Source organism: Jezberella sp. (genome assembly GCF_964834465.1).
The window spans coordinates 230687-285369 of the sequence record NZ_CBAZRM010000001.1 but is presented as its reverse complement, the minus strand read 5'-3'; the positions used below and the strand labels follow the sequence as shown (position 1 = coordinate 285369).

Genomic DNA, 54683 nt, shown 5'->3' with positions numbered 1-54683 from the left:
GTTCTGGCGTTTGAAGATCTGGGGATGGAGGCAATCTATGAGTTTGACGTTGAAGATATGCCCGTGACTGTTGCAGTCGATGCTGAAGGCGTGTCGGTGCATACGACAGGGCCTAAAGAATGGTCGGCGAAGATCGCGGGGATACCGGTGGTGGTGGCCTGAGTGCGCATTTAAAATTGAACTCTCACGCCAACGGTGACACCCCCCAGCGTTTGGCGTGCGCGTGTTTCACCGGAGAGTTCCGCAAAACCGTATGCGTTGTCGGTAAATCTGGCAGTTCCGTACAGCGCAGCTTGCACAAAAGTATTGCCAATGTTTGACGCCTGAACGGTGGTGCCGTAGCCAGCGAGATTGGTATTCAACGTAGGATTGATCAGGCTGTTGGTGTCTGCACCAACAGCAAGATTGACTTTGTAGGTAAATGGTTCGCTCATCGGGTTTTTATTTTTTGAACCAAGCGATACCCCTAACAAACCTCGCAGGCTGTTACCCGAGTAGCTGTTCACACTGAGCGCAGCTGCACTTGCGTTACCCTCATCAAACGATGATTGATTCACCATTTGCCAAGTTGTTCGAACATAAGGTGTGACAACCACATCGTTGAGGTCGATGGGTCTGCTGATATCTGCGCTGAGCAGCACATCATTACCTCGAATGCCTCGTGCTTTGAGGTTACTGCTCGAGGTCGGATCTGTGCGACTAACGTCGGTAGAACTCAACCCAAAGCTAGCCATGCCGCTCAGCACATAATCCTGCAAGACAGGCGCCTTGCCGTACACAAAGATAGAGCCTTGGCCGATTGTTCCAGTGCCTTGGCTCATTGAGACATTGGTGGTCGAGAGTGAGAACCCTGCACCTGCTTTGCTCGCACCTTCTTGATATAGATCGGCCCCGAAGACCGCTTGATACAGATTGCTGTTAAATCCATTGGCGTTTGAGTCGCCGGATCTATTGCCGTACTGATAAGCAATTTCTCCCCAGATATTCTGCTTATAAAGTCCTGCCATATCCTTCACAGGATCAACTGCTGGATTGGTACTGTAAGCGCCTGTGGTGAGACCCAAAGGGTTTTGTGCGGTGACGCTGTTCGTATTCAAAGGCATCGAGGCATTGAGGTTGCCAGCGCCGAGAGGGATTGCCACATCCGACAGATGAGCTATAACGGCACTCTGTACCCGTTGACTTGTTTGTGGAATGACCGCCACGGTATCGGCGTAGATTTCACCGGTCAAAGATTGCGCGAAGCGAGGAAGTGAAGCTGCCGTTTGCGTTGCTGTTGAGTACATAAGGTTTGTCTGCGTGCTGCTGGCGGTGCCTGCAACTTGAACGGCACTTAATTTATCCAAGACTGACGCAATCGCCTGCACATTGGTGCTGTTGTTGGCGAGCGTCGTAGGATAGGACGTTGGGACTACAGCGAGATCGACGCTGTTGCTTCCTGAGTAATTGTAAAAGGGGATGAACTGCGTCCCTGACGCTAAACCCGACGGCTGTGAGATCGTTGAGAAGGTGCCAGTAATCCCCGTTGCTGCCGTAATGATTCGAAACGTATCGCCTAGGCTTGGCACGTAGGGTGCACTACCGTACCCCGACTCGGTGGTTTGAAACAGGTTCTGCAGCCTAGGGTTTAAGATTGTCCCTGAATTGATAGTCAGTTGGCCATTAACGCTCAAGAACGAGTAATAGCCACTTGCGCCACTTGGCGAACTACTGCTTGCCTGCGAGATGCCCGCAATATCTTGCTGGTAAACAGACCCTGCGTTCAATGTGACACTTTGAGAGACGCTCAGATACCCTGGTGAGTTTCCGGGTTTCAGGATGCCGTAAACAATGACGTTGCCCGAAATGGTTCCGCTACCCATCAGTGTTGCGGGTGTCGAAACAACGACGTCGCCTGATCCCGTCGGGGCTGCACCTGCAACCGTTAGCGTACCGCCGGAAACCGTCGTGCCGCCCGAATAGGTGTTCGTCCCCATCAGGAGGGTATTGCCAGTGCCTGTGAAGGTTAAACCGCCCACCCCAGAAAAAAGGCCAGACACTGTTGCGTTGCCAGAGGTCGGTTGTTGCACCATTCCACCCGAACTGGTGACCAGAATCGGCGTGCTGATCTGATCCCCGGCGCTCAAGACGAGCGTACCGCCCGCCAACACTGGGTTATATGAATGACCAAGCGTCGCGGCCGTTGCTTTCGCGCCGCTGATAATGTTCGTTATTGCCGGTGTCGTGGAAGTGCCACTGCTGCTGGTGCCGCTTGTACTTCCATTCGCACTACAGACACTGCACGCCGTAATGGTTAAGTCCCAAGTACCAGTGCTACCTTCTTCGGTTAAAGCATATGAGTATCCTGATGAAGAACCTGTGTAAGTCGATCCGGTCAGGGTAAGGCCAGTCAAGTAAGTCGAGAGCGTGTTGCCAAAGCCTTGTAAAACTGCTGTAAAGGATTTGTTGATAATCGAGGTGCTGGTCGTTGAGGCTGACGAAATGCCAAAGGCTGAGGTTCCTGAAACTGCTGATATTGACAGCTGTCCATAATTGCTCGTGCTAGCAATAATCGGGTTATAAGCCGTGGGCAAGGTGCCCGTGTAGCTCAAGGCGCTACCGCTTGCACCTTGCTGATTATTCAAGGCCGAAATGGTGCCCCCAGTATTGCTAATCCCCCCTTGGATTGTGCCGTAATTGGTCAATCCATTGCTTGCGCTAGATCCGATACTGCCAGAGTTATATAGGCCGGCGGTTTGCCCAGAGAGTGTGCCGTTATTGGTTAGGGTTGTGATCGTGCCGCTGTTTCTAATTCCTACACCAGCAACGCCACCGCCTGTCATGGTGCCCGAGTTGGTGAGCGTGCTGATGGTGCCGGAATTTCCGATCGCATTGCCGCCAACGCCAGAAATGCCCAGCGTAGCAGTTCCAGTCGCTGAGCCTGTGATGGTGCCGGTGTTGATGAGTGTTGTAATCGTAGAGGTGCTGTCATTATTGACCGCCGAAGCGGCGGTGCCATTCGCGCCTGCTGTCCCGCCAGTGCCCGATGAGGATCCGCCTGCAGCACCATTACCACCAGTGATTGAACCACTATTGTTTAACGTCGTGATCTGTCCGGAAGTTTCGTTCTTGATCCCATTGGCACCAGCACCACCCGCCCCCCCAGTGCTGTTGGCCCCCGTTGTCGCACCGCCTGAACCGCCGGCACCCCCCGTGATGGTGCCTGTGTTGTTCAGCGTTTGGATCAATCCACCTGCATTTAACAATGCAGCGTTGCCTGTGGCGCCATTGCCACCCGTATTGCCAGCGCCAGTTGCGCCCCCGCCATTGCCTGCGGTCCCACCCGAAATGGTGCCGCTATTGTTCACGGTGGTGATCGTGCCGGAGTTGTAGAGTGCTGGAAAACTGCTACCAGCAGCACCGCCGTTGCCTGCAGTGCCACCAGCACCGCCGTTGGCACTGGCCCCGCTGGTAATCTGTCCATTATTGTTTAACGTACCGATGGTTCCGGCGAAGTTGTAAACCCCATTAGCAGTACCACCACCAGTGCCGCCCGCACCGGTCGAGCCTGCGCTTGCGGCCCCCCCTTGTCCACCCGTTATCGTCCCGTTATTGGTTAACGTAGTGATGGTTCCTGCGTTCTTCAGACCCGAACTGGCGGTACCACCATCAGCGCCTGAACTGCTCGTACCGCCCGTGCCAGCGTTACCCCCGTTCCCGCCCGCCACGGTTTCACCGCTGTTGATGGTGATGCTGTTAATCGTGCTGCTCGACACAGAGTTGTAAACCCCCAGGGCGCCACTACCGCCATTACCTCCTGCATTCGTTGGCGAACTGCTGGTGCCGCCTTGCCCCCCATTGCCACCGCATGTCGTTGAGATCGTGAGATCACCTTGAGATGTTGTATAGACAGTTGCGGCAGAGCCACCGCCGCCCACGCCGCCTTGCGCACCATTCGTGCCCGCGGTGCCTGTGATGCCACAGCTCGCGTAAGCCGCGGCATGTCCGGCAAATAAGGCGACAGCTAGCACTACCAAACCACGACTGTTGAAAATGTTTTCGGATGCTTGATTCAGTTGGCAGCGATGAGCCGTGCAGTTTTTATTTGATGGATTCATATTCATTTTTGTTGTTACAAGGTTTGAATTATTGGTCGCAGCAATAACGCCAGTCATGGGCAAGCATAGGCATCGATACCTAAGCGATGCTTGTTATTCTTGATAACCAATGGTAAATCCGGCTCACTTAAAATGTAAGCTTTTTTCTATTTTTGTTGTAAGAAAAATACCATTTAAAAGTTGGCACGACGATATTAATCCGCTTGGTCGGGCAGAGTGTGTTGCCCGTTCGAGAAGGACCGAATTTTTTTTAAGAGGCTTAGGGAACGAGGCGAACAGGTCTCATGACCCAGTTCTGCCGGCTAGCGTTCAAATGACGTGCACGGCGTTAGTGCCAGCGTGCGGAGATTGCCATGTAAGATCCCAGCACGACCAATCCGCCAAGAAAACACTTCTTGAAGATTTGCTGTGAAATCATGCCGCGGATGGATTGTCCGAGGTACATGCCCGCGAAAGCGGGGATGAGGGCGATCATTGAGTTGGTCGCAACATCGAGCCGAAACTGATGGGTAAAAAATAACCCTAGTGCTAAGACAAGCGATGAAACGGTAAACGTTAAACCTAGGGCTTGGATAAGATCGTCTTTTTCTAAACCAAGCGCGGCAAAGTAAGGGCCCACGGGCATCACCGAGATGCCGGTTGCCCCCATGATGACACCAGTGGTGAAGCCTGCCGCCGGCGACGCCCACTTTTCAGATGCGGGACGCACGACGAAGCGGGCATTGCTCAGACCAAAGACCCCATAAAAAGCAAGAACGCAACCCAAAACGATGTTCGCCAGATGCGTTGCGCCGCTCGTCATGAACATAATGCCCAACGGCGTGCCCACACAGATCGCCAGCAACAAGGTATTGAAGCGCTTTGTCAGGCCACCAAAATGCGGGCCGTTCAAGAGTTGCCAAATATTCGTGAGCAGAGAGGGGATCACGAGCATGCCTGCTGCCTCCACGGGCGGGATAATGAGACTAAGCACGCCAATGGCGAAGGTGGGCAGGCCCATCCCTAGAACGCCTTTAATCACCCCTGCCATGACAAAAATCACTGACCCCAGGGCGATCACTAAATACGAATGACTCAATACAACTCCATTAACTGCGTGTTGTCGGCAAAGGCGTCCGGGCTACCTTCTTTGATCAACTCGCCGGATTTCATGACCATGACTCGGTCAGAGATTTTGAGCGCCTCTTTGACGTTTTGCTCAACGATCAGGATCGACATCTTACGTTCTTTTTGCAATGTCCGAATGGGGCCAAGTAAGTCTTGAAACAATTTCGGCGCAAGACCAATGGACGGCTCATCCAAGAGCAGACAGCGAGGCTGACTGAGCAACGCTCGTCCTAAGGACACCATCTGCTGCTGCCCGCCAGATAAGGTTCCTGCGCGCTGCTGATAGAATTTCTTGATCATGGGGAGCACTTGCATCACCCAATCCAGACGAGCGGCTTGCTCGCCCTTGGGTGTGCCGTTTGCCCAAAAGCCCAGTCGCATGATCTCTGCAACGGTCAGACCGGGAAACACCCCACGTCCTTCCGGCACGAGAGCAATACCAGCAGCACTCATGGATTTAGGACTAGGTTTGACCATCGTTTGTCCCTCCAGCTTCAGGCTGCCCTGTTCAAGATGGATCAAGCCAAATAATGCTTTGAGTAACGTAGATTTTCCGGCGCCATTGTGACCAATTAAGCAGAGCACCTCGTTATATTCGAGCCTCAGATTGAAGTCTGACAAAACGGGTCGCCCTCCATAACCCACCTGCAGATTCAGGGCTTCGAGAAAGGGGCCCTTGAGTGGTCTGTTGTTAAGCTCCTTTTGCATCGCAGCGGTGTGGCCCACGTCCATTGAGTGACTCATGCGTGGTCTCCGAAATAGATGGCAGCAAGATGAGGATCTTTGAGAATATCCTCTGAACTGCCTTGAGCCAGCAGTTTGCCTTGATCTAAAAAGGCTACTCGGTCGGACAGCTGAATGACGATATCGAGATTGTGTTCGATGATGCAGATGGTGACACCGCTTGCCGCATACTGACGCAATAAGGCGACGAATTTGTCGAACGAGCGTGGGTCAAGCCCAGAGGCGGGTTCGTCTAGCAACCACAGTTTGGCTTCGCTTGCCATGATGCGAGCGAGGCTCAAGAACTTTCTTTCTGCATATGCCAGATCAACGGCTCGCTCATGACGCTTTTCTAGCAATCCGGTCTCAGTGAGTACCCGTTCAATCCGTTGTGCATGTCTGGTTTGTCCAGACTGCCAAATCCAACTGCCGCGCTCCATGACTGTCATGATGTTTTCTTCGACGGTCATCTGATTGAAAAGACGTAAATCTTGAAAAGTACGCGCAATCCCCATGCGAGCAATTCGCCAAGGCTCAATGCCATTGACTTGGGTGCCGAGCCAATGAACCGTACCTGTGGTCGGCAACAAGTGGCCCGTGATCAAATTAAACAAGGTTGTTTTGCCTGCGCCATTCGGGCCAACGAGCGTCGTGATGACACCAGCAGGTAAATCCAGCGTCACATCCGAGATTGCTTGAAGCCCGCCAAAATTTTTATTCAACCCGCGGATCTGAAGAAGAATGTCGGTCGCACTCATGCGGATTTCTCCTTGCTGCGTCCACCGACTAAACCGCCAGGGCGAAAAATCATCAGCAACACCATCGCGGCACCATAGACGATCTGCTGAATGGCCCCCAGTTCGCCGGCTGGCAGAAAAGGCAGGTAGGTCAACGCAGCGGGCAAGGTCATCAATAATGCGGCCCCAGCGACCGGCCCAAGCAACGTGCCCGTGCCACCGATAATCACCATCGCCATCAATAAGATTGAGGTTTCGAGCGTGAAACCTTCGACATTGATGAAGCTCATGTAAAAAGCGTAGAGCACCCCTGCAATGGCTGCCAATCCAGAAGAGATGGCGACCGAAAGCGTTTTAATCGCATTCACGCGTTTGCCATAAGCTTGCGCAGCTGATTCGCTGTCTCTGATCGCCATGAGGCTGCGACCGAAACTGCCTCTCACCAGCAGGCTGATGATCCCAAGTACCGCGAGCAGCATCACCACAGACAGCATTAAAAAGGCGGTGTCGTCATTGAATACATAGCCCAAGAGTTTGGGTCTTGGGATGCCAATCATCCCACCTAAACCGCCAGTGACAGACTTCCATTCGGCAAAGATCGTCACGCCGATGACTTGCAGGCCCAGTGAGGCTGCCACAAAATACTCGCCCCTCACTCTCAAGGCCGGCAACGCCAGTGCCATTGACACGAGTGCCGAGAGGCCAAATGCTGCCAGCAAGCAAATCATCAGAGAGTCGGTGACATGCAATGCCAGATAAGCGGCGGTATAGGCTCCGATCCCAAAAAAGATCGTATGAGCAAGTGAATAAATCCCGGCATAACCCATAATGAAATTTAGGGTCAGAGCTAGAATGCCGTTGACACAAAAAAGCACGGCGATATTTTGGAGGTAGGCGATCATTTTTTTGCCCGACTCAGGAGATGACGGCGCGGCCGTAGACGCCACCGGGCCTGAACAAGATGAAGAGAAACAGGATGACGAAGGTGACGGCCTCGCTCCATTGAGGGTCTATCATTGCCAGACAAAGATTCTCAGCCATGCCAAGCAAGAGGCCTGCCAGCGCTGCCCCTCTGAGACTGCCGACCCCACCCACAATGGTTGCTGCCAGACTAATGAGCATCACGTGGTGGGACATGGAAGGGTTTAACCCCGAAGTCGCCGCCGTTAAAATCGCGGCAGGTACGACTAATATCGATCCAATCAAAAAGGCGAATTGGGATATTTTTCGTTGAGTCAGCCCGTAAACGTCGATCAGCACCGGATTCTCACCCAAAGCACGCAGTGCAATTCCCATGTTGGTCTGAGTGAGTAAATATTGCAAGAGGGCAAAGCAGACAACTGCGCAGATCAGCACAATGGCAAGCATGGGCGCTACAAATAAGCCCGGTGCCAGTTCGATGCTTTTACTCAGAGGTGTGCTGATCGTGACGAGGCCGCGACCGAAAGCCATTGCGATGAGGTTTTGCACAACGATTGCAACACCGAAGGAGGCTGCGAACACTGTGAAAAAAGATCCCTCGTGGCGTTGAATAATGGCGTACACCCAACGATCAAGCAGCATGCCAAACAAGGCTGCCACCAGGATTGAAGTCACCGCTGCGATTGGCCACCCTAAATGAGCGACGCTATACATTTCGAAAAATGCGTAACCCGCAATCGTGAAGGTTGCCCCGTGTGCTGCATGGAAAATTCGCGTCATGCCAAAAATGAGCGAAAAGCCGGCCGCAATCAAAGCGTACAGCGCACCCGTTTGCAGGCCGTTAAAGATGAGTTGCACAATCAGCATGGCATGTCTACCCAGAACCGCTTAAAGAGAGCAGTTGGTTGTTATTTGCCCGGGACCAAGACCTTGCCCGTGCCGTCGCCGGCGATCTCCATGATCTGAATCGGCGCTTTGACGGTACCATCTGTTTCAAACGAAACGGTTGAACCAGCAAAATCGAAGCTTGGTGTTGCCTGTCTTTGAGCAAGCAGGTTTTCGCCAGTCACGGGTTTGCCAGCTTTCTCAAGCGCCGCTGCTAATAGCCCAAAGGTCAGCACGGAGTTGTAGTAGTTGACGACGTAGGTGGTTGGCTTCTTACCATACTTGGCGGTGTAGTCCGTGATCAATCGCTTCGTGCGTGGATCTTGTTTGTCCCAATCGATTTGTTGACTGGTGTAATAGATCCCCTTAGCTTCGGGTAGCTTCTGTACCGATGGGATGTCCACGGCCGAGTAACTGGCCAATGGCTGGCTGATGCCGTTGTCCCGCAGCTGCTTAATGAGCTGGCTCTCTTGGTTGCCATAGGTGGCGAAGTAAACGACGTCTGGTTTCACGTCACGCACCCGCGCCGCAACGCCCGAAAATTGTTGAGCAGTCGTCGGGATGGAAAAAGAACCAACCAGCTCGCCCCCGGCCTTGGTGAGCTCAGTGCCAAGATCTTTGAGAATAGCTTGTCCCAGTGGGTCGTCGACATAGATCAGGGCAACGCGTTTTAAACCCTTTTCTTTGACCAGGTAAGGCACGATGACCTTGACCTCAAAGTTGGCTAAGGGGATGGTGTTCCAGAAATAGTCACCAAGGGTTGCCAGGTCTGGGCCAACACCGCCACCGTTGACAATGACGGTTTTTGTGCGAGCGCCGACGGGAGCGACAGCTTTGGATACACCGGTGAAAGCCGACAGCATGAAAGGTACTTTGCTGACGTTAATGAGCTTATTGGCCGCAACGACACCTTGTGCTGGTGTTGCTTGACTGTCTTCGTAGACGATGCTGAGCTTGCCAGACAGCATCTTGTCGGCATTAATATGCTCGACGGCCATGTTGGCGCCGCTACTGAAAATCTGACCGTATTCAGCGTTGTCACCACTCATCGGAAACGCAGCGCCAATGGTGATGTCGGCTGCTATGGCCGGTTGAAATGTCAGTGCGCCGATCGCCAGCGCCGACAGAATGGCAGGCACAGAAAATAGCTTTTTCATTCGTTTGTCTCCAACAAAACAGTTTGTCATTTTGACGTTTTTATAGATGAGGCTTTCTAACTGACCACGCTCTGAAGCTTATTCCTTACTCTACCGTTAGATGAGTCATTTTCCCAGTAATTCTTTCAAAATTTCTTCGGTGTGTTGACCCAGTGTCGGTGGCGCGCGCCGATATTCGATGGGCGTGTCCGAAAAAATCATCGGACTAGCGGTGGTTGGGGTAGACCCAGCGATCGGGTGAGGCATGTTTTTCCAGATGCCGCGAGACACGACTTGAGGGTGTTTGAATACCTGGTCGATTGACTGAATCGGGCCACATGGGACGCCCACCGCCTCGAACTTCGCGATCCAATCGTCCCGTTTGCCGTTAGCCATGATCACTTCAAGCAGGGGAATCAACTCGTCCCGATTGATAATGCGCTGGCGGTTCGTGACAAATTTCGGATCAATCGCCAAATCTTGCCGCTCGATGGCTTGGCAATAGGATCTGAACTGCGAGTCGTTGCCGACGGCCACAATCATGAAACCGTCCGAGGTTTTGAACACCTGGTAGGGCACAACATTCTGATGCGCGTTACCAGCACGCTGCGGTGTCACCCCTGATGTCATGTAATTGAGATTTTGATTGGCAAGCATCGCCACGTGACAATCTAACAGCGCGATATCCAAGTGCTGTCCCAAACCACTGTGATCACGTTCACGGATAGCTGCGACGATGGCTAAAGAGGCGTACATGCCAGTGATGATATCCGTGACAGCAACGCCGGCTTTTTGTGGGCCAGCACCTGGCAAGCCATCTCGCTCACCGGTGATACTCATTAAGCCGCCCATGCCTTGAATCATGAAATCGTAGCCGGGGCGTTCAGCGAACGGCCCGGTCTGGCCAAACCCGGTGATTGAGCAATAGATCAGATGCGGAAAATCAGCTTTCATACTTTCGTAATCCAAGCCATACTGCTTCAAACCGCCCACTTTGAAATTCTCGACCAGAATGTCGCAGTGCTTGGCAAGTTCACGTACGATTTGCGCCCCTTCAGGGCTTGCCAAGTCGACCTCGATTGACCGCTTGTTGCGGTTGGTGCTCAAGTAATAGGCGGCCTCAGAGGTGTCTTCACCGTTCTCGTCCTTGAGAAACGGTGGTCCCCAAGCTCGCGTGTCATCACCCAGTTTAGGACGTTCGACTTTAATCACGTCCGCCCCGAGATCCGCGAGATTCTGAGTGCACCACGGCCCCGCTAAAACACGGGATAGATCCAACACACGGATGCCATTCAGGGGTGCTTGTCTTGCTTGAGTCATTTATTTGAATTCCGCGTAACCGTGGCTCAGGACCACCACATCTCTTTGCGCCACTTTGGCTCGATAACTCGCACTGTTGGGGCCAGTGCGCCACATCTCTACTATCAGGGTCTCACCGGGATAGACCGGCGAAGAAAATCGATTGTGCAAGGCAGTCAGCCGGCGAGCATCATTGTCGCAGAGTGTCTGGACAATAGCTCTGGCCGCAACCCCATAGGTGCAAAGGCCATGCAAAATCGGTTTGGCATAACCCGCTGCCTGAGCGACGTCTGGATCGGCATGCAACGGATTGTCGTCCCCACTCAAGCGATAGATAAGCGCAGCCTGCGGCAGGATGGGAATCGTGCAAGTCAGTTCTGGCGCTGTGTCAGGTGTCGCCTTGAGCTGAGTTGGGCTCTCGTCGGATTGACTTAGCCCACCATCACCACGACAGAACGTGGTCGAGCTAATCGTTGCTAGCAAGGTACCCGCATCGTCTTCGAGCGTTCGCTCGGTGATCACGAGAGCCCCTTTGTCGGCGCCCTTATCGATGACATGGGTTATCTTGGCGTGGCTGACGACTTTTCCGGTTGCCGGAATGGGGTGGTGAATGTTTAGCCGCTGTTCACCATGCACCAGCTTTACCCAGTTGATCCCAGAGGCAGGGTCTTTCATCCAGAAGCCAGGGTAGCCCAGCACGACAGCCATGGTGGGAAAGGCTTGCAGGTCTTTTTCGTAGGTAAATTGCAGGTGACTGGCAGCTGTTGCCGCTTGCCCGAAGCCAATCCCTAGCGCATAAAGGATCGAGTCTTTTTCGGTGTAGGTCTGTTTGACAACGGGAAACGTCCAGTTCTTGATCGTTTGATAGTCCATGATCAGATAGGATCCCAACCGATGACATCACCCGAACGTTCAAGCGGATAGAAATGGCTCTTTAAGGCGGGGGCGCCAATCTCGGCGATCAACTCAGGTGTCCAGCCTTCGCTCATGTGGACGGACCGCACTGGGCGTGGCTGGCTAAAAATCATAATTTCATTCGCACGTACGCCGAAGATTTGCGCAGTGACGTGACTGGCCGCATCGCTCGATAAGTAAACTGCCATCGGTGCAATCTTGTTTGCATCCATCTTTTGAAGTCTTTCGACACGCGCCTTTTCTTCAGGGGTATTGGCGGGGATAGAGCTGGTCATTCGGCTCCAGGCGAAGGGGGCAATACAGTTCGAGCGCACGTTGTAGCGAGCCATATCAAGCGCGATGGATTTTGATAGGGCCGCAATACCAAGTTTGGCAGCTGAATAGTTAGCTTGCCCGAAATTACCAATCAAGCCTGAGGTCGATGTCATATGGACGAAGGCGCCCGACTCTTGTTCGCGGAAATAGTTCGCCGCCGCCCTGCTGACGTAGTAGGTTCCATTGAGATGGACGTCGATGACTTGGCTCCATTCTTCGTCGCTCATTTTGTGAAACACGCGATCACGCAAATTACCCGCGTTGTTCACAACAATATCAATCCTGCCAAAATGCTGAACCGCTGTCTCGATGATGTTGTTCGCGGTTGCACGAGTCGCGACGCTGTCAGTGCAGGGTACCGCTTGCCCGCCTGCTTTAATAATTTCGTCGACCACTTGCTGGGCAGGGCCGGCGCTTAGACCTTCACCTGTCAGGCTCGCGCCAATGTCATTCACAACGACTTTCGCCCCTGCGGCCGCCATGGCCAAGGCGATGCCACGCCCGACACCGCCGCCAGATCCTGTCACGACCGCTACTTTGCCTGCCAACATTCCACTCATCCTGATTCTCCGAATATTTTAATTTTTAGGTGTTACAACGCGATGGTTGCAATATAGTAGGGCCAAATGCGATCATCCGCTATTCAGATTTCGGGATGCCTGTCTTTGCCTTATTGAAATACTGATCGCACGCGTCTCGTCAAAGCAAAAATAATTCGGTGAGCTTCAAATGAAAAAATTTTCCCAGTTAGTGATGGGGTCGTTGCTGATGTGTGTCGTGACTGCGGGCTTGGCGCAAAGCTGGCCTGAGAGAGCAGTCGATTTCATCGTCCCCTTTGCGCCAGGCGGCCCAGTGGATACGACGGCGCGAATCACCACTCAGGGTTTGGCACAGCGATGGAAAGTCTCGACCGTGATTGAGAACAAAGCAGGCGCCGGGGGCATCTTGGGTGCGCAAGCAGCAGTGAAGTCTGCGCCCGATGGTTATCATTTCTTTTTTGCAGCCATCCATCACGCAATACTTCCGGCGCTAAAAAATAACTTGAGTTATGACGTGCAAAAGGATTTGATACCGGTCGGGTTAGTCGCGAGATTTCCGATTGTATTAGTCGTCAACCCAAGCTTGCCGGTGACATCCGTCTCAGGGTTGATCGCCTACGCGAAGGCTAATCCCGGCAAATTGTCGTATAGCTCATCGGGCACGGGCGGTGGTACCCATCTCGCGGGTGAAATCTTTGACAGCCTGGCGGGTACGAAGATGCAGCATATCCCCTACAAAGGCAGTGCCCCAGCGATACAAGATCTGGTCGCTGGGCAAGTACAACTGATGTTTGCTGATGCGCCGTCTGCCATGCCGTTTATCAGGGCGGGCAAAATTCGAGCATTAGCCGTTGGCAATCCTGAACCATCGATTTTCTTCCCTGAGTTGCCAACCATCGCACAAGCAGGTTTGCCAGGTTACGAAGCTTATTCTTGGACGGGATTAATGGCTCCGGTGGGTACCCCTCAATTCGTGATTGATCGAGTGAGCGCTGATTTGACCAAGGTCTTGTCGGATCCCAAGACGGCAGACGCCTTGAAGGTGGCTGGGGCAGAAGCCGCAACCGATAGTCCTGCGCAGTTTCAAACGTTTATGACAGGCGAAATCAAGAAATGGGGCGATATCATTCGCGCTGCGCACATCACGGTTGATGACTGATCCGGTGAGTGGGGGACATGACTGTGTTGGCCGCCGATGCCACCCACTTGATAAGACGCAAGTTACTCCGGTTTGATATTGCCTTTGGTCACAACGTCTTGCCACAGATCGAGTTCATGTGAAATACGTTCGCCAAATTCAATTTCATTGATCGAGTCAATCACGTAGCCACCTTTTTCAACCGCGGCGACAAATTCTGGATTTCGTTTCACTCGATTGGTCGCCTCGCGCAGTTTCGTCACAACCGCATCGGGCAGGTTCAAGGGGCCGATGACGCCGATCCAGCCAACGACTTCATAATCCTTGATGCCCGCCTCGATCATTGTCGGGACGTTTGGCATGCCTGGGTTGCGAGTGCGAGAAGTGACGGCCAGTGCTCTACCTTGTCCAGAGTCAACAAACACTTTGGCTGTGCTAATGATGTCAAACATAAAAGTGATTTTGCCACTCACGACATCCATCATGGCAGGCGAGTTGCCTTTATAGGGGACGTGTAGCATCTCGGTGCCAGTCGATTGACGCAATAGTTCGGCCGACATGTGATTCGAGGCACCCACACCTGCAGATCCAAAAGAGACTTTGTCAGGGTTCAATTTAGCGTAATCGATCAGCTCTTGAATTGAATTGGCCGGGATTTGCGGACCGATCACCAGCATGTTGGTGTAGTTGACGACCGATGCGATCAACGTAAAGTCAGTGCGAGGATTGAACATTTTGCTGCGTTGCACGACAGGGGTAATGGTCATACTCGGGCTGGCGACAAAGTTCAAGAGGTAGCCATCCGGGGGTGCTTTGGCGGTTTGATCGGCAGCGATCATGCCGCTTGCACCCGCTTTGTTTTCGACGACCACAGACGCTTTGAGCTCGTCGCCCAAGAACTTGGCAAACAAACGAGCTGTGGTGTCCACCGGACCACCCGCCGAGTAGCCAACGACCAGTTTGATCGGGCGTTCAGGCCATTTGTCCTGAGCACAAGCGCTTGTCGCAGCAGCTGCGATGCTGAAACACAGCAGAAGTTGGGTGAGGTATTTGATGGATGTCATTATTCTATTTTCGCTCCGGATTCTTTGACTGCTTTGGACCAGACAAGCAAGTCATTTTCGATGGTTTTCCCAAACTCAGCGGGCGTTGACGTCACGACGTCGTAACCGCTTGCATTGAGCTGCGCCTTGACCGCCGGAAGATTTGCCACTTCAGTGAACGCTTCATTGAGTTTATCGATCACTGTCTTTGGCGTGTTTGCAGGTGCTATGACGCCATACCAGCCGTCGATCACGAAACCGGGAACGGTCTGCGCAATCGTTGGGGTGTCTGGCAGAAGCGGTGAACGTTTTGCACTGGCAACGGCGATTGGTCTGAATTTCCCGTTCTGTACTTGAGGGTAGGAGGTCGAGAAGCTATCGAACATCAGATCGATTTCCCCGCCAAGTAACGCGACAACAACGGGACCACTGCCCTTATAGGGGACATGAACCATTTTGGTATCCGTGGCCCGTTGAAACATTTCAGAAGATAAATGGCTTGTATTGCCATTGCCGGCTGAGCCATATGAAAGTTTCCCGGGGTTTGCTTTGGCGTACGCAATGAGCTCACTGACTGTGTGCACCGGCAAACTTGGTTTGACGACTAACAAGAGTGGCAACCGCGCGACCAGCGAGACGGGGGTGAAGTCTTTGATCGTATCGTAGGGCAACGTGGGGTACAGAGAGGGGTTGATGGCGTGAGCCGATAGCACCATCAAAATGGTGTAGCCATCAGGCTTGGCGTGCGCCAAAGCATTGGTTGCAATGGTTCCTCCCGCGCCAGCTTTGTACTCAATGACAACAGGTTGGCCGAGCTTCTTTTGTAATTCAGCCATCATGGGACGAGCCAGAAAGTCGGCGCTGCCCCCAGGCGGATAAGGCAATAGCAAGGTAATCGGCTGGTTCGGAAAAGTCTGCGCGCACGCCCAAGGGGTCATGCACACCAATCCTGCTGTTAGCGACCAAAGTATCAGTTGACGGCTAATGGTCATGCGCAAAGCGTGTTTCATTGTGGCGTCCTTTTTTGATCGGCCTGATCTTTGGCGTCCAACGTTAAATCAAAAACTGAGTTGCCCATCGGGATTTCGCTTGATCACGGACATATTCGGCGCCGGTGTTAAAGGGGCGCCCGTTTTCTCTTGCAGTTCATCGAAACTTAAGCCATCAAGGATGGCGCGCACGATAAATTCACCAGCTACCACATCCACAATGGCGAGATCGGTATAGACATGCTTGACGACCCCCAAACCGGTGAGCGGATAGGTACATTGCTTCAGTAATTTGGGCGAACCATCCTTAGCAACATGGTCCATGGTCACAATCACGCTCTTGGCGCCAATCGCCAAATCCATCGCACCGCCAATGGCCGCGATTGCATTGGGTTCTATCGTCATCCAGTTCGCAAGATCTCCGTTGGCAGCGACCTGAAACCCGCCGAGCACTGAGTAATCCAAATGACCACCCCTCATCATGGCAAACGCCGTGGTGTGCTCGCAGATCGAGGCACCGTCAACCAGTGTGATTGGCGTGCGGCTCGCGTTAATCAAGTCCCAATCGATTTCGTCGCCCTCGGCGTTGCGACCCATACCAAGAATGCCATTCTCGCTATGCAACAAAATTTCTTTGTCTTTGGGTAAGTAATTGCCCACTTGAGTTGGCATGCCAATACCGAGATTGACGACCGATCCATCTTCAAAATGTTGAGCGACAAGGTAGGCGATCTCCAAGCGAGTCAGCGGTTGATAGTTGGTCATTTGCTGTCTCCAGTTTTGACGACCGCGTCGACAAAGATGCCAGGCGTCATAATATATTGCGGGTCTAGTGCGCCGAGCTCGACGATTTCTCTTACTTGCACAATCGTGTGCTTGCCAGCCATTGACATGACCGGACCAAACTGCCTTTGTGCGAAACGGTAGGTCAGATTGCCCCAGCGGTCGCCTTGGTCAGCCTTGATCAGAGCGAAGTCCCCTGATAAGGGTTGCTCAAGAATGTACCCCTTGCCGTCAATCACTCGCTGCTCTTTGCCCTCTGCGACGAGCGTGCCATAGCCGGTTGGGGTAAAAAACGGGCCTAAACCTGCACCCGCCGCTCTGAGTCGCTCTGCGAGCGTCCCCTGAGGCATACATTCAAGTTCGACCCTACCTTCGCGGTACGCTTGCGCAAAGGCCTCTGAGTTAGGAGGGCGTGGATGCGAGCAAATGACTTTGCGTACACGACCTTGCCGGATCATGGCGGCAATACCTCTGTCATAGGTGCCCGCATTATTCGCGATGATCAGCAAGTCTCTGAGGTCTTTGTCGATGATGGCATTCATCAGTTCATAGGGGACCCCCGCTTCGCCAAAACCGCTGACAATGATGGATGCACCATCCTGGATGGGCGCAATGGCTTCTTCGAGGGATGCCTTGATCTTATTCAACATACTTCAATGCTCCATGGATAAATGGGCGCCCTGGACGATGGGTTGCCATGTCGCGCGTTGCTCATCAATATAGGTTTGAAATTCCTCGGGCGTGTTCCCGCCTGTCACGCCGCCCATACTTTGAAATCTAGCTTGCATATCGGGCGTCTCAAGAACACTTTTAGCAGCCTGTTGAATTTTTTTACGAATGCTAAGCGGCGTGCCAGCAGGCGCAACCAGCCCAAACCACGCGGTCACCACCATATTGTCGATGCCGGCTTCGGCCATCGTAGGCACATCCGGCAATTCGGGCGACCGAGTTTGGCTGGTAATTGCCAACGCTCGTAATTGCCCCCCTTTGATGTAGGGCATTGAGCTGGGCAAATTATCAATCATGAAGGTGAACTGATTGCCTAACAGCGCCGCAACCGCCGGCCCTGCCCCCTTGTAGGGTACGTGGGCGGCTTGGATGCCAGCACGTTGTACGAACATTTCACCCGATAGATGTGGCGATTGACCAGTCCCGGATGACCCAAAGGAAAACTGCCCAGTCGGGTTTTTCTTGATACTGTCGATCAATTCTTTCGCTGTTTTGTACGGAGACTGGCTGTTGACAACAAGGATGTTCGGTACGGAAACGATGAGCGTGACTGCGCTGAAATCCTCAGGCTTGTAAGGTAACTTTTTGTAAAGTGAGTAGTTGATTGCGTTGGGGCCGATATTACCCATGTCGAGCGTATACCCATCTGGGGCTGACCGGACGAGTGCTTGGGATCCAATAATGCCACCGGCGCCTGCCCTGTTTTCAACAACAACCGTCGTGCTCAGCGCAGTAGCTAATTTGTCGCTGATGACTCGAGTTGCAATGTCTGAGGTACCCCCGGGAGCAGCGGGCACAATAATGGTGATTGGCTTTTCTGGCCAGGCCGCGACGGCATCCCCCACAAACCCTGCGGATAGCAGCGCGCAAACCAACCATTTTGAGGTCGTTTTCAAAGAGTCTCCTCGAGCATTTTTATAAGTTTTGTGGCATTGTACGTGTGCTTTATAGTTATACGGGATTTTAAGAATAAGAACGCAGACTTTCAGAAACAGAGATTCCCGTGTTTCTTGCCAGCGTTAATATGACCGCGACGAGGAGAATAAAAATGGACTTAACTTGGACCAAAGAAGAGTTGGCGTTTCGCGACGAAGTGCGCGAATTCGTGAAAACTCAAATACCCGAAGATATGCGTGCAAAAACATTTGCACATCAACGGGCTAGCCGCGAGGACTATATCCGCTGGCATAAGATTTTGGCCAATAGAGGGTGGGGTGCACCCAATTGGCCTAAAGAATATGGCGGCACCGGCTGGACGAGCCTTCAGAAACTCATTTTTGAAGTTGAGACATTCAAAGGTGGCGCGCCGCGCATGCTGCCCTTTGGGTTGAGCATGATTGGCCCAGTCTTGATGAAATTTGGCAATCAAGCTCAGAAAGATTACTACTTGCCCAGAATCATCAATATGGACGACTGGTGGTGTCAAGGGTATTCGGAACCTGGCTCAGGGTCTGATCTGGCTTCGCTGAAAACCAAGGCTGAAATTGTCGGCAATGAATTTGTCATTAATGGTCAGAAGACTTGGACCACCTTGGCCCATCATGCGGATTGGATGTTTTGCTTGGTGAGAACAGACCCCAGTGCCAAGGCGCAACGCGGGATTTCGATGGTGCTGATCGACATGCGCCAGCCAGGCGTGAGTGTGCGCCCGATTAAAACGCTCGACAGTGGCGCTGAAGTCAATGAAGTCTGGCTTGAAAACGTTAAAGCCCCTCTTGAAAATCTGGTCGGCGAATTGAATGGTGGTTGGACATACGCTAAGTATTTGCTCGGCCACGAAAGAACCGGCATTGCTGGGCTTGGCTATTGTTATCGTGAGCTTGCCATTCTGAAATCCCTGGCAGAGCGCACCACCGCCCGTGGGGAATCTCTCGGACTGGATCCTCGGGTGCGTGACAGCATTAACCGCGTTGAAGCCTCGGTGCGCGCCCTAGAAATGCTATTGCTGCGTGTCGCCGCTGACAGCAGCTCGGCTGAACCTGGTCCCAAAGCCTCTATTCTAAAAATCAGAGGTTCTGAAATCCAGCAAGATCTGGCTCGATTGCAAATGCAAATCGCAGGCGCAGACGCGTGGCCCTATGATCCCGACTGGATGTTTGCAGAGTCGTCGTTCCATGGTCCTGGCCCCGATTTCTCTCCTGCTGCTGCAGCGAGCTACTTTGATAACCGCAAAACAACAATTTACGGCGGTAGTACTGAAGTGCAGAAAGGCATTATTGCCAAGCACATTATCGGCGTATAAAAGGATCTCAAAATGGATTTTTCGTACTCAGAAGAACAACGTATGTTGACAGACAGTTTGCGCCGAGTCATGAGCGAAAACTGGACATTCAAACACCGCAGAGCCCGCCAAGCGACCGGCCAGATGGATGAGCAAGCGTGGCAATCTTTAGCTGAACTTGGCGTTGCAGGCTTAGTGGTGCCAGAAGCCTATGGCGGGTTTGGTGAGAGCCCAGCGACGATGTTGACCGTGCATCACGAGCTTGGGCGTGGCTTGGTCAGCGAGCCTGTGATCCCCAGTGCTGTGATGGCGGTGACATTGCTGTCTGGTAGCCAAAACGAAGCGTTGAAAGAGAAATGGCTAAATGCTCACGCAGAGGGCGAGGCGGTATTGACGATCGCTTGGCAAGAAGAGGGTGAACGTTATTCGATGCGTCCGTTGTGCACGCATGCTGAGCGCGCTGCGTCGGGCTATGTTTTGAATGGACGTAAAACACTGGTCTGGCATGGTGCTGCTGCTCAAGCGCTGATTGTGTCGGCGCTGCTCGACGGCGAAATGGCGCTGTTTTTGGTTGAACGATCAGCGACTGGGCTTTCGATTGCCGACTATCCCACGTTTGACGGGATGCGGACGGCCACGGTCGGGTTGGATAACATCGCGTTGGGATCAGATGCATTGATTGCAAAGGGACCACAAGCCGAAGCCCTGATGAATCTTGCTTTTGATTTTGGCATCACGGCCTTGTGTGCCCATGCGTGTGGTGCCATGGAATACCTGACCGAAGTCACGATTCAATACCTCAAGACCCGTCAACAATTTGGTCAGTATCTTGCGAATTTTCAGGTATTGCAGCATCGCATGGGCGATATGCTGATTCAGCAAGAAATGGCGTTATCCATGACTTATGTCGCCGCGCAGGCGCTGGGTCAAAGCGACGCCGCTGAAAGAAGCCGATTAGTGTCAATGACAAAAGTTGAAGTCGCTGCAGCGGCACGTTTGGTGGGTGAGGCGGCTGTTCAGCTTCACGGCGGCATGGGCATGACCGATGAGCTTGAAGTGGGTGATTACTTCAAACGCTTGACCTACACGGATTTGCTGTTGGGCGATACCTTTCATCACTTGCAACGTATGCAAGATATGGCGGGTTGATCACCATGACCACGAGCGATTTAAGCGCATGGGTAGGGCGATCTAAAACGGTCTCGGATCGACTCGATCCGACTCATGCCGCTTCTATCGCGGTCACCTTGGGTCAGCCTAAGCCCGAGGCGGGTTCAGAGCTTGCCCCCCTCTGGCATTGGGCCTACTTTCTGGAAACCGTGCCGCTCGCTGAAACGGGTAGAGACGGGCATCCGGCGCGGGGCAGTTTTCTGCCGCCTGCCGATAACCGCAATCGCATGTGGGCGGGCGGGAGAATCCATTTTTCTGGCGCACTGAAAGTGGGCATTGAGGCTGAAAAAACGTCGACCGTGCTGGCCATTCATGAGAAACAAGGTAGAACCGGCTCGCTGTTGTTTGTCACGGTCAAGCATGAGGTTGTGCAACAAGGCAGATGTGTGATCAGTGAAGAGCAAGATATTGTGTACCGCGAACCGAGTCCACCGAAGTTAGTAGGCAGTGAGCCCGTGCCAGCCTCGCAATGGATGCAAACGGTGAATCCGACTGAGGTCATGCTGTTCAGGTACTCGGCGGTTACTTTCAATAGCCACAGAATTCATTATGACTATCCGTATGTGACGCAAACCGAAGGCTATCCCGGCTTAGTGGTGCATGGCCCGCTGATTGCGACGATGATGTGTCAGGCCTTTGTCGCCGCGAACCCGAATGCCCGTCTGAAACAGATGGCTTATCGAGGTCTGCGTCCCTTGATTGCCCCCACCCCTTTTGAGGTGGGTGGCACGATACAAACTGCCGGTCACGCGATGGTCTGGGCGCAGCAAGGTGGGACATTGGCTCACCAGGCAGATATCCACTTTGAAATCTAAACAATGAATTCGACCTCATCAGCATTCACTTCACGTCCTCGTCCGCTCGACGGGATCACTGTTGTGAGTCTCGAGCATGCTATCGCTGCACCCTTCTGCACACGACAACTGGCTGATATGGGTGCGCGGGTGATTAAGGTCGAGCGACCTGGTGTGGGTGATTTCGCCCGTAATTACGATACCCGTACTAAGGGTTTAGCGTCACACTTTGTTTGGACGAATCGCTCGAAAGAAAGTTTAACGCTTGATCTTAAACACCCTGGTGCCCATGAGATTTTGCTGCAGCTGTTGGGGCAGGCAGACGTTTTGGTTCAGAATCTTGCACCGAGTGCAGCGGCACGCATGGGTTTGTCGTTTGAAGCCTTACATACTCAATTCCCCCAATTGATTGTGTGTGATATCTCGGGCTATGGGGATGGCGGGCCTTACGAAACTAAAAAGGCCTATGACCTTCTGATTCAAAGTGAGAGCGGGTTTGTGTCGACAACAGGCTCGCCGGATTCGCCCGCCAAAGCGGGGTGCTCACTTTCAGATATTGCCGCTGGGTCTTACGCTTACTCAAGTATCTTGAACGCCTTGTTGCTTCGCCATAAAACAGGGCTTGGTAGTCGGCTAGATGTTTCGATGTTGGAAAGTACTGTTGAGTGGATGAGCTTTCCGCTTTACTACGCCTACGACGGGGCGCCTGCGCCTGTGAGGGCTGGCGCGTCACATGCAACGATTTATCCTTATGGGCCTTTTCCAGTTGGCGACGGTAGTCAGGTCATGTTGGGCTTGCAAAACGAGAGAGAGTGGCAAGCCTTTTGCGAAAAGGTCTTACAAGATCCGTCAGTGGCGACCAGTGTGGATTATGAGAACAACACCAAACGCTCGGCTAACCGTGAGCCTTTAAGAGCTTTGATTGTTGAAGCTTTTAGTCAAATGACCATTGACCAAGTGGTGCAACGGCTTGAAGATGCGCAAATTGCGAACGCACGAGTCAACGAGATGAAAGACGTCTGGGCGCATCCGCAGCTCAAGGCACGTCAGCGTTGGGTTGAAATTGAGAGCCCTGCTGGGCCGCTACCAGCGCTGTTGCCCCCAGCCAGTAACAACCAGTTCGATCCTCGGATGGATCCGATCCCTGATATTGGCGAACACACCGTCAAAATCCTGAAAGAGCTACAGGTGAGCGACCAACAGATAGTTGAACTGCGAGCAGCAAACGCCATATAGTCGTCGTCAACCGGGATTTTTCATATGATGTTCATCAAATATTCGCTTTGGGCCGCATTGGCTGGCGGTCTCATCCCCGTGATGGCGGTCATTAATGCGAAGCTGGGTGCTACCTTGGGTAACCCGCTGCACGCGCCCGTCATTTTGATGTTGGTGGGGTTGGTTGCAGCCATTGGGCTTAGTTTGATGCTCACCTCTAAAATCCCTGATTTTCGGGCGCTTGAGACAGTGAATCCATTGCATTTGTTGGGGGGTGTCTTCGTCTGTTTTTATGTCGTCAGTGCCACGTTACTTTCTCCACGCATGGGGGTCAGTGACTTTATTCTGTTCGCCGTTTGCGCCCAAATTTTGACCTCAGCGGCGATTGATCACTTTGGCTTGTTTGGTGCGGCAGTACGAGAAGTTTCTTTGGCCAAGGGGGGCGGCTTGGCGCTCGTGATCGTTGGTTTGATGATGTCTCAAATGGCTAAGACTTGAAAACTGGATCGCCTTGCCACTGACGAAGGATTTAAGAAAACGAGGCAACCAGCTGGGTATACCTGCTGAGTGGTTCACCGCGTCGGTGCTCGCGTTGTAAAAAAATTGACTGAGAAGCAATGATGGCACACCGGATTGCAAAGCTAGCTGTGAGTATTTTCATGGTCGTCACAACGCCAGCAAGTCGTGCAGAAACACCCATACCGTGGGAAAAATCGCCCGTCACGAGAACTTTGCCAGGCGTGGTGACAACCGCACAAACGTTTTTTTCACCGGTGTTCGGAACCAAGCAGGGTGAGTTCAAAGCCATGTACGAATCCATGCTCGATAAGCGAGAAACGGCCTCTGGCACGTTTTTGCTGGCTCGCTTTCGTGTGGTCGAAGCTCAGGCGACAGGGGGCGGGCATCCCGTCTATGATCCCAAGCACGATACCTACGAACAAACCGTCATGGTCGATTGTGCCAGGCACTTTTCTGATACGGTGCAAGAGTCGTTTTATCTGAACAGCAAGCTAGTCGCTCACAGAGATGTTCCCGACGCTGACATCATCATGAACCAAGATCTAACGCCAAACACGACCATCGACGATCTATGCAAGCACCTGAAATCCAAAAATGCTTGGTGACAAACAGAATGGCGATCAGGCAGTATCCTAACCTCAAGTGATACTAACCCGCTAAAGAGGATTGCTACTGTGTTGAGACGCTGGCGACTGTTTCCCAAGTATGCGACGCTCATTGCTTTGTTGGTGACGGCGCTATTGGGTGTTAGCAGTGCCATTGGGATCTACTTTGCCTACCAAGAAGCCTATGACCATTTAGCCAGTTTGCAGCTTGAAAAGGCGAGGGATGCGGCCTACCGCATAGAGCAGTTCGTGGTGCAAATTCAACGGCAAATGGATTGGACAACACTGTCAAACACGGCCCACGACGAAGACTCGCTCGCTCAACAGCGCATCGAGTACACCAGACTATTGCGTACTTCACCCGCGATCAGTGAAGTGACATGGATGGATGCAAATGGGTTTGAGCAGCTGAGGATATCGCGGTTCGCCGTGGATCGTGTGCGCAGCGGCATTGACTGGTCAAAAGAAGATAGCTTCCATGCCGTGAAAGAGGGGAAAGCTTATTTTGGGCCGGTTTATTTTGTCAAAGACACTGAGCCCTATATAACGATTGCACGCCCTGCACTGGGTGGTGTGCTGCAGACCGAGGTCAATCTCAAGTATGTCTGGGATGTGGTCCCACAGATCAAGATGGGGGTCAAGGGGCTCGCCTATGTCGTCGATTCACTGGGTACCTTGGTGGTCCATCCCGAAGTCAGCATGGTCCTTAAACGCTCGAACTTGATGAGCCTGCCTCAGGTTCAAAGCATGAACCAGGGTGATGACTTTTCCCCCGGTCTAAACATGGATAACGTGAAGGTCTTATCGGCGCATGCGCCCATTGAGAGCCTGCAATGGACGGTATTTGTTGAGACGCCCGAAAGTGAAATTCTTGATGCGGTGTATCAGCCTGTCCTCAGGTCGACGGTCGTCTTGATTGCAGGCCTTCTGGTATCAGTTCTGGCCAGCTTCTATCTGGCCAGAGCGCTTGCGCGGCCGCTCAATATTTTGCAAGCGGGTGCCGCTCGGATCGGCGCAGGCGACCTCGATAGCCATATTGTGGTCAAGACTGGCGATGAAATAGAAGGATTGGCTGATCAATTTAATCACATGAGCCGTGAGCTCAAAGCTTCCTACGCAGACCTTGAACGCAAGGTTGACGAGCGAACCCTACAGCTTCGGCGCGCGCAAGATCGCAGTGAAGAGTTATTGCACAATATACTCCCGCGTGACATTGCGGATGAACTGACAGCCACGGGCACTGCACGCCCCACTCGTCACGAGTCAGTATCGGTTTTATTCACAGACTTAAGTGGGTTTACTCAGACTGCGTCAACGATGCCAGCAGATCGAATGGTCTTCGAGCTTAACGAGCTGTTTTGTGGGTTCGACGATATTTGCGATGAGTTAGGCGTTGAGAAAATCAAAACGATTGGTGATGCGTATATGGCCGCGGCGGGGCTGCCCAAGCCGTGCGCGGATCATGCCTTGCGATGCGTCAATGCAGGTTTGCGCATGGTGGATTTTGTCGCAAAGCGTAACCTCACGTCTGCGTTCAAATGGTCAATGCGAGTGGGCATCCATTCAGGGCAGGTGGTCACCGGTATCGTTGGCAAACGAAAGTACGCCTTTGACATATGGGGTGATACGGTCAATATTGCCTCACGGATGGAGAGCGCAAGCGAAGCAGGGCGAGTCAACGTGTCAGCCTATACCTACTATTTGATTCAAGAAGAGTTCGACTGCGAGTATCGAGGCAAATTGGCGGCCAAGGGTAAAGGCGAAGTAGATATGTATTTCGTGTCAAGTCGCAAAACATGAGGCGCTAGCAGGCCTGATGCTGTGGTTGACCGGACGCCTTAAATTTTCCAGATGCGTTGATCTTCGCATTGCTTCAACCAGAAGCTGATGTTGTGTTGAGCAACTTCAAGCGCTGAGGTGAGTTCACTAAGCGGGCGCAAAACAAAGGCTCTTAAGTGCATACGTGGATGCGGTAAGGTCAGTTTGGGTGTATTCATCTCAATGCCGTCATACCACAGCAGATCAAGATCTAAGGTACGGGGCGCATTAAGGTGTGTTCTTTGCCTGCCGTATTCGAGTTCTATCGCTTGCAACGTCTCAAGTAATTCGAGCGGTGACTGATTCGTTGTTAACCGGGAAACGGTATTGACGAACGTGGGTCCCGCTGCATCCACCGGATCGCTGCCATAAAGGCTGGCGCTCTCGCAGGACAAGGTGCCCGGTGTACTGGTTAAAGACGCTAAGGCGGCGGTGATTGTTTGACGGGCATTGCCCAGGTTGGCACCCAGCCCGACGAAGGCAGTCGCTATCATGCAGATTCTGGCCCGCCACCGCCATTAGCCGCCGTTTTTGCGTTGGATCGATTTGGGCTACGGCGACGCCTAGCCCGAGTGCGTGTTGTCGCGCCTGTAGCTGGTTCGCGAGGCTGATTCGCCAGGTCGTCGAGCATTTCGGATCGACCCGCATCATCTGCGTTGGCGAGATCCATCCACCATTGAGCCAGCACGCTATCAAACTGATGCGCCGCCGCTCTTAACTGCAAAAAGTCGACGGCTGCTCGAAAGCGTGGCTGTTCGAACATTCGCCAGATTGATTTCGGCAGTCGCCGCTCGAACCGTGGTTGCATAAACCAGATCTCGCGCATGTCGGATGCGAAGCGCTTTTGGATGGCGAGCTTTTCGGTTTGCTCATCGAGCACGGAGTCAGCTGCCGCCATCAGCGACTGCACATAGGGCTCGCCGCGTTGAACCATAGCTTTGCAACGCGCTTCGACTTGTTGCCAAAGCAAGGCAGCAAACAGGAAGCTGGGGCTCACGGTTTTGCCGGCACGAATGCGATGGTCGGTACGATCCAGGGCAAGCTCGATGAAATCCTCACCCCCCGGTTGCTCGAAGACCACATCAAGCATGGGAAGCAAGCCCTGATGCAAACCATCCTGACGCAGTTGCCGGACGCAATCCATCGCATGTCCACAGGTCAGTAGTTTAAGCATTTCGTCGAATAGACGCGAGGCTGGCACATTTTCCAGCAGGTCAGCCATCGCCGCAATTGGCGCGCGCGTATCAGAGTCGATCGTGGCACCGAGTTTGACCGCAAATCTGACGGCCCTGAGCATCCTCACGGGATCTTCTCGGTAGCGAGTCTTGGGGTCGCCAATCATTCGAACCACGCGTTTCTTCAAATCTTCAACACCGTGGTGAAAGTCGATCACTTGTTCGGTAGACGGGTCGTAATAGAGGGCATTGATCGTGAAGTCTCGACGAACAGCATCTTGCTCATGATTGCCAAATTCGTTATCTCTCAAAATACGGCCATGATCATCGGTCTGTTGAAGCTCCGATGCTGGTGCGCGGAAGGTTGACGTTTCGATGATCTCTTGGCCAAAGACAACGTGCACCAGTTGAAAGCGACGACCGATGATGCGGGCCCGACGAAACAAAGGGGGAATTTGCTCAGGCGTTGCGTTCGTTGCGACATCGAAGTCTTTTGGTTCAAGGCCGACAATCAGGTCGCGCACCGCGCCACCGACGATATAGGCTTCGAAACCATGTTGCTGCAGTACTTCGCAAACTTTGATGGCGTGGCGAGAAACGTTGCGCCTATCGATGCCATGCCGCGATTTGTCGATGCGTTGCGGGCCTTGCTTGCGTCGGCCGAGTAAGCGGCCAACAAAACTTTTGATTGTTGTTTGTATCATCAGGATTTGTTGTCTTGTACATGCTCAAAGAGATTGAGCACGGGCCAATGACGTTGTTGTGCCAGCTCGAATAAACTGGTACTGGGATTGGTGACGATGGGATGTGTCACGACGTCAAGCAGAGGCACATCATTGATCGAGTCACTATAAAAATACGATTCACTGAAATCACTGAATTGCAGACCCATACCCTTGAGCCATGCGTTGACACGCAGGACTTTACCCTCCTTAAAACTGGGTGTGCCATGAATTTTGCCGGTGTAACGTCCGCCAATAAACTCTGGTTCGGTCGCGATTAAGTGGGGGATACCAAATGCCCGAGCAATTGGTGCCGTCACAAAACTATTGGTCGCAGTCACCAACGCGCAGAGATCGCCGGCCAGCAAATGCTGTTCAACCAAGTCAATTGCGCAAGGCTTCATGGCAGGCCGAATGACCTGCCTCATGTAGTCTTCATGCCACTGTGCCAAAGTTTGTGCCGTTTGGTTGGTCAGCAAACCCAACATGAATCCAGCGCTTTCTTCAGCCGTTAATTGGCCTGCGTTATAGCGGTCCATCAGTTCATTGTTGCGTGCGATAGCCACCGCAGGATCACCGATCTTACCGGTTTTTGCAAGGTATTCTGCCCACTGGTAGTCACTGTCTAACGGCAGTAACGTGTGATCCAGATCAAACAGCGCAAGTCGGTTAAACGTCTTCATTGCAGAAAATTCCGATCAGATAGCATGGCGCGCAACAGTGGCACAGTGATGTTTCGATGTTTAGAGAGAGAATAGCGATCAAGGGCATCCACCAGTGCAAATAATTGTCGGATATCGCGCGCGTAGTGCGTAAACATCCATTGCAGAACATCTTCAGACAAGGGCAAACCAATGTGTTTTGCGTGGTTCTCAAGGGCAGATAGTTTGTCCTGATCCGATAAGGGCTCAAGTCGATAGATAAGATCCCAACCGAGTCGCGTGCGCAAATCCTCACGCAAATCCATCATCAATGGCGCACGATTACCCGAGACCACTAAGGAAAACGCGCTTTTTGTTGAGGCAACCTCTCGCCAGCGATTGTACAAGGCAAATACCGCCGCTTGCTGCGAATCGTTCAGGTCGTGGACATCATCTACTAAAACAACCCCGGCAAATGTATCCAGTTCACCGTTGTCCGTCGCCAAGGCCTGAATGATTTCACTATTTGACTTTGCATCGAAGAATTTAGACGGTTGAGAGACTGAAATTGCTCTGAGCAAGTGCGTTCGACCACAGCCCGACGTCCCCCAGATATACATCGCGCGACCCGTTTGCAGATGGCGCGCGGCATCAATTGCCTCGGCGTTATCCCCAATGACGGTGTTTTCGAGGGTGGGTGCGGCGGCGGGAATAATTTCTAGTAGCAACTGCTGATTCATAGCTTCGTCTAAAATCCGGGTAAATCCTTACAGAAACTTGGCAATTGTCACACAACCACGGTTATCCCATGACACAACAGCAAACCCCCTTGACTTACCGCGACGCAGGCGTCGATATTGATGCAGGTGACGAATTGGTCGATCGGATCAAGCCCTTAGCCGCAAAAACCATGCGTGAAGGCGTTTTAGCGGGGATTGGCGGCTTTGGCGCCCTGTTTGAAGTGCCTAAACGCTATAAAGAACCGGTGCTCGTCTCTGGTACTGACGGGGTTGGTACCAAGCTGAAGCTAGCCTTTGATTGGCAGTGCCATGATACGGTTGGTATCGATTTAGTGGCCATGAGTGTCAACGATATTCTGGTGCAAGGTGCTGAGCCTCTGTTTTTTCTCGATTATTTCGCTTGTGGCAAGCTATCAGTGGACGTGGCCGCCCAAGTCGTCGGTGGTATCGCCAAAGGTTGCGAACTGTCTGGCTGTGCACTGATTGGGGGCGAGACCGCTGAAATGCCTGGGATGTATCCTGATGGCGAGTACGACTTAGCAGGGTTTGCTGTCGGCGCGGTCGAAAAATCGAAAATCATCACTGGGAAGACGATTGCCCCTGGTGATGTCGTCTTGGGTCTGGCATCCAGTGGTGCGCATTCAAACGGCTATTCGCTGCTGCGAAAGGTGCTGCAGCGTGCAAATGCTGGGCCAGAGCAAGATTTTCATGGGCGGCCACTCAGAGAAGTGGTCATGGCACCCACTCGCTTGTATGTGAAATCCCTGCTGGCTGTGCTCGCAACCTATGGTGCATCCATCAAAGGCATGGCGCATATCACGGGCGGCGGTTTGCTGGATAACGTGCCGCGTATTTTGCAGCCAGGTCTGCAAGCACACCTGCATCGTGATGCGTGGCAGTTGCCTGCCCTGTTCGCCTGGTTGCAACAGCAGGGGGGCGTTGCAGACAGCGAGATGCATCGGGTGTTCAATTGCGGTGTCGGTATGGTCGTTGTGGTACCTGCCGAGCAAGCGAGCGAGATTAGTGCTGCGCTAAAAGCGCAAGGTGAAAGCGTTTATATGCTCGGTGAAATTCGTGAATGTGGGATCAATGACCCGCAGACCGTGGTTGTGTAGCGTTTTCGCGATCGCTTCGGTTTTCAGTGGTTGCCCCAGCAAATCGGGGCGAAGTACTGGCAATCCTCAGGGAAATCGCTAGGCTTTTAAATAATCGCATTCCTGCAAACAGACCGTTGTCTGCTATATCATCGTCTCTAAAATAAAAATACAGATAAAACAGAGAGACGGAGGCAGTACATGGAGTTTTCGCAGCTGATCAAGTCGCGTAAGAGTATTCGCGGGTACTTGAACAAGCCAGTCCCTCGCGAAGTGATTGACGAAATCATAGAGGTTGCCAAATGGTCGCCTTCCTCGATGAATACTCAGCCTTGGTACGTGCATGTCATTACTGGTGAACCGTTGAATCGGATTCGGCAGGGCAACACGCATAATATGCTGAGCGGGGTACCGGCTAAACGCGACTTCCCGATGAAAGAGGGCTATGAGGGGGTGCATCGTCAGCGTCAAGTTGGGATTGCTGTGCAGCTCTTCGAGGCAATGGGCATTGCTCGTGATGATAAAGAAAAGCGCACCGATTGGGTGATGCGCGGTTTTAGGCAGTTTGATGCACCCGTTTCTGTGGTGCTGACTTATGACAAATATCTTGAACCTGCCGCCATCAGTCAATTCGATTTGGGCGCACTTTCACACGCTATTGTCCTTGCCGCATGGGAGAGAGGTCTTGGCTGTGTGATTAATGGGCAGGGCATTATGCAATCGAGCGTGGTCCACGAGCATGCGGGTATCCCGGATGATCAGAGCATCATGATTTGTATCGCGATGGGTTATCCCGATGAAAATTTTGTGGCAAATCAAGTCAAGTCTGTGCGCGAAGCGAACGAGACCTTCGTTCGTTACGTCGGCTTTGATGCCTGATGCAGCCCATCCAGCGGATTGATGCCGTCTCGCAAAAGCGGCTTTGTTAGCGACATGAAAGGAGAACATGCACGATGCAAGCGGCGCCACAACTGAGTACGATTGTAGTGACTGTCAGACAAGCGGTGGCAGAGGTTCGTTTGAATCGGCCAGACTCGGCCAACGCCCTCAGCGAAGCGATGTGGCGAGAGTTACGAACGGCGATGCGCTGGGCTGATGAAACCCCTGAAATCAGGGTCGTCATCATCAGTGGGGCAGGCCGTCACTTTTGCTCGGGCATTGATCTTGGCATGTTGCAGCAAGTGAATGGGCGGGCATCGAGCAACGACCGAGCACGTCAGAGTGAAGCGTTGAGAAATAGAATCTTGTATCTACAAGATTGTTTCAACAGCGTTGAGCGTTGCCGAAAACCAGTGATTGCGGCGATACATGGTGCGTGCATCGGCGCTGGTGTCGATTTGATTACTTGTTGCGATATGCGTTATGCGTCGGCCGACGCTTATTTTTCGGTGCGAGAGATCGACGTTGGTATGACCGCTGATGTCGGTACTTTGCAGCGGTTGCCACGACTGATTCCAGACGGTATTGCGCGAGAACTTGTCTTCACGGGCAGAAAAGTGGATGCCCAAGAGTCACAAAAGATAGGCTTGGTTAATCGTGTTTACTCGTGCGCTGAAGAGATGCATGAAAACCTGACAGGTCTTGCTCAAACCATTGCAGCCAAATCACCCCTTGCCATTCGAGGAACGAAAGAAATGGTGAATTACGCAAGAGATCATTCAGTGGCAGATGGTCTGAATTACATCGCGACCTGGAACGCAGCCATGTTGGGGTCAGCAGATCGTGTTGAGGCCATGAGGGCGTTGCAAGAGAAGCGTCCCCCCGTGTTTGAAGACTAGGCTGATTTGATTAGAGTTGGATTTTCTCTGAGGAAGTTGACATGACAGCGCTGTACCCACATTTGCTTGCCCCGTTAGATCTGGGATTTACCACTCTGCGCAATCGCGTTCTGATGGGCTCTATGCACACTGGGTTGGAGGATATCCCGGACGCGCATGATCGCATGGCCGCTTTCTATGCGGAGCGCGCCAAAGGTGGCGTTGGCATGATTGTCACGGGTGGATACGGCCCCAACGCTGATGGGTCGGTGAAGGTCGCAAGCTCGCTCATGGATAACGAAATCGAAGCTGCCAAGCACAAAGTCATTACGCAGGCCGTGCATGAGCATGGCGCCAAGATATGTTTGCAGATTTTACACACGGGTCGCTATGCTCGAGGTGCATCACTGGTTGCGCCCTCGGCAATTAAGGCACCAATCAGTCGCAATCCCCCGCGCGAGATGACCGAAGACGATATTCATCGAACCATCGAAGACTTTGCCGTTTGTGCAGCCATGGCTCAATTTGCCGGCTATGACGGCGTCGAAATTATGGGATCTGAGGGTTATCTCATCAATCAGTTTTTAGCCAAGCGAACCAATCACCGCACCGACCAATGGGGTGGCGCTTATGAAAACAGGATGAAATTTGGCTTGTCAGTTATCCGCGCGGTTCGTGAGCGGGTTGGCGCTGACTTCATTATTGTATTTCGTCTATCCATGATTGATTTGGTCGAAGAGGGCAGTACTTGGGCAGAAGTCGTGCAATTTGCCAAAGAAGTCGAAAGGGCCGGGGTCACGATTATCAACACAGGGATTGGGTGGCACGAGGCCAGAGTACCTACCATTTACACGGCCGTGCCTCGTGCCGCCTTTAGTGACGTGACACACAGGTTGATGGGGCAGGTGGGCATACCGATCATTAGCTCTAATCGGATTAACGATCCCCAGACGGCTGAGGATATTCTTGCGGGTGGCAAAGCGGATATGATTTCGATGGCAAGACCATTTCTAGCGGATGCCGATTTTGTGAATAAAGCCGCAGCTGGACGCGCAGATGCAATCAATACTTGCATCGGCTGTAATCAAGCTTGTCTCGATCAGATTTTTAGTGGCCAATTAGCGTCATGTTTGGTGAATCCCTTTGCCTGTCATGAAACCGAGATCAAGCTCGTTGCGACAAGCACCCCTAAGCGCGTGGCGGTGGTAGGCGCGGGTGTGGCTGGTCTAGCGACCGCGACCACGCTTGCAGAACGCGGACATCAGGTGACGCTCTTTGAAGCGCTGGATCATGTGGGTGGTCAATTCAACTATGCCAAAGCGATACCAGGCAAAGATGACTTTAACGATACCCTGCGCTATTACACCACGAGGTTGAATGATCTGAACGTGACCGTGCACCTAGAGAAGCAGGTGACGATCGACGATCTGACAGAATTCGATCACGTTGCAGTGACAACGGGCGTCGTGCCACGAATCCCACCCATAGAAGGGATCACCGATTCGAAGGTGATGAGCTATCCGCAGGCCATTGAGCATCCTGAACGGGTTGGTAAGAGAGTCGCCATCATTGGTGCAGGCGGGATTGGGTTTGACGTCGCCGAACTGCTAACGCACTCAGTGACAGATGAGCCGCACTCGGCACTCGAGGGTTACCTAAAACAATGGGGTATCGATCTTCAGTATACGGAGACACGTGGTGGGTTGGTCGCCGAGCAGGTGCCTGTTTCACCGAGAGAGGTATTTTTATTGCAACGCAAAGCTAGCAAACTGGGAGAAAACCTCGCCAAGACGACGGGCTGGGCGAGACGCTTGCTCTTGCAAAAGCGCAACGTACACATGTTGGGTGGCGTTGAGTACTTAAAAATTGACGATGCCGGTTTTCACCTTCGGATCGATGGCGAAGAGAAATTGCTGCTGGTCGACACCATCGTGGTCTGTGCCGGACAGGAGTCAAAAACAGATCTTGTGCCTCATTTGCAGGCCAAGGGTATCCCGCATACCTTGATCGGCGGCGCAGCCGTTGCATTAGAACTCGACGCAAAGCGGGCAATCTGGCAAGCAACCGACTTCGCAATTCATTTGTAAATTTTTTTGCTGTCAACGACGTGAGTCAACAACCAAGCGGCTCGATAGACAAGGGGATACGATGGACAGACGAACGTTTACACAGGTAGGCTTCGGATCACTGATCTTGTCAGCGGTGGGTAGCGCCATTGGACAGCAGAATATTAAAAGCCTTGGTGGCTTTCCTGATCGACCCATCAAGTTGGTGGTGCCTTATCCGGCGGGTGGCGTGGTCGACGTGGTGATGCGGGCTGTCTCAGAACCACTTTCTTTTGATCTTGCCCAGCGCATTGTGGTCGAAAACCGTCCCGGCGCAGATGGTCGCATCGGCATTGACGCAGTGGCAAAGTCTCCAGCTGACGGTTATACCTTGCTCGCGGCAACCCCGATTCTTGCCGTGGGTGAATATTTAATGCCTGACATGGCAGGGCGTTCAAAAGAGTTTGCCGGGGTGTGTGCTTTTGCCGCCCCACCCTCCGTATTTGTTGTGAACAGCGCGGTGCCTGCGCATTCGTTGAAAGAGTTTATCGAGCTGGCAAAGAAGAGGCCCGGTTTTTACAATGCGGCCAATCCCAGTACCGGTAGCACGATGCATCTCGCCCAAGAGCTTTTCTTTGAAACCTCGGGGATTTCACTGACCAACGTGAATTACAAAGGGCAACCGCAATCGCTACCCGATCTCGGGCAGGGGACCGTTCATTTTGGGCTATTGTCGCAAGATTTAGCGATGACCTTGATTCAAACGGGTCGAGTGCGACCATTAGCCATGAATATGATTGCCAGGACGCGCACCCTTCCAGAGGTACCGACGGTTGCCGAGGCGGGTTATCCTGACATCCTCGTCAGAAGTTGGTACGGTGTGGCGGTGCACGCCTTAACGCCGCCACCGATTCGACAGTTTCTGGATGAACAGTTTCAACGGAATATGAAACAAGCTGCCGTTCGCGACAAGTTACAAGCCATGGAGTGCGAAATCTTAGGGCTTGATGGCACTCGCTTTGATGACTTGATTCAGCGCGAATCCAAGCGCTGGGGCGATCTGATTAAAACAAGAAATATTCACGTCTAGTCGTTAACCCATCTAGCTTTTCAATTTTCGCCGTGTTAGAACAGTAACTACCACCTCGTGGTAGTTGCGATTTGTTTGCAATTTGTTGCTCCAACTCAATGCCTGGGAGACGAATATGTACAAGAACATATTGCTTGCTTACGACGGCTCTGAAGCAGATCAAAATGCGCTGCTAGCGTGCAAAGAACTGGCCAACTGGAGTTCGGCCAATATTACGTTGCTATCCGTATCGACCAACAATTATCACGTGTCGATGGAAATCGTGGGAGGCTTTGTCACCCAAGATGACCTTGAACAAGATGAGAGTGCGCAACGAGAGATTCTTGATGCCGGTGTTCAACAGTTGCGGTCTGGCGGCTACACCGTATCAGGGGTATGTTTGCGTGGGGATCCTGCCTTTGAGATTGCGGAATTCGCCAAAAAAAATAACGCTGACCTGATTATTGTCGGCCATAAGCATCGAACCCACTGGGCAGCACGCTGGTGGGGTGGGGCAAGGTCTAAGGCGTTGATTGAGCTGTCTCACTGTAGCGTGTTGATCGTCATCCTCGATGAGGCGGATCAGTAAGGCTTTGTCCGCGCTTGTCAGGACTGTCAGTCACTCAACGAATTTTAAAAAGGGGGCAACCATGAAGACTATTACCCAATTTCTTGCAGATCGTTCAGAGCAAGTTTGGTCCGTCAAGCCTGACGATACGGTACTGGACGCGCTAAAACTGATGGCAGATAAAAATATTGGCGCCTTGTTAGTCATTTCGGATGAGCGGTTAGTTGGCATCTTTTCTGAGCGCGACTATGCTCGAAAGGTTGTGCTCATGGGCAAAAGCAGCAGTTCTTTGCTGATCCGGGAAATCATGACTACCAAGACCATTTCGATCACGCCAAATCATTCGATTGAGCAGTGCATGCAGATCATGTCTGATCACAAAATCCGCCATTTGCCGATATTGCGTGGTGATAGGGTCGTTGGCATGATTTCAATTGGTGATGTTGTTAAAGCCATGATAGAGACGCAAAAAATCATGATTGAGCAATTGCAACAGTACATCACCACTTGAGCAGCCCAGTTCAACAGAGCGAATGTCACCTGTCAGTGCTTTAGACCGCCTCGTTGCGTAACTGCATGAGTATTTGTTCTTTGACGTCGGTGACATCAAGCACTTTTTTGCCGGCCTTCGCATTGCATTGGGGGGTTCTTGGGCAGTTGTTGCTACGAGGGCAAATAATTCTCGCTGGTTCATCCAAAGCATCCTCAATCCACGCGATACTGAGAATGTGCGCAACGGATCGGATTGCCTTGGCGAACTGTCCGCTTAGGGTTAACTGCCCCCCTTTCTTTCTGCAAGCCTCGCCGAGCGCTTGAATCATGTCCTGGCCGCCCAGCTGATTAGAAATCAAGGCTGGGCCAAGATCTACCCCAACAGACAAGACATGAGGCACCCCTGCAATGTCCTTGGTGTGTAGGGTATGACAGCAATAGAGTTGCCATTCCCCATTTTCATGAATCACTGACAATTGCGAGGACGAGGCTTTTACCGGGCGTTCGCTCATTCGAAACACGGCCCAGTTTGGACAAGGGTCTTTCGCTTCTGTCATGTTGCCCCATGGCAGAGGGATGCCGTTGCCCCGATAGACGGCTCTGAAGGTGCCTGCGGCAGTCGCATCAAAAAAATGCCAATGCGGATAGGACGAGACTTTGGTCATCCTGCGCATGACGACGGCAGGGGTGAGCGCTAACTTATCGCCGGCACTCACCCGATACTTCTCCCGCGATAAAAATCGGCGAAACGGGATTCTCGGGCACAGCAAGGCACCAGCAAAGAAACTGCACTCAAAATCCCGCCAGGCCCGTAAGATATCGTTAGCATCCAACGTGGTGTGCAGCGACGAACCACTATCTGGGCTTTCTCCGAACTCACCGCCCGAAGCGTGCACTGACTTCAGGCCGTCGCCACCGTGCAAGATTTTGTGACCTAAATGGGAGGCGAGATCAAACTTCAATCTAGCGGGGCTCGCCTCTAATTGTTGGTTGAGATAGATGGTGCCGGGTGCGTCATAAAACGAGCGTATGACACTACGCAACTTCTGGTCTTTATCGCGTGTTAATAGCGGTTGACGATCGAACCAGCGGATTTGTAAACCGTTTTTTTTGCATAACTGCATTAGATCATCGACATCTAAGGGAAACTCTCTGCCCCCCACCTTTTCAGCGGCGCGTTCAAGCAAGGGATAGTCATTATGCGAGGTCTCTTGATGCGATCGAATCAAGAGATGAGCGAACTGTCGTCCAGTGGTGCCTGTTTGGGATAGCAGCTCGGGGATGGTGGATTGCAATATATCTTTGGTGAATAAAAACGCTGGTTCGAAGGGGATCTTGGTCTCAGTGCGCACGGTGGAGTCGGGCGCATGAGTCGCTTTGGCTTGGTGATCGAAAAACCAGTCAACCGGACGCTGAAACACCTCGGCGATCAATTGAAGTACTTCGTTCGAAGGGGTGCGTTGACCACTTTCGATCATGCTCAGATAAGACGTTGAGGGCGCTTGCTGGGCATCAATTTCAGTGCAACGAGCCGATAGCTCATCGAGTGTCAGGCGGTTTTCTTTACGCAGTGATCGCAGCTTGGATCCCAGAAAATGATTGTTGCGATTGATCTGTCCCATGCTTTATCTACCTAGCCGTTGTAAATATTTCTATGTAAAAAATTTGTGAAACTGATTCTGTAAATATTTGTAAAAATTAATTTGTGAAATTCACAATGTCAAATTTTATTATATTTTATTCACAAGAAAATTACTTTAATGTTGACTCATGGATTTTTTAACTGGAGATAGTCATGATGCGTAAACACACAGCAGCAATTGAAGCAATCAAAGAAGACTGGGCTGAAAATCCTCGCTGGAGAGGCGTTACAAGGTCTTACAGTGCCGAAGACGTTTTCCGTTTGCGCGGTTCGGTGACGGTTGAACATACCCTCGCACATAAAGGGGCAGACAAATTGTGGCGTCTCTTGCATGAAAGACCCTACGTCAATACGTTGGGGGCTTTAACAGGCAATCAGGCGATGCAACAAGTGAAGGCAGGTCTCGAGGCTATTTATTTGTCTGGTTGGCAAGTGGCAGCAGATAACAATGATTCGGGTCAGATGTATCCGGATCAATCGTTGTACGCCGCATCGAGTGTGCCGACGGTCGTGCGACGGATCAACAATGCGCTGATGCGCGCAGATCAGCTGCACCACGCTGAAGGTGACAGCAGTGTCGATTGGTTTGCTCCCATCGTTGCAGACGCTGAATCCGGATTTGGTGGGGTTTTAAATGCGCATGAGTTAATGAAGGCCATGATCACGGCAGGCGCGGCGGGCGTTCATTTTGAAGATCAACTTTCTTCTGTCAAAAAGTGTGGGCATATGGGCGGCAAAGTGCTTGTTCCGACCACAGAGGCTGTTCAAAAGTTAACGGCTGCGCGTTTGGCCGCAGACATCATGGGCGTGCCAACTATTTTGCTGGCCCGCACTGATGCAGAAGCCGCCACCTTGGTGACCAGTGATATTGACGAGAACGACAAGCCGTTTTTAACGGGCGAACGATCTAGTGAAGGATTCTTTCGCGTGAACAATGGGATCGATCAGGCCATTTCGCGCGGAATTGCCTACGCTGCTGTTGCTGATATGGTCTGGTGTGAAACCGGTACGCCCGACCTTGGCTTTGCCCGAAAGTTTGCTGAAGCCGTGCATAAAGTACATCCCGGCAAACTACTTGCGTATAACTGTTCTCCGTCGTTTAACTGGAAGCGCCATCTCGACGATGCAACGATTGCCAAGTTTCAGCGTGAACTGGGGGCGATGGGCTATAAGTTTCAATTCATTACCCTCGCAGGATTTCATTCGCTGAACTATGGCATGTTCGAGCTTGCTCGCCAATATGCCAAAGAAGGCATGGCTGCCTACGCCCCGTTGCAGCAGGCCGAGTTTGCAGCTGAGCGACATGGCTATACAGCCACCAGACATCAGCGCGAGGTCGGTACGGGCTATTTTGACGCCGTGACACAGGCGATTCAGGGCGGGGCGTCGTCAGTGACTGCCTTGACTGGTTCGACGGAAGAAGAACAGTTTCATGATGCACCAACCCTTGAAATGGTGGCGGCATAAACGTACAGCGTTAAAGTAATTCACTGATCAAGTGAATGACGTCCGCGGTCGCATTCGTCGCCAAGCAATTGACGACTTTGCGATCCGGTAAGCTGCGTAACCAGGTCAGTTGGCGTTTCGCCAATTGGCGAGTTGCTGCGATGGCTGCCTCGCGCGCTGCGGCCATGTCTAGTTGACCTGCCAAGACAGCCCAAGTTTGTCGATAGCCAACACAGCGGATCGACGGCATGTCAGGGTTCAAGTCCTGACGGTTGAACAAGGCCTCAACCTCAGTCATAAGCCCCCTGTCGAGCATCTGGTCAAAGCGCTTTTCTATATTCTGATGTAACCGTGCTCGATTGTCTGGCTCAAGACTGATGGTCACGGTCGGGATGGCGGGATCCCCTGGCCTGTCTTTGCCAAGCAGCGCTGACATGGGCTGCCCGGTGATCATAAAAATTTCAAGCGCTCGGCCAATCCGTTGACTGTCATTGGGGGCTAGCCTGTCTGCAGTAGGTGGGTCAATTGCCCTGAGTCGCTGGTGCAAGTGAGGCCAACCGACGGTTTTTGCATCGCGTTCGAGCTGCTGTCTGATGTTTTGATCGGCTTGCGGCAAATCGTTGAGCCCGTCACGCAATGCTTTGAAATAGAGCATTGTGCCGCCAACGAGCAACGGCAGACGATTGCGAGCCCGAATCTCGGCAACGCAGGCAAGCGCGTCCTGTCTAAAGGCGGCAGCTGAGTAGGTTTCTGAAGGGTCGCGGATATCCAGCAAATGGTGTTTGTAGGTCGCTCGTTCAGCCGCATCGGGCTTGGCCGTGCCAATATCCATCCCTCGGTAAATCGTGGCTGAATCAACGTTGATAATTTCCGTGGGCCAACGATCCGCGATGGCGCGCGCTATCGCACTTTTGCCAGAAGCGGTGGGTCCCGCCAAACAAATCAAAGGCCCAGTAGCGATAGGCACCGTCATTGCCCGCGCAAGAACAGCTTGTCCAAGTCAGAGACGGACCAATGCACCCAGGTGGGTCGGCCGTGATTGCATTGATCTGCTCTTTCGGTCTGTTCCATTTGTCGCAACAGTGCGTTCATTTCTTCTATCGTCAATTGCCGGTTGGCTCTAACTGCACCGTGGCAAGCCATGGTTGCCAGCAGGGTATTGCGCTGTTCGGTCATCAGTTCGCTTGCGCCGACGTGCTCCATATCGCGCAAGACACCGCGAGCGAGCGCTTCAAGGTCACCCCGAGCCAGCATGGCAGGTACCGCACGAAGTGTCATCGACTGAGGGCCAGCAGCAGATAGGTCGAAGCCCAAGGCGAGCAGCGCATCCTGATGTTCGGCCGCCAGCGCAAGTTCTTTTTCGGTCACTCTGAATACCACTGGCACCAATAGCACTTGTTGCGGCAACGTCTGTGCATCCAAAGCGGTCTTTAATTGCTCGTAGACGACTCGCTCATGCGCGGCGTGCATATCGATTAGTGCAAGGCCTTGTGACGTCTGGGACAAAATATAAATGCCATGCACCTGTGCCACGGCGCGGCCCAGAGGCCAAGTGACGGGTTCTTCATTCAATGGTTGGTAGAAGGGTTTCCAGACCCCGGGGTTCAACTGATGGGGTCGGGGTGCCTGACCTTCGCGCCACTGAAGAGACTGCTGGGCGACGGGGCGCCAAGACGATTGAGGCTGCTGAGGGGCAAAGCCTTCGGTCAGCGCCGCAGTGGGTTCACCGGCCAGCGGGTGATGGGCAGTTGCACTGAAATCCGCGGCAACAGATGCTTGTCCCTCGGGTGCGAAGGGTTGGGACGAGGCAGCCGTCCCAGATAACGCTTGTTTCAACGCAGACTGAACAAACCGATAGACCGCACCACTATCGCGAAAGCGTACTTCGTGTTTGGCTGGGTGAACGTTAACGTCCACGGCGGTGGGGTCTATCTGCAAAAATAGGACATAAGCGGGCTGACGGTCGCCATGTAAGACGTCGGCATAAGCGCTTCTAATGGCATGTGATACTGTCCTGTCTTTGACATGCCGGCCGTTAACATAAAGAAATTGACGATCGGGTCTTGCGCGTGACGCGGTTGGTTTTGTAATCACGCCTAAGAGTGAAACAAGACCACCGTGAACGTTGATCTCGATCCCGTGCTCGTTAAACTCCTCGCCCAAGACATCGCTGACTCGAGCCAATGAGGATTTGGGTAGCCATTGCCGGACAGCCCGGTCTTGATGAAAAACCCTGAAACCTACTTCTGGAAACGCCAGCGCAATTCGCTCGATGGCATCAATGCAGTGGCCAAATTCCGTTTGTTCAGCACGTAAGAATTTACGCCTTGCGGGGACCTGATCAAACAAATAGCGAACATCGATCGTAGTACCTAGTGCGCCTGCGGCAGGCACAGCTGCTTGATCCCCTGGTTGCAGTGACCACGCGTGTTCGGCCTCTCTGGTTCGCGACGTGATGGTGAGTTGTGAGACGGCCGCAATAGACGCTAAGGCTTCGCCTCGGAAACCCATGGATTGAACAGCTTCAAGGTCGGCGAGTGACACAATCTTGCTTGTGGCATGTCGTGTGAGTGCCAGTGAAAGTTCATCAGCGGGGATGCCAGCCCCGTCGTCAATGACGGCAATTCTGCGGATGCCACCCGCTTCAAGCCGGATTTCGACAGATTGTGAACCGGCATCGATCGAGTTTTCGACAAGCTCTTTAAGAACGGAAGCAGGTCGTTCAATGACTTCCCCAGCTGCGATCTGGCTGATAAGCAAATCGGGTAATTGAGAGATCGGTCGACGCATGGGGCTCTACAAATTCAGTGAAGCACCCATTTTAGGACGATGCGACATTTTCGTCCCGACCCGTCTGGCTGGGACAGGGTTAGCCGATGGTCGCCAGGTGTGGGTTGGCAACATAAAAGCGCTGAATACCACCGACAAGCGCGAGTGCAAATTTGTCTTGATCCGCGCTGTTACGCAACATGCGTTCTTCGTCAGGGTTGCTGATGAAGGCGGTTTCAACCAAAATCGACGGGATGTCAGGGGCCTTTAACACGGCAAATCCAGCGCGTTCAACAGATGATTTGTGCAGTCGGTAAACGTTTTTCAGTTCACCCAGCACACTGTCACCCACTTTTAATGAGTCATTGATTTGCGCAGTCGTCGACAGATCGAGTAGTACCTGTGCAACCTGAGGGTTTTGCGTCCCCAGATTGACACCGCCGATGAGATCGGCGGCGTTTTCCTTGTCCGCCAACCAGCGGGCTGCAGAGCTTGACGCACCGCCCGAAGACAGTGCATAGACAGAGCTGCCCCCCAATGTTGGTTTAACCCAAGCGTCAGCATGGATGGACATAAAGAGGTCGGCTTTGATTCGACGAGCCTTTTCGACGCGGACATTGAGGGGCACAAAGTAGTCACCGTCACGCGTCAGGTAAGCACGCATCCCCGGTGTTGCGTCAATCCGTGCCTTGAGTTTGAGGGCGATGGCTAAGACCACGTCTTTTTCACGGGTACCGCCACCTCCGATAGCGCCAGGGTCTTCACCACCATGACCAGGGTCAATCGCGATGGTCAGCGTTTTGCGACGCCCGGACTTGCTGCTCGTGTCTGCACCTGTGTTCGGTGACACGGGCGGTGGATTCATTGCAATCGCTGGCGGCGCAACGTTTGACTGCTGCTTGCCAATGTCTTCAAGAATTTTGGCCAGTGGATCTTCTTCGGTTTTTATCGGCCGATTTTTGAGCATGGCGACCAGTGGGTCTTGGGCCGATTTCGGATAGAAGTCGAGGACCAAACGATATTGGTAGTCCCCGACAGGTTTGAGCGTGAACACCTGGGGTGCAATCGCTTGCTTTAAGTCAAACACGAGCCTAACGACCCCTGGTCTATTTTGCGCAACTCTCAACATGCTGATGTTGGGGTCGTCAGACTTTACTTTTCTGACCAACTCGTTCAAGCCCGGGCTCATGTCGAGGCCCTGAATATCCACCACAATTCTGTGAGGATTTTCGAGCACAAAATGTTCAGCCTTGAGCTCACTATCCAATTCAAGCGTGACCCGCGTGTATTCGCTGGCAGGCCAGGTTCTAACTGCCAAGAGCTTTGAGGCCTTGGCGATTTGTGGGATAACGGGCAGTAACAGAAGGGTCGTCGCACTCAGCAGTCTACGCCGTGCAGGATTCGTCACTCGACTCGGCGCGGATCTAGATAGGACGTCAGATTGGTGAGCCATGCGACCCCCTTTTGTGTCTGAGCCGTGAGGCTGGCAGTACGGCCATCCCCAGCGTAAGTGAGTGTGATGTGCAGATCTGGTGCCCCAAGTAACTCGCTCGCGCGTTCAGGCCATTCAATCAGCACCAAAGCGTTATTAGTAAAAATATCTTTAAAACCAGCGTCTAACCATTCGTTAGGATCGCTAAATCTATAAAAATCAAGATGATACAAGTATAAGCTAGAAACTTTATAAGATTCAACTAAAGCATAACTTGGGCTCTTGATTCTGCCAGTGACGCCGCAGGTTCTGAGCAATGCACGGACCAATGCGGTTTTACCAGCACCTAGTTCTCCTTTGAGATGAATACGGCCTCCGGCTAAAGGCCCAGGATGAAAGCGACCGTCTTGTGACGTCTTCAGGTCAGCGGCCAAGTGAGCAAGCGCTTGCCCCAACTGGTCAGTTGCGGCTTCATTGTTGAGTGCTAGCGTGAGCGTTGTCGATTTCAATTGAGTGGTCACATCACTGGCTTAGGATCAGCCAAAGTGGGATGGTAATCGCAGAGAGTGCAGTGCCGATTGAAATGATCAGCCCAGCTAGATTGGCGTCGCCTCCCATTCGCGCAGCCAGCACGTATGCCGCTGTGGCGGGTGGCATTGACGCAAAAACGATCAGCATTTGCCTCTTGGTTGGATCCAGTGCAAACGCGAGGCTGATGACCCAAGCAGCAAGGGGCAACATCAATAATTTTACCGCTAGCATCCAAGCCACCAAACCATTGTTGTGAGAACTGCCCTGCCACCTGAGACTGGCCCCGACGCAAAGTGTGCCTAAGGGGATGGCGGCGGAGCCAATCCGGCCAAGTGAAATCTCAAGCGGGGAGGGCAAATGCAGTTGGGCAAAGTTCCCTATCAGGCCCAGCAAGGTGGATAAGAGCAGCGGATTGCGGAGTAGAGCTCCCCATATGTTTGCCCGGTGATGCCGAGCGAGTGGATAGACCGCAGCGAGGTTCACCACGGGGACGGAAAATCCAACGATTAATGCCATCAATGTTTGTCCTTTGGGCCCGGCAAGGGTCAGGGCGAGCGCCAGAGCAATATAGGTGTTGAACCGGTAGGCGCACTGAGCGGCAGAGGCTTGTGCCAAGGCTTCAGATCGAAAAAATGGTGCCAAGAGCCAGGACAGCAGGACGCCGATGAGGCAGAGCAGTACCGCGGCTAAAAAAAGATCCGTGGCACCACTGCCGCGGATCGGTGCCCTCAACACCGATTGAAAGAGCAGCGCAGGGAACAAAACAAAATAAACAAGCTTCTCTAACCCGGTAAAAAACTCGCGCGCAAAGCCGAACTTTCGGTTGAGTAACCAGCCAAAGGAGATAATCAGGAAGTCGGGTAGGACCAGCAGGGCGATGGACATTTTGCAGATTCAGACTGATGTTTCAAATCGTTATTTGGTGTGCGTTAGACATCACCAATGCTACTATTCTCGGCTATATCGTGAGGAGTACGCATGAAGAACGTTACCAAGATTTTTGCTGCTGCGTCGGCATTAGCTAGCTTCGCCTCTTTTTCGCCGGCCATGGGTGCTGACAACGCTGCCCAGAATTATCCCAATAAACCTATTCGAGTGATCGTGCCATTTGCTGCAGGTGGTTCGGCCGATATCATTGGGCGGTTGGTATCACAGCGCATGTCGCAAGAACTTGGTCAACCGGTCGTGGTTGAGAACAAAGCGGGTGCGGGGGGGGCTATTGGTGCCGCTGAAGGCGCTCATGCCAAACCTGACGGTTACACACTGACCGTCGCAACGGTGTCGACGATGGCGGTGTTGCCCGCTTGTCGTCCTAAAGATTTACCGTATAACCCGCTTAAAGATTACGCACCGATCACGAATTTTGCCAATACCGCAAATGTCATCGAAGTGACCAATAAGTTTCCCGCCAAGGATTTCAAAGGTTTGGTCGAAGAGCTGAAGAAAAATCCCGGCAAATACTCCTACGGTAGCTCGGGTATTTGCAGCATCTTGCACTTGTTCGGCGAGTCGTTCAAATTAGCGACCGAGACAGATATTGTTCATGTCCCTTACAAAGGTGCTGGCCCAGCGGTAGCCGATGCCGTGGGCGGCCAAGTACAAATCATGTTTGACAACCTGCCTTCATCGATCGCACAAATCCAGGGTGGTAAGTTGCGTCCCATTGCGGTCGCTTGGGATAAGCGGTTGGACAACTTAAAAGATGTGCCAACCCTGGCCGAAGTCGGATATCCTCAGCTGAATCAGGCGGTTTGGTATGGCTTAGTCGCACCAGCAGGCACGCCTAAAGCGATTATCGCCAAGTTGAATGCCGCAGCGGCAGCAGCATTGAAAGATCCGAATGTCATCAAAATTCTAGATGAGCAAGGGTCTTCTCCGTCTGGCAACACGCCAGAAGAGTTTGCGAAAGAGATCAAAGCTCAGAACGATTGGGCCAAAGATGTCGTTGTTAAGCAAAAGATAGAGCTACAGTGATTGGCTAAGCTTGAATCCGAGGCCATCACTGCGTTCATCGACGCGGTATGGCTAGAAGATGGCCTGTCAGCGAATACGTTGGCGGCCTATCGACAGGATTTGTCAGGGTTTGATGAATGGCTGCGGCGTGAGCGCAATGGTCATCTTGATCAGGCCGTTGGTGCTGATATTGAGGCGTGGTTCGCTGCTAAACATGCCCAAACCAAAGCCAGTACCGCCAATCGCCGTTTGGCGACCCTCAGGCGGTATTACTTGTGGGCAATCCGTCAACAGCGAGTCAGTGTAGATCCGTGTCTGCAACTGGTTGCTGCTCGTCAGCCGCTGAGAGTCCCCAAAACGCTTTCAGAGGCGCAAGTTGAAGCCCTGTTAATGCAGCCGCCTGTCCATGTAGCTCGGGGCTTACGTGATCGAGCGATGTTAGAAGTGCTCTATGCGACAGGCTTGCGAGTCTCTGAGTTAGTGGGCATTGCCGTGCTCGATATCAGTCTCTCTGACGGGGTGCTGCGTGTTGTGCAGGGTAAAGGGGGCAAAGATCGCTTGGTACCGTTGGGCGCAGAGGCTGCCCATTGGGTCACGACGTACCTTAAGGATGCACGTCCGCAATTGTTGGGGCAAAGGCTTTGTCCAGCCTTGTTTGTCACCGCGCGTGCCGCACCGATGACCCGGCAGTCTTTCTGGTTACTCATCAAAAAATATGCTGTTATGGCGGGTATTCATGCGCCGTTGTCTCCGCATATTTTGCGCCACGCTTTTGCTACCCATTTGTTAAACCACGGTGCCGATTTGCGCGTCGTGCAAATGCTGTTGGGTCATGCCGATATATCGACGACTCAGATTTACACCCACGTGGCACGCGAGAGACTCAAAAGTCTGCACGCGGCGCACCATCCCAGAGGTTGATGTTAAATGGGTTCACAGGACTGGATTGACCAGACTTGTTAAACTGCCACCTGGTTTACCGCCGTAACTCAGTGGATAGAGTACCTTCCTCCTAAGAAGGGAGTCACACGTTCGATTCGTGTCGGCGGTACCAACACTTGCCCAGCATGCGAAGCTGGTCTATAAGATGATACCGTTATCATCGAAGCCAAGTATCACATGCAGCCTAACGACCCGATCAAGCGTTCACGTCGCAACTCTGGTGCGGTTACCGTCAGGGATGTTGCCAAAATTGCTGGCGTGGCACCCATTACCGTGTCAAGAGCGATCAATCAGCCCGGCTCAGTGTCTGCAGAACTTTTGCGACGCGTACAAGAGGCAGTCGACAAAACAGGTTACGTACCCAACCTGATGGCGGGCAGTTTGTCGTCCTCGAAAAGCAAACTCATCGCGGCTGTTATTCCCAGTACAGTCTTTTCAGTCTTTACCGAGACCATCGAAAGTTTGAACAATGCCCTGTTTGATGCAGGCTATCAATTGATGTTGGGTCAATCGCAATATCTTGCGAGTCGAGAGGAGGCTCTGCTTGGTGCGGTGATTGGTCGCCGACCTGATGGGATATTTCTCACGGGCATTATGCAACCCAGCAATGCTCGCAAACGCTTGCTCGCCTGTGCCATCCCCGTCGTTGAAACCTGGGATTTGACGCCCACGCCCATCGATATGCTGATCGGCTTTTCACACACGGACATCGGTCGTGCGGTTGCGGATTACTTTGTCAGCAGAGGGTATCAACGCTTTGCTGCGGTGCGTGCTTCGGATGACCGCGCTGCTCGAAGAATTTCAGCATTTGTCGAGCGTTCTGAACAGCTAGGGTTAGCGCCAGTTAGCGTCATTAACGTAGGGTCGGAAAGAACCCTGACCAGAGGGCGTCAAGCGCTGATTGAAATACTTGAAAGCCCAGGCACGGTTGACGCTGTTTTTTGCAGTTCCGACCTCTTGGCCTTGGGCGTGTTGACCGAAGCTCAGACAAGAAATATCCCCATACCCGACGGTCTTGCGGTGATGGGTTTTGGCGGTGTGCCTATCATCGAAAATATGATCCCGGCGTTATCAACCGTGCAAATTAATTCGACCAAGATTGGTGCACTGGCAGCCGAGTACTTGATTGCAAGGGCAGAGGCGCGTGCGGTGGCAGCGCCCATCGTTGATGTCGGGTTTTCGATTCACCAACGAGACACCACCTAGACGGTTTTTCAATCAGTGAAATAAGGGTAATTACTCATTAATTTGAAATTGACAACTCGTACTTGGTACCGCTACCATTTGTTTGGTACCGGTACCATAATCATCGATCTATCGAAAATTCAATGAATCCTCAACATCTCAAAACCATTGTTTCAAGCGGCCTGCTGTCCTTTCCGGTAACGGATTTCGATGCGGCCGGGAATTTCAACGCGAATGGCTATGCAGCACGGCTTGAATGGTTAGCGCCTTACGGTGCAACCGCATTGTTCGCGGCAGGTGGGACGGGTGAATTTTTTTCCCTGACCCGAGAAGAGTATCCCGAGATCATTAAGACAGCGGTGCAAACCTGTCAAGGTAAAGTCCCCATCATCGCTGGCGTTGGCGGTCCCACCCGCTTCGCCATTCAGTGTGCCCAAGAAGCAGAGCGGTTAGGTGCTCATGGCATATTGTTGTTACCTCACTATCTGACCGAGGCAGGGCAAGACGGTTTGATCGCGCACGTTGAGGCGGTCTGTCAGAGTGTTCAGTTTGGCGTGATTGTTTACAACCGCAACGTTTGCAAGCTGACCCCTGACTCGCTAGCAATCCTTGCAGATCGCTGTCCAAATCTGATCGGTTTTAAAGATGGTGTTGGCGACATAGAAATGATGTCGTCCATCTACATGCGCATGGGAGATCGCTTCTCATATCTTGGCGGTCTACCCACAGCAGAGGTCTATGCAGCAGCCTACAAAGCCCTGGGCACACCAGTCTATTCTTCGGCGGTCTTTAATTTCATCCCCAAGACCGCAATGGCGTTCTATCACGCTGTTGCAAATGATGACATGGCAACGCAACATCATCTACTGCGTGAATTCTTTATGCCCTATCTAGCGATCAGAAACCGAGTGCCTGGCTATGCCGTCAGTATTGTCAAGGCTGGTGCTAAGCTAGTTGGCCATGATGCAGGGCCGGTCAGGGCACCACTGACAAATTTGAATGCAAATGAAATGGATGATCTAGCTGCTCTCATCCAGAAGCTCGGAGCTCAGTAATATGATCAAAACACATCATCGTATCCTGATGACAGGCGCCGCAGGTGGCCTAGGCCGTGAACTTCGCCTTCGCCTCAAAGCAAACTGTGATGTGTTGAGGCTTTCGGATAGGGTAGCTGTCGGGCCCGCCGAAACCTCAGAGGAAATCACCCAGGGTGACTTGGCAGATTCGGTCTTTGTCAGGGAGATCGTCAAAGAGGTCGATGCTGTCGTGCACCTTGGTGGCGTGTCGGTTGAAGGCCCTTTCGGCCCTATTTTGCAAGCAAATATTTTAGGCTTGTACAACCTGTACGAATCCTGCCGACTAGAAGGCGTGAGTCGTATTGTGTTTGCCAGTTCCAATCATGTGACCGGCTTTTACGAACAAAGCGAAACCATTACCCCCGCCCATGCGCCTAAGCCCGATAGCCTCTACGGGGTCAGCAAAGCCTTCGGTGAGGATCTGTCTCGCTTCTATTTTGATCGATACGGCATTGAGACGGTGTGTATTCGAATCGGCTCGTCTTTTGCGAAACCCAAAGATAGAAGAATGCTCGCAACTTGGCTGAGCTTTAACGATCTGCATCGTTTGATTGGGGCTTGTCTGAGTGCGCCTGTCGTTGGACATTCGATCGTTTACGGTGTCTCTAACAATTCAGTGTCCTGGTGGGACAACAGTTGCGCCAAGCATCTTGGATTTGTGCCGCAAGACTCAGCTGATGTCTTTGCAGAAGAAACGTTTGCTGCAACAGTCGCGCCAGATGTCACTGATCCAACTGTTAAATATCAGGGTGGTGGGTACGTAGTCTTAGGGCCGCAAGGCTTCATTGAAAACTGATTTTCAAGTGAATAACGACAAAAGGGGATGCAACATGCAATTCAAACAGACAAAAACAACGCAAATCGTCTTAGCAGCAGTGCTCGTGTTGAGCGCAACGACCTCGATGGCACGTGTGTTCCGATCCGCGGACGTTCATGCCAAGGACTTTCCGACTAACCTGGCAGTCGCCCACATGGGGGAAGATCTCTCAGCAGCTACCGGTGGCAAGGACAGCATCAAAGTATTCGGTGATAGCGCGCTTGGCTCTGAGAAAGACACCATTGAACAGGTAAAGATTGGTGCCTTGGACATGGTTCGCGTGAGTTCAGCAGCCTTCAATGGCATCGTTCAAGAATCGTACATCCCCTCACTGCCATTTCTCTTCAGAGACATTAATCACCTGCGGGCCACCATGTACGGCCCACAAGGCGAAAAGATTCTGGCCGCGTTTGAAAAAGCAGGCTTTGTTGGTCTAGCGTTTTACGAAAGCGGTGCGCGTTCAATTTACGCTAAGAAGCCCATCAAATCTGTCGCCGACACCAAGGGGATGAAAATCCGAGTGATCCCCTCCGACCTGATGGTTGGTTTGGTCAGTGCCATGGGGGCATCACCAACCCCCATGCCCTACGCAGAGGTCTACACCGGATTAAAGACGGGGCTACTCGATGCCGCCGAAAATAATTATCCCTCCTACGACGAAGCCAAGCATTTTGAATCCGCGCCGGTTTATTCTGAGACCATGCACGTCATGACGCCAGAAGTGTTGGTTTTTTCTAAGAAAGTCTGGGATACCCTAACACCCGAGGAACAGACCGCCCTTCGTAAAACTGCAAAAGCTTCTGTCCCGTATTACGTGCAACTTTGGGAAGCCAAAGAAAAAGCGGCTAAAGCGGCGGTTCTCAAAGGAGGGGCCACCATTGTTCCCGCAGCAGACATTGATCGCAGCAGTTTTGTAGAAGTCGAAAAGCCTGTTTGGGATAAGTTCGCGACGACGCCTGAATTGAAAGCGCTCGTGCAAGAAATCGTCAACGCAAAGTAAGACGAATCACAAAACCTCGTTGGTCAAACGTAAGGCCGGTTCGAAGCCGGCCTTGCGCACTGGTAATCAAGGCGGATCCTACTCATGCATCACCTAAATCAGCTAAACGCGAGACTATCTCGCTATTCTCTTTATCTAGCTTGCGTTTGCTTGACTTGCTTGTTGTTAGTGGTCGTGTATGGAGTTGTCATGCGCTATGTCTTCAATGATGCGCCGCCCTATGTCGAGCAAGTCGCGCTATTGCTTGTCATTTCAGTTGCCATGTTCGGCGCAGCTTCAGGTGTCAGAGATGCTGGGCATATCGGTCTGGATTCTGTGGTTAGCCTGTTGCCTCCAAAAGCACAACGTTGGTGTTCCCTCCTTGTTTACCTTTTGACGATGTGTTTTGCGATTGCCCTGTTCGCTGGTGGCTATGAAATGGCAGCTTCTACCATGGCGACAACGATACCCACTCTCGGTCTTTCAGAAGCCTGGCGCTACGTTCCGGTGATCCTTGCCGGTGTGCTCATCAACCTATTTAGCGTTGAGCATATTGTGGCCTTGCTACGTTTTGAAAAGGTTACCCCATCATGGCACTAACGGTTTTGTGTATCAGCTTTCTGGTATTTCTCGTCCTGGGTGTCCCCGTGGCATTTGCGATCGGTCTGAGTTGTTTGGCAACCTTCTACGTAGAAGGTTTGCCCTTCGAGACAGCCATTCAAATGATGACGTCCGGGATGAATGTCTTTAGCTTTTTAGCGATTCCATTCTTTATCTTCTCGGGCGAACTCATGTTGCATGGCGGGATCGCCGATAAGATCGTGAACTTTGCCAGAAGCCTGGTCGGCCACTGGCGAGGGGGTTTAGGCCTAGCTAACGTGTTTGCTTGCACGTTGTTTGGCGGTGTTTCTGGGTCGCCCGTTGCTGACACCTCGGCGATGGGTGGTGTGATGATCCCAATCATGAAGCGAGAGGGTTACAGCGCCGCCTACGCTGTCAATGTGACCACACATGCGTCGCTCTCTGGCGCGCTCATGCCAACGTCACACAATATGATTATTTATGCCTTCGCCGCTCAAGCAGCGACTGGAACGATAGCCGGGCATTTCATCAAGGGTGTCTCAATTGGTGACTTGATGTTCGCTGGCTTGATTCCCGTTTTCTGGATCATGGTCTGCATGCTGGTTGCTGCCTATTGGCAAGCGGTCAAACATGGTTATCCCAGACAGGCCGATGGCACCACCCTCGTCGAGAAATTTCCCGGATGGGATAGCGTATTGAGATTTTTCGTGGCTTCGATGCCGGGACTTGGCGTCGTGGTGATTATTCTGGTCTGTATTTTGAAAGGCGTGGCGACGGCCACTGAGGCGGCTGCTATCGCTGTGACTTATGCGCTGTTTCTCACGGTGACCGTCTATCGCACGATGACAGTTGACAAGCTGCTGAGGTCTTTGTCCAAGGCATCCAAGACGACAGGGGTCATTTTGTTACTGATCGGTGTGTCGAATATGCTGCGCTATCAGATGGCATATTTGGAAATACCCGACGTCATTGAACAAGCGCTATTGAGTGCAACGCACGAGCCTTGGCTCATGCTTCTGTACATCAACATTATTCAAATATTCTTGGGCATTTTTCTGGATATGGCTGCGCATATCCTGATCACAACTCCCCTGTTCTTGCCGCTTGCGATTCAAATGGGGGTGGGGCCCGTGCAGTTCGGGATGATGTTGTTGCTCAATTGTGCCCTTGGCTTGGTGCATCCGCCGGTTGGGTCCGTGCAGTTTATTGGTTGTGCGATTGGTAAGATATCAATCGGCGAGGCAACCAAGTCTGCGTGGCCGTATTATTTAGCCATTTTTGTGGCAATCACGTTGGTGACCTACGTGCCTTCGTTCTCGACCTGGCTGCCTACCCTGATCACCGGTCACACGGTCTTGTAATCAGCGTATCCGTAAATGAGCGACGTTATGACCAAGCAAACGAGTGAGCAAGAAGTGACCATCGAAATACCTCGCTATATCAAAATGCACGAATTGGATAATGTGGCCATCGTTGTCAATGACAAGGGACTTGCGGCGGGGACTTTGCTCGATGCAGACTTAGTCTTGAAAGATCGCGTACCACAGGGTCACAAAGTATCACTCGTCGATATCGACAAAGGCGATGTTATCCGCAGATATAACGTCGTGATTGGACGTGCGCTCAATCCAATACCAAAAGGATCGTGGGTTCATGAGCGTTTGATTGATATCCCTCCCGCTCTGGGATTCGACGCTTTGCCCATGGCTACGGCAGCCGCTCAAGCGATGCCAGCCTTGGATGGCTACACCTTTGAAGGTTACCGAAACGCCGATGGATCAGTTGGTACTAGAAATATCCTTGCCATCACGACGACGGTTCAATGCGTCTCGGGTGTCGTTGCGTACGCGGTCGATCGGATCAAAAGCGAATTACTGCCGGCCTATCCGTACGTGGATGACGTGGTCGGCATTGAGCATACCTATGGTTGTGGTGTTGCCATTGAAGCCAAAGACGCCATCATTCCGATACGAACGCTTCGCAATATCAGCCTTAATCCGAATTTCGGCGGTGAGTTGCTGGTCGTCAGCCTGGGTTGCGAAAAACTTCAGCCCGACCGGATGTTTCCCCCCGGTAGTTTTCCCCTACGAGTCGAGACCCTGACGGCTCAAGGCCCTGAAACGATCTGCTTGCAAGCTGACCACCATGTGGGCTTCATGTCGATGATCGATGATATTGTTCAAAGCGCTAAGCCACATCTTGAACGCTTGAATGCAAGGCGCAGAGAAACTTGCCCCGCCTCGGCATTGGTGGTGGGTGTTCAATGCGGGGGCAGTGACGCTTTTAGTGGTGTCACGGCAAATCCGGCCGTTGGGTTTGCGGCTGATCTGCTGGTGAGAGCCGGGGCAACCGTCATGTTTAGTGAAAACACAGAGGTGCGTGACGGCGTTGATCAATTGACCATGCGCGCAGCCAACGAAGCGGTGGCCCGCGACATCGTCAAAGAGCTCTCTTGGTACGACAATTATTTGGGTCGAAGTATGGTTGATCGCAGCGCGAATACGACACCTGGTAATAAAGCGGGTGGACTATCTAACATTGTTGAAAAGGCGATGGGCTCAATTGTCAAAAGCGGTTCAAGTCCGATCAATAGTGTGTTGGCACCGGGTGAGAAGCTCAAGCCAGAGCAAAAGGGGCTCGTGTTTGCGGCAACACCTGCGAGCGACTTCATTTGCGGCACACTGCAATTTGCCGCTGGCATGAATGTTCACATCTTTACGACGGGGCGCGGTACGCCTTACGGGTTAGCCGAATGCCCCGTGATCAAAGTAGCCACCCGCAACGATCTGGCCAGACGTTGGCACGACTTGATGGACGTCAATGCGGGTAGGATTGCGAGTGGCGAAGCGACTATCGCCGATGTGGGACACGAGCTATTCGACATGATTCTGGCGGTCGCTAGCGGCAAAAAAACGTGGGCAGAACACTGGAAGATCCACAATTCTTTGGTATTGTTTAATCCTGCTCCGGTGACTTGATCGACGCGTTCGTTTATTTCATCCACATCGAACTGACATACCCCCATCGACCACAATCTCTGTCCCCGTCACGAATCGCGACTCATCCGAAGCGAGATATAGTGCGGCATTAGCGGTGTCTCTACCGTCTCCCATAAAAGGCAAGGGTATACGAGCTTGTCTTTGCGCTAGCAGCGCCTCAACATCACCCCCCGTTCTTTGACCGGCTAATCGAACTTCGACCATGGGGGTATGCAACTGACCCGGAACAATGGTGTTGACGCGAATACGTTGTTTGGCGTACTGAATCGCGACGACTTTCGATAGCTGGATAACGCCCGCTTTGGTGGCCGCGTAGGCTACTTGGGCTG

General features: G+C 52.5%; 52 protein-coding genes and 1 tRNA gene (1 of these 53 cut by a window edge). 27 read left to right on the top strand and 26 right to left on the bottom strand.

Features of this window, described 5'->3' with window-relative positions:
• On the top strand, nt 1–162 hold a 162-nt coding region (locus tag AC1W8Y_RS01310; protein WP_482012659.1), incomplete at its 5' end, for a fumarate hydratase C-terminal domain-containing protein.
• Nucleotides 163–170: 8 nt separating this feature from the next.
• Here AC1W8Y_RS01310 and AC1W8Y_RS01305 read toward each other — a convergent pair.
• From AC1W8Y_RS01305 to AC1W8Y_RS01260, 10 genes are all read right to left on the bottom strand, one after another.
• Nucleotides 171–4154 (bottom strand): beta strand repeat-containing protein, encoded by a 3984-nt coding sequence (locus AC1W8Y_RS01305; RefSeq protein WP_482012639.1) that lies wholly within the window; start codon nt 4152–4154, stop codon nt 171–173.
• A gap of 271 nt (nt 4155–4425) precedes the next feature.
• The gene (locus tag AC1W8Y_RS01300; protein ID WP_482012638.1) at nt 4426–5175 is read right to left on the bottom strand and encodes a sulfite exporter TauE/SafE family protein; all 750 of its coding nucleotides are present in this window, start codon (nt 5173–5175) and stop codon (nt 4426–4428) included.
• On the bottom strand, nt 5172–5948 hold the full coding sequence (locus tag AC1W8Y_RS01295; RefSeq protein ID WP_482012637.1) for an ABC transporter ATP-binding protein: 777 nt from the start codon (nt 5946–5948) through the stop codon (nt 5172–5174). Before AC1W8Y_RS01295 ends, AC1W8Y_RS01300 begins: the two co-directional genes overlap by 4 nt.
• A complete protein-coding gene (locus tag AC1W8Y_RS01290) occupies nt 5945–6685 on the bottom strand; it encodes an ABC transporter ATP-binding protein (RefSeq protein ID WP_482012636.1) in 741 nt (246 codons plus the stop codon). The genes AC1W8Y_RS01295 and AC1W8Y_RS01290 overlap by 4 nt, the downstream gene beginning before the upstream one ends.
• Nucleotides 6682–7566 (bottom strand): branched-chain amino acid ABC transporter permease, encoded by an 885-nt coding sequence (locus tag AC1W8Y_RS01285; protein ID WP_482012635.1) that lies wholly within the window; start codon nt 7564–7566, stop codon nt 6682–6684. Before AC1W8Y_RS01285 ends, AC1W8Y_RS01290 begins: the two co-directional genes overlap by 4 nt.
• A 13-nt stretch (nt 7567–7579) precedes the next feature.
• Nucleotides 7580–8452, bottom strand: coding sequence for a branched-chain amino acid ABC transporter permease (locus tag AC1W8Y_RS01280; RefSeq protein ID WP_482012634.1), 873 nt, complete (start codon nt 8450–8452; stop codon nt 7580–7582).
• Between the two features lie 41 nt (nt 8453–8493).
• Complete coding sequence (locus AC1W8Y_RS01275; RefSeq protein WP_482012633.1) at nt 8494–9627, bottom strand: ABC transporter substrate-binding protein; 1134 nt, start codon at nt 9625–9627, stop codon at nt 8494–8496.
• 105 nt (nt 9628–9732) lie between these two features.
• Nucleotides 9733–10926, bottom strand: coding sequence for a CaiB/BaiF CoA transferase family protein (locus AC1W8Y_RS01270; protein WP_482012632.1), 1194 nt, complete (start codon nt 10924–10926; stop codon nt 9733–9735).
• The gene (locus AC1W8Y_RS01265) at nt 10927–11778 is read right to left on the bottom strand and encodes a MaoC/PaaZ C-terminal domain-containing protein (protein ID WP_482012631.1); all 852 of its coding nucleotides are present in this window, start codon (nt 11776–11778) and stop codon (nt 10927–10929) included.
• A 2-nt stretch (nt 11779–11780) separates the two neighbouring features.
• Nucleotides 11781–12695 carry an SDR family NAD(P)-dependent oxidoreductase gene (locus AC1W8Y_RS01260; RefSeq protein WP_482012630.1) on the bottom strand — a complete coding sequence of 305 codons (915 nt, stop codon included), beginning with the start codon at nt 12693–12695 and terminating at the stop codon, nt 11781–11783.
• Nucleotides 12696–12864: 169 nt separating this feature from the next.
• Here AC1W8Y_RS01260 and AC1W8Y_RS01255 point away from each other — a divergent pair, with 169 nt between their 5' ends.
• Nucleotides 12865–13833, top strand: a complete 969-nt coding sequence (locus AC1W8Y_RS01255; protein ID WP_482012629.1) for a tripartite tricarboxylate transporter substrate binding protein — start codon at nt 12865–12867, stop codon at nt 13831–13833.
• Between the two features lie 62 nt (nt 13834–13895).
• Here AC1W8Y_RS01255 and AC1W8Y_RS01250 read toward each other — a convergent pair whose 3' ends face one another.
• Genes AC1W8Y_RS01250 through AC1W8Y_RS01230 form a run of 5 tightly spaced genes read right to left on the bottom strand, consistent with a single transcriptional unit; the run spans nt 13896 to nt 18252 of the window.
• Nucleotides 13896–14867, bottom strand: a complete 972-nt coding sequence (locus tag AC1W8Y_RS01250) for a Bug family tripartite tricarboxylate transporter substrate binding protein (protein WP_482012658.1) — start codon at nt 14865–14867, stop codon at nt 13896–13898.
• Between the two features lie 8 nt (nt 14868–14875).
• On the bottom strand, nt 14876–15865 hold the full coding sequence (locus AC1W8Y_RS01245) for a Bug family tripartite tricarboxylate transporter substrate binding protein (protein ID WP_482012628.1): 990 nt from the start codon (nt 15863–15865) through the stop codon (nt 14876–14878).
• A 48-nt stretch (nt 15866–15913) separates the two neighbouring features.
• Entirely contained in the window at nt 15914–16609 is a 696-nt protein-coding gene (locus tag AC1W8Y_RS01240; protein WP_482012627.1) for a 3-oxoacid CoA-transferase subunit B, read from the bottom strand.
• Nucleotides 16606–17277 carry a 3-oxoacid CoA-transferase subunit A gene (locus AC1W8Y_RS01235; RefSeq protein WP_482012626.1) on the bottom strand — a complete coding sequence of 224 codons (672 nt, stop codon included), beginning with the start codon at nt 17275–17277 and terminating at the stop codon, nt 16606–16608. The genes AC1W8Y_RS01240 and AC1W8Y_RS01235 overlap by 4 nt, the downstream gene beginning before the upstream one ends.
• Before the next feature lie 3 nt (nt 17278–17280).
• Nucleotides 17281–18252: a Bug family tripartite tricarboxylate transporter substrate binding protein gene (locus AC1W8Y_RS01230; protein WP_482012625.1), complete on the bottom strand. Its 972-nt coding sequence runs from the start codon at nt 18250–18252 to the stop codon at nt 17281–17283.
• A 152-nt stretch (nt 18253–18404) separates the two neighbouring features.
• On the opposite strand from AC1W8Y_RS01230, the gene AC1W8Y_RS01225 reads away from it, so the two are divergent.
• The 7 genes from AC1W8Y_RS01225 to AC1W8Y_RS01195 all read left to right on the top strand — a co-directional run bounded on the left by AC1W8Y_RS01225 (nt 18405) and on the right by AC1W8Y_RS01195 (nt 25680).
• On the top strand, nt 18405–19598 hold the full coding sequence (locus tag AC1W8Y_RS01225) for an acyl-CoA dehydrogenase family protein (RefSeq protein ID WP_482012624.1): 1194 nt from the start codon (nt 18405–18407) through the stop codon (nt 19596–19598).
• 12 nt (nt 19599–19610) lie between these two features.
• Nucleotides 19611–20726, top strand: coding sequence for an acyl-CoA dehydrogenase family protein (locus AC1W8Y_RS01220; protein WP_482012623.1), 1116 nt, complete (start codon nt 19611–19613; stop codon nt 20724–20726).
• Between the two features lie 5 nt (nt 20727–20731).
• Nucleotides 20732–21562, top strand: coding sequence for an HTD2 family dehydratase (locus AC1W8Y_RS01215; RefSeq protein ID WP_482012622.1), 831 nt, complete (start codon nt 20732–20734; stop codon nt 21560–21562).
• Nucleotides 21563–21565: 3 nt separating this feature from the next.
• Nucleotides 21566–22777 carry a CaiB/BaiF CoA transferase family protein gene (locus tag AC1W8Y_RS01210; protein ID WP_482012621.1) on the top strand — a complete coding sequence of 404 codons (1212 nt, stop codon included), beginning with the start codon at nt 21566–21568 and terminating at the stop codon, nt 22775–22777.
• Nucleotides 22778–22801: 24 nt separating this feature from the next.
• The gene (locus AC1W8Y_RS01205; protein ID WP_482012620.1) at nt 22802–23254 is read left to right on the top strand and encodes a DMT family transporter; all 453 of its coding nucleotides are present in this window, start codon (nt 22802–22804) and stop codon (nt 23252–23254) included.
• A gap of 119 nt (nt 23255–23373) precedes the next feature.
• Nucleotides 23374–23880 carry a hypothetical protein gene (locus AC1W8Y_RS01200; protein WP_482012619.1) on the top strand — a complete coding sequence of 169 codons (507 nt, stop codon included), beginning with the start codon at nt 23374–23376 and terminating at the stop codon, nt 23878–23880.
• Between the two features lie 69 nt (nt 23881–23949).
• Nucleotides 23950–25680 (top strand): adenylate/guanylate cyclase domain-containing protein, encoded by a 1731-nt coding sequence (locus AC1W8Y_RS01195; RefSeq protein WP_482012618.1) that lies wholly within the window; start codon nt 23950–23952, stop codon nt 25678–25680.
• Nucleotides 25681–25718: 38 nt separating this feature from the next.
• On the opposite strand, the gene folK is transcribed toward AC1W8Y_RS01195, so the two are convergent.
• Genes folK through hda form a run of 4 tightly spaced genes read right to left on the bottom strand, consistent with a single transcriptional unit; the run spans nt 25719 to nt 28976 of the window.
• Nucleotides 25719–26192: a 2-amino-4-hydroxy-6-hydroxymethyldihydropteridine diphosphokinase gene (gene folK, locus AC1W8Y_RS01190; protein WP_482012617.1), complete on the bottom strand. Its 474-nt coding sequence runs from the start codon at nt 26190–26192 to the stop codon at nt 25719–25721.
• On the bottom strand, nt 26189–27577 hold the full coding sequence (pcnB, locus tag AC1W8Y_RS01185; RefSeq protein ID WP_482012616.1) for a polynucleotide adenylyltransferase PcnB: 1389 nt from the start codon (nt 27575–27577) through the stop codon (nt 26189–26191). The genes folK and pcnB overlap by 4 nt, the downstream gene beginning before the upstream one ends.
• A complete protein-coding gene (locus AC1W8Y_RS01180; protein ID WP_482012615.1) occupies nt 27577–28278 on the bottom strand; it encodes an HAD family hydrolase in 702 nt (233 codons plus the stop codon). Before AC1W8Y_RS01180 ends, pcnB begins: the two co-directional genes overlap by 1 nt.
• Entirely contained in the window at nt 28275–28976 is a 702-nt protein-coding gene (hda, locus tag AC1W8Y_RS01175; protein ID WP_482012614.1) for a DnaA regulatory inactivator Hda, read from the bottom strand. Before hda ends, AC1W8Y_RS01180 begins: the two co-directional genes overlap by 4 nt.
• A 68-nt stretch (nt 28977–29044) precedes the next feature.
• Here hda and purM point away from each other — a divergent pair, with 68 nt between their 5' ends.
• From purM to AC1W8Y_RS01140, 7 genes are all read left to right on the top strand, one after another.
• Nucleotides 29045–30091 (top strand): phosphoribosylformylglycinamidine cyclo-ligase, encoded by a 1047-nt coding sequence (purM, locus tag AC1W8Y_RS01170; protein WP_482012613.1) that lies wholly within the window; start codon nt 29045–29047, stop codon nt 30089–30091.
• Nucleotides 30092–30271: 180 nt separating this feature from the next.
• Nucleotides 30272–30949 (top strand): nitroreductase, encoded by a 678-nt coding sequence (locus AC1W8Y_RS01165; RefSeq protein ID WP_482012612.1) that lies wholly within the window; start codon nt 30272–30274, stop codon nt 30947–30949.
• Between the two features lie 74 nt (nt 30950–31023).
• Nucleotides 31024–31848: a crotonase/enoyl-CoA hydratase family protein gene (locus AC1W8Y_RS01160; RefSeq protein ID WP_482012611.1), complete on the top strand. Its 825-nt coding sequence runs from the start codon at nt 31024–31026 to the stop codon at nt 31846–31848.
• A 41-nt stretch (nt 31849–31889) separates the two neighbouring features.
• Entirely contained in the window at nt 31890–33914 is a 2025-nt protein-coding gene (locus AC1W8Y_RS01155; RefSeq protein ID WP_482012610.1) for an FAD-dependent oxidoreductase, read from the top strand.
• A gap of 61 nt (nt 33915–33975) precedes the next feature.
• Nucleotides 33976–34962 carry a Bug family tripartite tricarboxylate transporter substrate binding protein gene (locus AC1W8Y_RS01150; protein WP_482012609.1) on the top strand — a complete coding sequence of 329 codons (987 nt, stop codon included), beginning with the start codon at nt 33976–33978 and terminating at the stop codon, nt 34960–34962.
• Between the two features lie 115 nt (nt 34963–35077).
• Nucleotides 35078–35530 (top strand): universal stress protein, encoded by a 453-nt coding sequence (locus AC1W8Y_RS01145; protein ID WP_482012608.1) that lies wholly within the window; start codon nt 35078–35080, stop codon nt 35528–35530.
• Nucleotides 35531–35591: 61 nt separating this feature from the next.
• Complete coding sequence (locus AC1W8Y_RS01140; protein ID WP_482012607.1) at nt 35592–36020, top strand: CBS domain-containing protein; 429 nt, start codon at nt 35592–35594, stop codon at nt 36018–36020.
• Between the two features lie 40 nt (nt 36021–36060).
• On the opposite strand, the gene AC1W8Y_RS01135 is transcribed toward AC1W8Y_RS01140, so the two are convergent.
• The gene (locus tag AC1W8Y_RS01135; protein WP_482012606.1) at nt 36061–37623 is read right to left on the bottom strand and encodes a DUF3612 domain-containing protein; all 1563 of its coding nucleotides are present in this window, start codon (nt 37621–37623) and stop codon (nt 36061–36063) included.
• Nucleotides 37624–37799: 176 nt separating this feature from the next.
• Here AC1W8Y_RS01135 and aceA point away from each other — a divergent pair, with 176 nt between their 5' ends.
• Nucleotides 37800–39110, top strand: a complete 1311-nt coding sequence (gene aceA / locus AC1W8Y_RS01130; RefSeq protein ID WP_482012657.1) for an isocitrate lyase — start codon at nt 37800–37802, stop codon at nt 39108–39110.
• A gap of 10 nt (nt 39111–39120) precedes the next feature.
• On the opposite strand, the gene miaA is transcribed toward aceA, so the two are convergent.
• From miaA to AC1W8Y_RS01105, 5 genes are all read right to left on the bottom strand, one after another.
• Nucleotides 39121–40050, bottom strand: a complete 930-nt coding sequence (gene miaA / locus AC1W8Y_RS01125; RefSeq protein WP_482012656.1) for a tRNA (adenosine(37)-N6)-dimethylallyltransferase MiaA — start codon at nt 40048–40050, stop codon at nt 39121–39123.
• Between the two features lie 8 nt (nt 40051–40058).
• Nucleotides 40059–41879: a DNA mismatch repair endonuclease MutL gene (gene mutL, locus AC1W8Y_RS01120; RefSeq protein ID WP_482012605.1), complete on the bottom strand. Its 1821-nt coding sequence runs from the start codon at nt 41877–41879 to the stop codon at nt 40059–40061.
• A 79-nt stretch (nt 41880–41958) separates the two neighbouring features.
• On the bottom strand, nt 41959–43311 hold the full coding sequence (locus AC1W8Y_RS01115) for an N-acetylmuramoyl-L-alanine amidase (RefSeq protein WP_482012604.1): 1353 nt from the start codon (nt 43309–43311) through the stop codon (nt 41959–41961).
• On the bottom strand, nt 43263–43811 hold the full coding sequence (gene tsaE / locus AC1W8Y_RS01110) for a tRNA (adenosine(37)-N6)-threonylcarbamoyltransferase complex ATPase subunit type 1 TsaE (protein WP_482012603.1): 549 nt from the start codon (nt 43809–43811) through the stop codon (nt 43263–43265). The genes AC1W8Y_RS01115 and tsaE overlap by 49 nt, the downstream gene beginning before the upstream one ends.
• Nucleotide 43812: 1 nt before the next feature.
• Nucleotides 43813–44706 carry an AEC family transporter gene (locus tag AC1W8Y_RS01105; protein ID WP_482012602.1) on the bottom strand — a complete coding sequence of 298 codons (894 nt, stop codon included), beginning with the start codon at nt 44704–44706 and terminating at the stop codon, nt 43813–43815.
• Nucleotides 44707–44868: 162 nt separating this feature from the next.
• On the opposite strand from AC1W8Y_RS01105, the gene AC1W8Y_RS01100 reads away from it, so the two are divergent.
• The 10 genes from AC1W8Y_RS01100 to garD all read left to right on the top strand — a co-directional run bounded on the left by AC1W8Y_RS01100 (nt 44869) and on the right by garD (nt 54333).
• Nucleotides 44869–45795: a tripartite tricarboxylate transporter substrate binding protein BugE gene (locus AC1W8Y_RS01100; protein ID WP_482012655.1), complete on the top strand. Its 927-nt coding sequence runs from the start codon at nt 44869–44871 to the stop codon at nt 45793–45795.
• Entirely contained in the window at nt 45796–46695 is a 900-nt protein-coding gene (gene xerD / locus AC1W8Y_RS01095) for a site-specific tyrosine recombinase XerD (RefSeq protein ID WP_482012601.1), read from the top strand.
• A gap of 57 nt (nt 46696–46752) precedes the next feature.
• A tRNA-Arg gene (locus AC1W8Y_RS01090) sits at nt 46753–46828 on the top strand.
• 65 nt (nt 46829–46893) lie between these two features.
• Nucleotides 46894–47922, top strand: a complete 1029-nt coding sequence (locus AC1W8Y_RS01085; protein ID WP_482012600.1) for a substrate-binding domain-containing protein — start codon at nt 46894–46896, stop codon at nt 47920–47922.
• Between the two features lie 122 nt (nt 47923–48044).
• The gene (gene kdgD, locus AC1W8Y_RS01080) at nt 48045–48956 is read left to right on the top strand and encodes a 5-dehydro-4-deoxyglucarate dehydratase (RefSeq protein WP_482012599.1); all 912 of its coding nucleotides are present in this window, start codon (nt 48045–48047) and stop codon (nt 48954–48956) included.
• A 1-nt stretch (nt 48957) separates the two neighbouring features.
• Nucleotides 48958–49773, top strand: coding sequence for an NAD-dependent epimerase/dehydratase family protein (locus AC1W8Y_RS01075; RefSeq protein WP_482012598.1), 816 nt, complete (start codon nt 48958–48960; stop codon nt 49771–49773).
• 34 nt (nt 49774–49807) lie between these two features.
• Entirely contained in the window at nt 49808–50794 is a 987-nt protein-coding gene (locus AC1W8Y_RS01070; protein WP_482012597.1) for a TRAP transporter substrate-binding protein, read from the top strand.
• Between the two features lie 84 nt (nt 50795–50878).
• Nucleotides 50879–51373 (top strand): TRAP transporter small permease, encoded by a 495-nt coding sequence (locus tag AC1W8Y_RS01065; protein WP_482012596.1) that lies wholly within the window; start codon nt 50879–50881, stop codon nt 51371–51373.
• Nucleotides 51364–52716, top strand: coding sequence for a TRAP transporter large permease (locus AC1W8Y_RS01060; RefSeq protein WP_482012595.1), 1353 nt, complete (start codon nt 51364–51366; stop codon nt 52714–52716). Before AC1W8Y_RS01065 ends, AC1W8Y_RS01060 begins: the two co-directional genes overlap by 10 nt.
• A 27-nt stretch (nt 52717–52743) precedes the next feature.
• Nucleotides 52744–54333, top strand: a complete 1590-nt coding sequence (garD, locus tag AC1W8Y_RS01055; RefSeq protein ID WP_482012594.1) for a galactarate dehydratase — start codon at nt 52744–52746, stop codon at nt 54331–54333.
• An 18-nt stretch (nt 54334–54351) separates the two neighbouring features.
• On the opposite strand, the gene AC1W8Y_RS01050 is transcribed toward garD, so the two are convergent.
• A protein-coding gene (locus tag AC1W8Y_RS01050) for an SDR family NAD(P)-dependent oxidoreductase (RefSeq protein ID WP_482012593.1) crosses the window boundary here: on the bottom strand, nt 54352–54683 show its 3' end. The gene runs 469 nt beyond the window's last position; 332 of the gene's 801 nt are visible here — the last part of the coding sequence; the start codon falls outside the window, past its right edge — the gene reads right to left on this strand; it ends in the stop codon at nt 54352–54354.

Coding starts and splice junctions, on each gene's coding strand:
- AC1W8Y_RS01260 (WP_482012630.1), bottom strand. CDS start 12,695: ATGAGTGGAATGTTGGCAGGCAAAGTAGCGGTCGTGACAGGATCTGGC.
- mutL (WP_482012605.1), bottom strand. CDS start 41,879: ATGCGTCGACCGATCTCTCAATTACCCGATTTGCTTATCAGCCAGATC.
- AC1W8Y_RS01210 (WP_482012621.1), top strand. CDS start 21,566: ATGAATTCGACCTCATCAGCATTCACTTCACGTCCTCGTCCGCTCGAC.
- AC1W8Y_RS01085 (WP_482012600.1), top strand. CDS start 46,894: ATGCAGCCTAACGACCCGATCAAGCGTTCACGTCGCAACTCTGGTGCG.
- AC1W8Y_RS01180 (WP_482012615.1), bottom strand. CDS start 28,278: ATGAAGACGTTTAACCGACTTGCGCTGTTTGATCTGGATCACACGTTA.
- AC1W8Y_RS01140 (WP_482012607.1), top strand. CDS start 35,592: ATGAAGACTATTACCCAATTTCTTGCAGATCGTTCAGAGCAAGTTTGG.
- AC1W8Y_RS01280 (WP_482012634.1), bottom strand. CDS start 8,452: ATGCTGATTGTGCAACTCATCTTTAACGGCCTGCAAACGGGTGCGCTG.
- AC1W8Y_RS01295 (WP_482012637.1), bottom strand. CDS start 5,948: ATGAGTCACTCAATGGACGTGGGCCACACCGCTGCGATGCAAAAGGAG.
- AC1W8Y_RS01100 (WP_482012655.1), top strand. CDS start 44,869: ATGGGTGCTGACAACGCTGCCCAGAATTATCCCAATAAACCTATTCGA.
- AC1W8Y_RS01270 (WP_482012632.1), bottom strand. CDS start 10,926: ATGACTCAAGCAAGACAAGCACCCCTGAATGGCATCCGTGTGTTGGAT.
- AC1W8Y_RS01225 (WP_482012624.1), top strand. CDS start 18,405: ATGGACTTAACTTGGACCAAAGAAGAGTTGGCGTTTCGCGACGAAGTG.
- AC1W8Y_RS01155 (WP_482012610.1), top strand. CDS start 31,890: ATGACAGCGCTGTACCCACATTTGCTTGCCCCGTTAGATCTGGGATTT.
- AC1W8Y_RS01070 (WP_482012597.1), top strand. CDS start 49,808: ATGCAATTCAAACAGACAAAAACAACGCAAATCGTCTTAGCAGCAGTG.
- AC1W8Y_RS01245 (WP_482012628.1), bottom strand. CDS start 15,865: ATGAAACACGCTTTGCGCATGACCATTAGCCGTCAACTGATACTTTGG.
- kdgD (WP_482012599.1), top strand. CDS start 48,045: ATGAATCCTCAACATCTCAAAACCATTGTTTCAAGCGGCCTGCTGTCC.
- AC1W8Y_RS01235 (WP_482012626.1), bottom strand. CDS start 17,277: ATGTTGAATAAGATCAAGGCATCCCTCGAAGAAGCCATTGCGCCCATC.
- hda (WP_482012614.1), bottom strand. CDS start 28,976: ATGAATCAGCAGTTGCTACTAGAAATTATTCCCGCCGCCGCACCCACC.
- AC1W8Y_RS01060 (WP_482012595.1), top strand. CDS start 51,364: ATGGCACTAACGGTTTTGTGTATCAGCTTTCTGGTATTTCTCGTCCTG.
- AC1W8Y_RS01200 (WP_482012619.1), top strand. CDS start 23,374: ATGATGGCACACCGGATTGCAAAGCTAGCTGTGAGTATTTTCATGGTC.
- AC1W8Y_RS01215 (WP_482012622.1), top strand. CDS start 20,732: ATGACCACGAGCGATTTAAGCGCATGGGTAGGGCGATCTAAAACGGTC.
- AC1W8Y_RS01305 (WP_482012639.1), bottom strand. CDS start 4,154: ATGACTGGCGTTATTGCTGCGACCAATAATTCAAACCTTGTAACAACA.
- AC1W8Y_RS01105 (WP_482012602.1), bottom strand. CDS start 44,706: ATGTCCATCGCCCTGCTGGTCCTACCCGACTTCCTGATTATCTCCTTT.
- AC1W8Y_RS01240 (WP_482012627.1), bottom strand. CDS start 16,609: ATGACCAACTATCAACCGCTGACTCGCTTGGAGATCGCCTACCTTGTC.
- AC1W8Y_RS01290 (WP_482012636.1), bottom strand. CDS start 6,685: ATGAGTGCGACCGACATTCTTCTTCAGATCCGCGGGTTGAATAAAAAT.
- AC1W8Y_RS01220 (WP_482012623.1), top strand. CDS start 19,611: ATGGATTTTTCGTACTCAGAAGAACAACGTATGTTGACAGACAGTTTG.
- purM (WP_482012613.1), top strand. CDS start 29,045: ATGACACAACAGCAAACCCCCTTGACTTACCGCGACGCAGGCGTCGAT.
- AC1W8Y_RS01150 (WP_482012609.1), top strand. CDS start 33,976: ATGGACAGACGAACGTTTACACAGGTAGGCTTCGGATCACTGATCTTG.
- aceA (WP_482012657.1), top strand. CDS start 37,800: ATGCGTAAACACACAGCAGCAATTGAAGCAATCAAAGAAGACTGGGCT.
- AC1W8Y_RS01205 (WP_482012620.1), top strand. CDS start 22,802: ATGATGTTCATCAAATATTCGCTTTGGGCCGCATTGGCTGGCGGTCTC.
- AC1W8Y_RS01160 (WP_482012611.1), top strand. CDS start 31,024: ATGCAAGCGGCGCCACAACTGAGTACGATTGTAGTGACTGTCAGACAA.
- garD (WP_482012594.1), top strand. CDS start 52,744: ATGACCAAGCAAACGAGTGAGCAAGAAGTGACCATCGAAATACCTCGC.
- AC1W8Y_RS01255 (WP_482012629.1), top strand. CDS start 12,865: ATGAAAAAATTTTCCCAGTTAGTGATGGGGTCGTTGCTGATGTGTGTC.
- pcnB (WP_482012616.1), bottom strand. CDS start 27,577: ATGATACAAACAACAATCAAAAGTTTTGTTGGCCGCTTACTCGGCCGA.
- AC1W8Y_RS01265 (WP_482012631.1), bottom strand. CDS start 11,778: ATGGACTATCAAACGATCAAGAACTGGACGTTTCCCGTTGTCAAACAG.
- AC1W8Y_RS01145 (WP_482012608.1), top strand. CDS start 35,078: ATGTACAAGAACATATTGCTTGCTTACGACGGCTCTGAAGCAGATCAA.
- folK (WP_482012617.1), bottom strand. CDS start 26,192: ATGATAGCGACTGCCTTCGTCGGGCTGGGTGCCAACCTGGGCAATGCC.
- AC1W8Y_RS01115 (WP_482012604.1), bottom strand. CDS start 43,311: ATGGCTCACCAATCTGACGTCCTATCTAGATCCGCGCCGAGTCGAGTG.
- AC1W8Y_RS01275 (WP_482012633.1), bottom strand. CDS start 9,627: ATGAAAAAGCTATTTTCTGTGCCTGCCATTCTGTCGGCGCTGGCGATC.
- AC1W8Y_RS01165 (WP_482012612.1), top strand. CDS start 30,272: ATGGAGTTTTCGCAGCTGATCAAGTCGCGTAAGAGTATTCGCGGGTAC.
- AC1W8Y_RS01065 (WP_482012596.1), top strand. CDS start 50,879: ATGCATCACCTAAATCAGCTAAACGCGAGACTATCTCGCTATTCTCTT.
- AC1W8Y_RS01075 (WP_482012598.1), top strand. CDS start 48,958: ATGATCAAAACACATCATCGTATCCTGATGACAGGCGCCGCAGGTGGC.
- AC1W8Y_RS01285 (WP_482012635.1), bottom strand. CDS start 7,566: ATGATCGCCTACCTCCAAAATATCGCCGTGCTTTTTTGTGTCAACGGC.
- AC1W8Y_RS01135 (WP_482012606.1), bottom strand. CDS start 37,623: ATGGGACAGATCAATCGCAACAATCATTTTCTGGGATCCAAGCTGCGA.